The following is a 48,651-nucleotide window of genomic DNA, read 5'->3' as shown; positions in this document are numbered from 1 at the left end:
GCCTGACGCGGGTCGGTGTGGGCAATCACCTGATGCTCGGCGGCGACAACATGGACCTCGCGCTCGCGCATCTGGTCGAGGCGCGCCTGTTGGGTGGTGCCGGTGGCGCTGGGCAGGCGCCGCAGCGGCTGTCGGCGGCGAGCCTGTCGCAGCTGGTCGAGCGATGCCGCGTCGCGAAGGAGCAGTTGCTCGGCGCGCAGGCGCCCGAGGCGGCGCCGGTCACGCTGCTCGGCGCCGGCTCGAAGCTGATCGGCGGTGCGCGCACCACCCAGGTCACGCGCGACGAGGTCGAGAAGATCATCGTCGATGGATTCTTTCCGCGCGTCGCCGCAGATCAACGACCGGGCCGCCCGCGCGGCGCGATCGTCGAATTCGGCCTGCCTTACGCGACCGATGCGGCGGTCACGCGGCATATCGCGGCCTTTCTCGAACGATTCGCCGCGCAGTCGCGCAAGGCCCTCGGCGCGCACTCCAGCACGCCGGACCCATCCGGCACGGCCGCCCTGCCCGTTCCCGACACGCTGCTGCTCAACGGCGGCGTGTTCCGCGCCGACGCGCTATCGCGGCGTCTCGCCGACACGCTCGGCGGCTGGCGCGGCGCGCCGCTCCATGTGCTGCACAACGACAACCCCGACGTCGCGGTCGCGCGCGGCGCGGTCGCTTATACGCTCGCGCGCGCCGGCTTCGCGCCGAAAATCGGCGGCGGTTCGCCGCGCAGCTATTTTCTGTTGCTCGACGAAACGCCTGCAGGCAAAGACGTTGCCGAGCCGGACGCAGCGCCCGCGCAACGCGGCATCTGCCTGCTGCCGCGCGGCACCGAGGAAGGTCACGAGATTCTGATCGAGGATCGCACGTTCGCACTGCGGCTCGGACATCCGGTGCGCTTTCACCTGGTGTCGTCTAGTGCGGACACCGCATATCAGCCTGGCGAGCTGGTCGATCTCGCGGTCGGCGACTTCGTGCGCCTGCCGCCGATCGCGACGATCGTCCAGCCACGCGACGGCCAGCGCGCCCGCGAAACCGCGGTGCGCATCGCCACGTCGCTGACCGAGGTCGGCACGCTCGACGTCCATTGCATCGAGCTCGACGATCCATCGCAACGCTGGCTGCTCGAATTCCAGCTGCGCCACGGCGACGCGCAAGTAGACCTATCCGCCGATGGCGCGCCGCAACGCCACCCGGCGCTCGATCGCGCGATCGAACTGATCAACCGTTGCTTCGGCGCCCGCGCGCATAACGTCGACCCGAAGGAAATCAAACGCCTGCGCTCGCAGCTGGAACATCTGCTCGGCCCACGCGATGGCTGGGGTAGCGCATTGCTGCGCGAGCTGTTCGGCGCGCTGTGGGAACGCGCGCGGCGCCGGCGCCGCTCCGCCGATCACGAACGGTTGTGGCTGAATCTGGCCGGCTATTGCGTGCGGCCCGGCTTCGGCTATCCGCTCGACGAATGGCGCGTCGAGCAACTTTGGACGCTGTTCGACGACGGCATTCAATACGTGACCGACAGCCAGGTGTGGTCCGAATGGTGGACGCTGTGGCGCCGCGCGGCCGGCGGTCTCGGCGAGGACGCACAGTTGCGCGTGCTCGACGCGATGGACTATCTGCAGAAGGCCGCGCAATCGCGTCACAAGCTGCCGTTCGATGTCGCGAAGACCGGCTTCGCCGATATGGTGCGCCTGTCCGCATCGCTCGAACGGATTCCGGCGGAACGCAAGATCGAACTCGGCGAGGCGGTGCTCACGCGCTTGAAAAAGCCCGCGGAAAACCATCAAAGCTGGTGGGCAGTCGGACGGATCGGCGCGCGCCAGCCGTTCTACGGCAGCGCGCACAGCGTCGTGCCACCCGAGGTCGCCGCGCAATGGCTCGACGCGATCCTTGCGCTCGACTGGAAGAAGGTCGACCCGGCCGCGTTCGCCGCGGTGCAGATCGCCCGCATGACCGGCGATCGCTCGCGCGATCTGCCCGACGAACTGCGCACGAGTGTCGTGCGACGCCTCGAAGCGGCGAGCGCGCCGCGCGCCTGGATCACGATGGTCAGCGAAGTCGTCGCGCTCGATAACGCCGACGAAGGCCGCGTGTTCGGCGAATCGCTGCCGGTGGGGTTGAAGCTGATCGGCGGCTAGAGCGTTCGGCGCGGCGCGAAGCTCAGCACCGCTCGCGCCGCGTCCGGATTGTCACGGTCCTCGAGGCTTTCCGCGAGCAGAGCGCGAAAGACCGGCAACTTGTCCTTGCCGTATTGGAGCCCAAATTCGCACAGCACTTCGGCGATCGCCGCTTGCCGGCTGTCGGCGCCCAGCGTGCTCGAAATGTGCGAGCTGCCGCGCGCCAATTCGAGCAGATAGGTCGAGCGGTAACGGTTCTTTTCGGCCTGTCGGCCGGACCTGGGTCCACGGGGCATCGTTGTTTTTCTCTGCCATTGTCGAACCCGCTATCTATCAGTCAAAGCTGAAGGAAACCTTAGGACGAATCGCGCATGGCTTGCTTGCCACCCGTCACATCAAGGCAAGCCGGCGATGAACGACCCGCATCCTCGTCAAAGCCCCAGACATGCCGCTCCAGCCGCAACGACCAGGCAGGCGAGCCAGCGCCCGCCATTGACCGCTTCCCCAAGAAACACCCGCCCGATCAGCACCGCGAACACCACGCTGGTTTCTCGCAACGCCGACACCGCACCCATCGCGCCCGACTGCAGCGCCCAGATCACGATGCCATACGCCGCGATCGACACCAAACCGCCGATGAGCGACGAGCCCACTGACAGCGGCTCGGCACGTACCGGTGTCCATAGCGGCGCGAGGCCGCGCGTTGCGACGAACAGCAGCGGCATCAGCCAATAGAACAGGAACATCCACGCGGTGTAGGTCAGCGGCTGACCGTCGGACAGTCTCACGCCGATGCCGTCGATCACGGTATAGAGCGCAATCGTCGCACCAGTCGTCAGCGCGCTCAGCACACCCGCGCGCGACACGTGCCGCCCCTGCAACGCGATCGCGATGATGCCGCCCGAGATCATCGCGATCCCGAGCGCGTGCAACGGGCCGATCGCTTCACGCGCGAACAGCGCCGCGCCGAGCGTGACGAGCAGCGGCGACGAGCCACGCGCGATCGGATACGCGAGCGCCAGGTCGCTGCGTCGATACGACCGCACGAGGCTCACGTTGTAGAAGATATGCACGAGCCCCGATGCAACGAGGTAGGGCCAACAGGCGCTGGCTGGCAACGGATTGACCAGCACGACGAGCGTGGCGACAGCCGCGATGGCGATGCTCATCCAGGTCATCGACAGGAACCGGTCGCGGTTGCCGTGCAGCATCGCGTTCCAGCTCGCGTGAAGCATCGCGGCAAAAAGCACGATGCCACCGGTATAACTAAGCATGGGGTTTTGGGGCCGAGAGTGAGCGGGAATGGCATTAGCGGTACAACAGGAAGGATATCTATCTTGTCGTGGCCCCTCAAACCAGATAAATTGGCCGCTTGCGTTAGAAAAACTCTTGCAAATGAAACGAGTATTGCCTCCGCTCAATGCGTTGCGGGCCTTCGAGACCGCCGGCCGGCTCGGCAGCTTCAAGGAAGCCGCCGCGGAGCTGCACGTGACTCACGGCGCGGTGAGCCAGCAGGTGCGTCTGCTCGAGGAATGGCTCGGCGCCTCGTTGTTCGAACGGCACCACCGGCGCGTGACACTGACGGCGGCGGCGAAGGCCTATCTGGAGGAAATCGGCCCACTGTTCGAACAGCTGTCGCAGGCAACCGCGCAATACGGTGTGCCCGAAACGCTGTCGCGGACGCTATCCGTCAACGCGCCCGCGACATTCACGTTGCGCTGGCTGGTGCCGAGACTGGCGACATTCCGCGCCGAGCATCCCGACGTGGAGGTCAAGGTGGAGACGTCGAACGGACCGCTGGAGAGTTTGAAAGAGAGTTACGACATCGTCATCCGGGGCGGCCCGGATACGTTCTATGGCTATTCGATGCGGCCATTCCTGTCCGAGGAGAGGCTTCCAGTCTGCAGTCCGGCGCTCTTGCAGCGGGTGCCGCTTCGATCGCCGGACGACTTGCGGCAGCACACGTTGCTGCACACTTCGAGTCTTCCGCGGCTTTGGCCCGACTGGCTGGCGAGCACGCAGCTTGCCGCGCTGAGGCCGGCCGCCACGTTGACCTTCGATCACTTCTATCTGACCTTGCAGGCCGCCATCGACGGAATCGGCATCGCGATGGGACCGACCGCGCTGGTCTCCGACGATCTCGCCGCTGGCCGGCTCGTCGCGCCATTCGACGGTCCGCGTCTGCGGTCTCGCAGCTACTGCACTTACATTGCGGATGAGAAGTCTGGCGATGAACTGGTCGTGCAGTTCCGTTCGTGGCTCGAGCGCGAGGGGATGTGTTCTTGAGCGCAGAAGTAGGTCATCTCACAGCAACGCGCACACAGGCGGGCGCCTGTGTGCGCGCATTGCTTCAGCTCGCGCCGCTCAATTCGGCACGTTCACGGCGCCGTTCGTTGCGGAAATCGCATTGGCACCCGGGCTCGCCGCGATCGCCGGCAGGTTGGCCGTGGTCAGCGCCGGTGCGGCTCCAGGCGTACCGCCGCGCGGTATCGTGTGGATCACCTGCGACGGCGGCAGCGCCGTGCCGTTCTTCAGATGAGCCCACATCAGGTTGAGCGCCTGAAGATTGTAGTAGTGCAACGGCACGAAACGCATGTCGAAACCGGCGACGCCGAGGAACGCGTCAAAGTGCTGACCGTTCGTGACTTCGTAAAGCGCCAGCTTGCTCGCGCCGCCCTCGGCCACCTGGTTCAAGCCGAGATACGGCCGCGACGCGTGGTTGATCGGCACCAGCGCATCCGCGCGTCCTTGCACGATGATGGTCGGCTTGCCATGCAGGTTCGCATTCACGCGGATTGCATCGACGCTGGCACTCAACGCACCGCTCGTCCACCGCGCGCGCAGGCATGCGGCGCCCGCGTAGCTCGCATCGGCGGTCGCGAGCCGATGATCGACCGCGCCCGAGGTGCCCGCGTTGTAGACGAGGTTGATGCCATTGGTCGGCGGCACGCCGTTGCCGTTGCCGAACACCGTCAGCATCGGCGAGACCGCCGGCGTCACGCCGGCTGCGCCCGTTGCGCTGGTGGTGCCGAAGCTGAAGTCGCACAGATTGTCGGCGACGCTTGCACGCGCATATGCATTCGCATAGGTCACGGCGACGGCCGGCACTGCCTGCGAGTCCCACATCGGCGCTTGCAGCAGGTCCGAGTCCGTCTGATAGCCGTTCTGATGCAGCAGCGCGAGCGCACTGGTGGCCTGCGTCACCGTATCCGCTCCCGCGATCACACCGGCTGCCGCGAGCGACGCGCAACGCGCGGTGCGCAGCGCGGTGGTGGTCGCGGTCGGCAGCGCGGTCAGATACGGCGCTCCGGCCGCGGCCGGAGCGAGCGCGGCGCACGGCTGCAGCAGGTTCGCGAGCGTCATGTAATCGGCGAGCGGTTTGCCGAACGCGCCGACCGGCACGCCGCCCTGCGCGACCGACACCTGTGGCGTGAGCCGCATGTTGATCTGCGGTTCGCCGACCACCACTGCCGTGATGAGGCCCGACGTGTCCTGCTCGGCCGCCGCGAGCGAAGCGCCGCCGCCGTTGCTGACCGACGCGGCGATCGTCGTGATGCTGCCGCTCGCATAGCGCACCGTGCGCGTCGTGCCATTCAATGCGCCGAACGAATCGTTGAGCGCCCAATATGCGAACTGGATCGCCTGCAATGTGTTCTTGCCCCAGTCCTGCTCGGGGTTCTGTTGCGAGTGCGCGTGCTTGAACGCATAGCGGTTCGGGAACTGCGCGTTGAACGTTGCCAGCGTGCTGCTGCCGAGCTTCGCGGTGAAGAGGCTCGCCTTGCCCGCTGTGCTCGCATCCTGCAACGTGCCGTCGATCAGCGTCACGCGATTCGTCGACAGCTCATGCGCGCCGTTGCCGCTGCCCTTGTCGGTGTAGGCCACGGCGCAGCCGCGCTTCAAGCCCCACTCGCCGGCCGCCGAAATCGCGCCGTACACGCCGCGCGAACCGGACGACGTCGCGGTGACGATGCAAGGCTGGTCCGGATTGAAGCTCGTGGGAATCTGCACGAGCAGGCTCACGTTCTGCGCGCCGCTGCCGTCATCGGCATAGGCGAGGTATTCCTTGCCCGCGATCTTGCCTTCGCCCAGCGTGTCGTTGCCGTTCAGGTCGACGTTGGGGCCCCAGAAGCGTCCATAGCCGCCGTTCGCCGTCATGTCGACGAGCGCCCGGTAGTTCGACCAGATTGCGAGACGCCGCAGTTCGGCGGCCGTAGGTTGCGCGGTATTCGCGATGGCCGGCGCGGTCGCCGAGGCGAGGCCGGTCTTGCCGAGGCCCGCGGTCAGCAGATCGTCGCTGTTGCCGTCATAAGATTTCGTCGTCACCGCGCTTTTGATGAAGCCTGGCAGCACGTTGTTCGGCGGCGGTGGATGCAGTCCGTCGTCGTTGCCGCCGCCGCAGCCGGCCAGCACGATCGCGGACGCCATCAGGCTCGCCGCGGTAGTGAGCCACCAAGGGTTGTGCATGGCCGCCGGGATCTTCTTCGGTGTTGTCATCTTTTCTGTCTCCGTCATTTATACGACGTTGTATTGGCAACGGCACCGAACTTATTACCGACTCCGCTTCATCAGTTCGCTAGAAAGAGATGCTTCGGATGCCGATGCATCGCTAGCGTGCATTGAGCTCTCGCCGGAGTCAATACACGCTCATACCGACACACAACGAGCATCAGGATTCGCTTGAAACAGCCGGCCGGCTAGTCGGAATCGGCCATGCGGGTGAACCCGTCGTCGCTCCAGGCTTCGGAGCCGACACCGTGACGAACGAAGAAAACTCCGTGCGGGTCGTAACGTTTCTTGATCGACAGAAGACGCGCATAGTTGGCCCCCCAGTACGCGACTTGCCAGTTTTGCTGAAAATAGCTGCTCTCAGCGACGTAGGCGCCGTCTGCAGGTGCAATCTTCCTGAGTTCGTCGATGGCCAGACCGATCAGCTTCGCATCTCGCTGTGCCTTCGCAACGTCGGGCTCGTGATCGGTCAGACCGTCGAATGCCGGCGGCCCCTCGCTCGCGATAATCGCCAATGCGAACGACTCCGCCACGACTGGATTGACGGGCGTTTGCAGGCCGGCGGCAATCACATCGGCAGGGGCGCCGGCCAGCCCTTTCTGAAAATGAAGCTCGACAGGCCAATAGCGCGTAGCGCCCATCAGCGCATCGACGAGTTCGGGTTGGCGCTCGCGCGTCAGCATTGCCGCAGGCAACCACAGCGAGTCGAAGCGGTGGATCACATGACCGGCCTCGGCGAGATTCTGTGTCCAGAAGAAATTGGCATCTGGCGCGCCGGGCCGGTCATCGAAACGGACCAGGCCGGGCACGTACCGCGCGAGCGCCTTGCCGTCCCAACGTATCCTCCCCGGACCGGCGACGATCGATGGCGCGGCCGTCATGGTCAGGTCGTCCTGCAAGCCAATCCAGTCCCACAACGGCTGCCACAGCGTGGCGACCTCTTCTTTGCCGAGTCCCTGAAAACTCATGGCGATGCGCAAGCGCTTGCCCGGCAGCAGCGTGACGAGTTCACCCCAGTGGCGATTGCATAGGCTATCGGCGTAAAGCGCGACGAAGCGGCCCAGCAAGCGTTGGTACGCGACATCCGAGCGTGCCACGACTGCGCAGGATACGAGACCGAACACGTCCGGCAGTTCGTGCGTGCGCAAGGTCAAACGGCTGACCACGCCGAAGGTGCCGCCGCCCCCGCCTTTCAGGGCCCAGAAAAGATCCGGTTCTCTTCGCGCGTTGACGACCCTGACCACACCGTCCGCGGTGACGACCTCCGCTTCGAGCAGTGAAGCCGACGCAATGCCGAATTGTTTGGAGTGCGTTCCAAAACCTCCCCCTTGAATCAGTCCAGCGACTCCCACTGTTCCACAACCGCCGCCCTGTACATATCGACCCACGCCGCCGGTAACGGCTTCATAGGTATGCATCCAGATCGCGCCTGCCCCGACGCTTACCGCGGGTCCGGGTGGAATGATCCCGTCACAACCGCTCGGAACGAAAGCATCGTGATTCCCGATGTCGTTCATCGCGCGCGTCCATATCATCAAGGAATCCGGTGCGTTCGAAGTGCCAAGATAGGAATGCCCCCCGCCGCGTACAACGACGCGAAGATTGCGTTCACGCGCGAAATTGACGGCCGCCGCCACATGTTCGACTTTTGTCGCCGCGACGACGTACGCACTCGGTTCGGCTTTCCACGCGCCAACCCACTCGCAGGTTTGTGTCAAGACGGGACTATCGCCGATGAAGTACGGATTCTTGAGTTCGCGGAAGAGCGCAAGGCACTCGGCGTTGCCGGGAGATTCGCGACAGAGCTCGAGTGGTGACTCCGGTCGGATCAGGTGGCCATCCACCTGCTGTTTCAGTCGCGCCCAGTCCGAAGGCGTGGGCCATCCCGGTTCGCCAGGACGTACGCGTCGCGGGGTCTGTGCAGCGTGAGCGGCATCGAGCCGAAGCAACGGCCAGACAGAGGGAAACAGCGGGACAGCCGCAAGCCCCCTGATCAGATCACGGCGCTTCACTGTGGCGCTCCTTCACCGCTTCGCTCGATGCAAGCGCTTAGGCGTCTCGTGGAAGCAGTTCGACTTCACCCTCGATCTCCACGGGAATGTTGAAGGGCAGCTCGGCCATTCCCACCGCGCTGCGAGCGTGAGCGCCGCGCTCCTCGCCGAAGACAGCCAGTATCAGTTCCGAGAAGCCGTTGATTACGGCGGGCTGCCGGTTGAATGCGGGTGCCGAATTGACCATGCCGAACACTCTCGTCCAACACGCGATGCGCTCCAGACTTCCGAACTCGCGCTTCAGGCTGCCGAGAATAGCGAGCGCGGTGAGGCGAGCCGCCACGAACGCTTGCTCCGGCGAGACCTGACTCCCCACCTTGCCGAGTGGCTGGGCGAGCGAGCCGTCCGCGTTGGTCGGTCCATGGCCCGAGATGCAAGCCCTGCTGCCGACTACCCGCACCCATGGAAACGGAAGCGCCAGCCCCGCAGGAAGCTGCAATGGCTCCGGTAGGACGTAGCCAAGCGCATGCAAGCGATCTTCAATGGTCGACATCTTCAGACTCCACGTAAATGCCTGATGGCCTGATTCGGGCGCGTGCCACGATGATCACGCCGCAGCCTGGCTGCGGCACGTCGCTGCGGTGACAGCGCTTTCAGACGAGCACTTCCCTTACGTTCCGCCCTGCTTGCGCATCTGCCCGATAGCGCGAGCCCGTGCCGCCTCGGCCTCCCGGACGAGCCGGTAAGCAACATAATATTTGAAGACATTCCGCACGTACGTAGTGGGTTCGATGCCGATTTTCTCGGCGACTACGATTTCGACATTGTTGAACCACTTGTTCGGATCGAGACCGCGCGCCTGCGCCTCCTTGCGCATCCTGGCGATGTTTGCGGGTCCTGCGTTGTAGCTCGCGAATGCGAACAGCGAGCGGTCCCTTTCCGAGAAGTGAGCATCGGGAAAGTAACGGGCCATCAGCACGTCGAGATATTTCGCTCCCGCATGGACGTTGGACTCCGCCACCCTGATGTCGCCAACCGCAAGTTCCTTTCCCGTGGCTGGCATCAGCTGCATGATGCCGATTGCTCCAACGTGACTGCGCGCACTCTGGTTCAACTGCGATTCCTGATAGCCCTGAGCCGCAAGCAGGAGCGGATCGAAGCCGTATTGCGCGCCGTATTTTTCGAAAAGGCCGACCGTCTGTTTGAATCGCTTCAGCTCCGCTGACTCCGTATTGTTGGAGATCTGCTTGATGCGCTTCATTTCCTGCTGCAGACGGACTTCCGCGACACTCTGCTTTTTCACGTAATTCAGGTAGAAGTCGTTGATCGCGTCCTGTAGTTTCGGGCTCTTGAGGCGGACCGCCCAGCCGATGTAGCCTGCGTCGCGCACCGCGATGTCGTTATGCACGACGATTCCCGGCAGTATCGGCGCCCATACCTTTGCCTTCCAGTCGTCCACGACGAGGATCTGGACCAGCCCGGCATTGAGCATCTCCATCGCGTCTTCGTCTTCTAGCGCGTCGGGCAGCGGTACGAGCTTCACGGGGGCTTTGCGTTCCCTGGCAAACCGCGCGTTCAACGCTTTCAGGCTCTCGTAATAGCTGCTGCTCGGTCGCACATGGACGGTCTTGCCGCTTAGGTCGTCGAGCTTCGCGAGGGCTGGCGACTTCGGCCCGGTCACGACCACTTCGCGTACTGCTGTGCGGTCACGAGGCGACACGAAGTCGACCTGCTTCAGGCGGGCCTCCGTGACCGTCAAATTGCCCGCGGCGATGTCGCCCCGGCCCGCTATCAGCCCCGGGAGCAACTGGTCGCGCGTCGTCGGAATGATGACCAGCGTGAGCGGACGTTTGCCGAGCGTCGCCTGGTATTTCCTGTTCAGATAACGCTCGAAGTCCCGCATCAGGCCGGCGGTCAGCCCTCGCTCGTGGCCTTGCTCATTCACATAGAGCGTTCGACTGTAGGGAACCAGTACACGGATCAGCCGCCGGTCCAGCATGGCGTCGAAATCGCCGCTGAACGGTTGATTGCCGAGATCGATTTGGCGCGCGGCGGGAGTTGAGGCGGGGGCACCTGGGGCTGCCGGAACGGAAACGGCCGACGAGGCGGCCGCCGACGCGGCCGGCTGCGCAGCGGCAGTTTGCGCGGCGACGCACGTCGCAACGCCGACGGTCATGCCAGAGCAGAACGCCGCGATGAACAGCAACGTTTGAATGATGCGCATCGTAAAAAGCCCTGCTGCCGCACCCGGCGACTGCGTCGACGTTCACTACGCGCTTCGATATTGCCACGATGGCAACGATTGGAAATGGGACGTTGGTCCTATAAGCCAAGCCGCCGTCATGACGAAGACTAGAGCTACGCCATCGTCACGCGATTTCGCCCGTTATGCTTCGAGCGGTACAACGCCCGGTCGGCGCTCGCGAAACCGTCGCGATGCGCGGGCCGCGACAAGTCGCTGATACGCGTAAGCGACGCGCCTACGCTGACCGTCACCACCCCGAGCGGCGACGCGCGATGTTCGATCGCGAGATCCGCCACGCCCTGGCGCAGCGTTTCGAGCGTGTCTTCGAGCTTCGACTTCTGTGCTTCGAGCATCAGCAGTCCGAACTCCTCGCCGCCCATGCGCCCGACCACGAAGTGCTCGCTGTCGGCGGCGGCCTGCATCACCGAGGCGACCAGCCGCAGACAATGATCGCCGGCCTGATGGCCGTAGGTGTCGTTGTACTGCTTGAACCAGTCGACGTCGACGACCACCGAGCCCATCATGTCGCCGTCGCGCGCCTCTTTCCAGCGTCGCGCGATGGTCTCGAGCAGAAAACGCCGGTTGTACAACTGCGTGAGCGGATCGATCGCGGTGGCCGTGCGCATCTTCAGATCGTTTTCGATCATCGCGCGCAGGTGGTAGAACACGCCGCGCTGGCCCGCGTCGAGCCGCCCCGGTGCCGGGTCCATCGCGCATAGCGCGCCGACGATCTCTCCGTTCGGCGCACGCAGCGCGATCGCCGCGTAAAAGCGCACGAACGGATGACGCTTGACCAGCATGCATTCACCGAAACGGCTGTCGTTGTGAGCATCCTCGATCACGAACAGATCGGCGTCGCGCACCGCGTAGTCGGCGAGCGAACGCGCGCGCGTGACGAGCGGCATCGCCATGCCGACCTCGGCGCGATAGTGCTGATACTCCTCGTCGAGCAGCACGATCGCGGTAATCGCCGTGCCGGTCACACTCTTCAGAATCTCCGCCGCGTGTGTGAAGCACTCGCGCATCACCTGATCGTCGTGCAACAGCCACTCGATGACCGAAGACTCCACCTCGGGTTCGCCGCCGGCGGTCGAGTCGACTGGCATCCGGCTGGCGAGGCGGTCGATACTGTGAGCGAGTTGCACGGAAGGGTTCCAGAATGGGCTTAGCTTATGTCAACGGCATAGGCAGGCCAAACTTGAGCACAGAATGTGGGACCGCGGGCACGCGCCGGAGCGCATCCGGCGGCCCCAAAGAAAATGGGCCGGCTCTCGCGAGCCGGCCCATCGATCGATGCGACGTTGAGATAATCGGACGCGCCGCTTTACTCCTTGTCGCCCTTCACCTGCGGCAGCGCCGACGTCTCGTTCGACGACAGCAGACCCACCTGCGAGTAAATGCGCAGCTTGTCGCGCGTGTCCTTGATGTCGAGGTTGCGCATCGTCAGCTGGCCGATGCGGTCGCGCGGCGAGAACGTCGATTCGACCTTCTCCATCGACAGACGCTCGGGCTGATACGTGAGGTTCGGCGACTTCGTGCTGAGTATCGAGTAGTCGTTGCCACGGCGCAGCTCGACGGTCACTTCGCCGGTGATCGCACGCGCGACCCAGCGCTGCGCGGTTTCGCGCAGCATGATTGCCTGCGGATCGAACCAGCGGCCCTGGTACAGCAGACGGCCGAGACGGCGGCCGTTCTCACGGAACTGCTCGATCGTGTCTTCGTTATGGATGCCGGTGACGAGACGCTCGTAAGCGATATTCAGCAGCGCGAGGCCCGGGGCTTCGTAGATGCCGCGGCTCTTCGCCTCGATGATGCGGTTCTCGATCTGGTCGCTCATGCCCAGACCATGACGGCCGCCGATACGGTTCGCTTCGAGCAGCAGTTCGACCGCGTTCGGGAACGTCCGGCCGTTCAGCGCGACCGGCTGGCCTTCCTCGAAGCGGATCGTCACTTCTTCCTTGGCGATCTGCACGTCGTCGCGCCAGAACGCGACGCCCATGATCGGATTCACGATCTTGATGCCGGACTCGAGGCTTTCGAGATCCTTCGCTTCGTGCGTCGCGCCGAGCAGGTTCGAGTCGGTCGAATAGGCCTTTTCAGCCGACATCTTATAGTCGAAGCCCGACTGGCGCATGAACTCGGACATTTCAGCGCGGCCGCCGAGTTCGTCGATGAACAGCTGGTCGAGCCACGGCTTGTAGATCTGCAGGTTCGGATTGACGAGCAGACCGTAGCGGTAGAAACGCTCGATGTCGTTGCCCTTGTACGTGCTGCCGTCGCCCCAGATGTTGACGCCGTCTTCCTTCATCGCGGCGACCAGCATCGTGCCGGTCACGGCACGGCCGATCGGCGTGGTGTTGAAGTAGGTGATGCCCGCCGTCGAGATATGGAACGCGCCGCACTGCAGCGCTGCGATGCCTTCCGCGACCAGTTGCGCGCGGCAGTCGATCAGGCGCGCGCCTTCGGCGCCATATTGCGTGGCGCGACGCGGGATCGAATCATAGTCGTCTTCGTCGGGCTGACCGAGATTGGCCGTGTAGGCGTACGGCACGGCGCCCTTCTTGCGCATCCAGTGCAGCGCGGCGCTGGTGTCGAGGCCGCCGGAAAACGCGATACCGACCTTCTGGCCGATCGGAAGACTTTCAAGGATTGTACTCATAAGCAGTAGCGTTAAACTCGACGTACGGGGAGATTTGGGGGAACAGCTGAGTATCGGGCATGCCTGGCGATCAGGCAAGTTACGCGGGAGTATACCGCGAACCGCCGTCCGGCCTTGGATTTCGCCGGTTGGCGCGGCCCTCCGCCGCGATATCGGCGTGTCGAATTCCCGGGTTAATTCACGCTTTATCAGTCGTAACGGGGACCGATTTATTATCGTCTCGGGGTAGCATCGCGGGTTACGTCAACGCACCGGCCGCGTATCCTTGCACCCCGTGCACCCCGTTCACTCCCCTTGCCGACCGCTCATGACCACGACCACTCCACGCCCCACGACGAACGCCTCGCTGATCACCAACGTGCGTCTCGCCGACGGCAAGCGCGTCGAGGTGTCGATCGTCGATGGCCGGATCGCCGCGCTCGGCGCCGCTCTGCCGCGCGAGCCCGGTGTGCCAGTCGAGGACGGCGGCGACGCGCTCCTGCTACCAGGTTTCGTCGAAGGGCATACACATCTGGACAAGACCAACTGGGGCTTGCGGTGGTATCGCAACGAAGTCGGGCCGAAGCTGACCGACCGCATCGAAAACGAGCGCCGCTGGCGCGCCGAAAGCGGCCACGACGCGGGTGCGCAATCACTCGCGCTCGCGCGCGCGTTTCTCGCGGCCGGCACGACGCGGGTGCGCACGCACGTCGATATCGACACCGACGCGGGCCTGCGCCATCTCGACGGTGTGCTGGCCACGCGCGACACACTGCGCGACGTGCTCGACCTGCAGATCGTCGCGTTTCCGCAGTCGGGGCTGCTCGGCCGGCCCGGCACCGACGCGCTGCTCGATCGCGCGCTCGCCGCGGGCGCCGACGTGCTCGGCGCGCTCGATCCCGCGCTGATCGACGGCGATCCGGTGAAGTCGCTCGATCTGACGTTCGCGCTCGCCGAGCGTCACCGCAAGCCGATCGACATTCATCTGCACGAGCCCGGCGAAATCGGCGCGTTCACGCTCGGTTTGCTGCTCGATCGCGTTGCCGCGCACGGCATGCAGGGGCAAGTAGTGGTGAGCCACGCGTTCTGTCTCGGCGCGCTGCCCGAGCGCGAACGCGATGCGCTGCTCGCGCGTATCGCCGAGCTGCGCGTCGCGCTGTTGACCACCGCGCCGCCGTCGGTGCCGGTGCCGCCGCTCACGGCTTGCCGCGCGCACGGCGTCACGCTGTTCGGCGGCAACGACGGGATTCGCGACACGTGGACACCGTACGGCTCGCCCGACATGCTGGAACGGGCGATGCTGATCGCGATGCGCTACGGCCTGCGCCGCGACGACGATCTCGCGCTCGCGTTCGATTGCGTCAGCGGCGTCGCCGCGCGCGCCTGCGGATTCGAAGCTTACGGTTTGCAGCCGGGCGCCCGCGCCGATCTCGTGCTGGTCGATGCCGACACGCTCGCGCATGCGCTCGTCGCGCGGCCGGTGCGCAAGCTGGTGGTCGCGCACGGCCGCGTCGTCGCGCGCGATGGCGCGCTGCTCGCGCGGTAGTTGAACATGGGCGCGAACGCGGCCCCGCCGTGCGCAACAACAAAGACGCTTCTTGCACTCAGATGATCAATCTTTTTCAGGCCATGCAGGCTTTCGTCAAGGTCGCCGATGTCGGCAGCTTCGCGCAGGCCGCCGCGCAACTGAACGTGTCGACATCGGTCGTCACGCGCCATGTGTCGAGCCTCGAACAGCATCTCGGCATTCGGCTGTTTCAGCGCACCACGCGCAAGGTCGTGCTGACCGAGGCCGGGGCGCAATACGCGGACGGTTGCCGCGTGTTGCTCGCCGAACTGGAGGAAGTGGAATCGCGCGCGACCACGGCGTCGCGCGAAGTGGCCGGCGACCTGCGCATCGTCGCGCTCGGCAGTTTTTCGCTGTTTCGGCTGACGCCGCTGTTCGCCGAATATCAGGCGCGCTTTCCGCAGGTGAACCTGCGCGTCACGCTGACGGAAAAACGCGTCGATCTGCTCGAAGGCGGCTTCGATGTCGGCATCGTGACCGAGCATATGATCCGCTCGGAGTCGCTGGTGGTGCGGCGTCTGATCAACTCGCACGCGGTGCCGGTGGCCGCGGCCGCGTATCTGGCGCAGGCCGGTCATCCGCAAACGCCGGCCGAGCTGGAGAGGCATCGGCTGATCGCCGCGCCGTTCGACACGACCGGCCCGATGTGGATCTTCCGCAAGGGGGACGGCGACGCCGACCACGCGAGCGAGGCCGGCGACGACAGCGGCGAGAGCATCGCGATCGATGCCTCGTTCACGGTCAACAGCATGATCATGCAGAAGCAGGCCGCGCTCGGCGCGATGGGCATCGCGCTGCTGCCGCTCGAAATGGTCGAGGACGAACTGCGCGCCGGCACGCTGGTGCGCGTGCTCGATGGCTATGCGGTGCTCAATGGCGACGTGGCCGTGTCGCTGGTGTACCCGAGCCGCGAGTTCGTGCCACGCAAGGTGCGCGAGTTCATCGATCTCGCGGTCGGTTTCTTCAAGTGACGTTATCGGGCTGACGCTTCAAGGCCGCTCGCCGCGCGCGAGCCGCGCGTCGATGTCGTACACGACCGGCATTAGATCCGCGACGCTGTCGATTACGTAATGCGCGCCCGCCGCCTTCAACCTGGCCGTCGCGGCGGTGCGGCGCGCGGCGAATTCGTCGGCCGGCAGCGCCTTCACCTCGGCCTCGCTCATGCCGAACGCGTTGCCGCTCACCGCGACGCCGACCGCCCATGTGCCGCCGTTGATGCCCTCTTCGATGCCGACCTCGGTGTCGTCGACCTTGATCGCCTCTTTCGCGCGCCATACGCCGAGCTGCGGCAGCGTCCGGTAGATCATGTACGGCGACGGCCGTCCTTCCGGCGTATCGCCGGTGCACACGATGCTGTCAGGCGAGAAGCCCTGCGCGGCCGCGCCCGGCACGATTTCGTCGATGATCTCGCGGGTATAGCCGGTGGTCGTGCCGATGCGGATAGCGTCGTGACGCAGTGCGCTCGCGACTTCGGCGACGCCCGGGATCACCGCGCTATACCTCGCCGCGACCGCGATGTTCTTCGGCACGAACACGTCGTACACGGCGTCGATATCCGCGTCGGTCGGTGTATGGCCGTGACGCTCGGCCCAAGCCTGCGCGACGCGCGGCAGCGCCATCAGCGCCGCGATATGCGGCCGCTTCGCCATGCCCATCGGGCCGCGTGCTTCGTCGATCGTGATCGGCACGCCGAACTGCTCGAAGGTCTCGACGAAGGCGCCCATCGGCGCGCGTGAACCGTAGTCGACCACCGTGCCGGCCCAATCGAAAATCACCGCCTTCACATATTTCATCTGCTTGAATCCCCCGAAATTCGAATGTATTGGGTTTGCCGTCGCGGCTCAGGCCGCCTGTGCGAGCGCCTTGCGTTCGTCGAGCGCGGCGGGCGGCGGCGCCGCGTGCGTGACGCCCATCATGCGCAGCGCTTGCGCGCAGGCCTCGACCACGCGACGCATCACCTGCTCGTCGACCTGGCCGATGCAGCCGATGCGGAAACTGTCGACCACCGTCAGCTTGCCTGGATAGATGATGAAGCCCTGCTCCTTCATCAGTTCATAGAAGCGCGCGAATTCGAACGACGGATGCGCGGGCGAGAAAAACGTCACGATGATCGGCGAGCGCCAGTGCGCGCTGAGCAATGGCTCGAAGCCGAGCTCGTGCATGCCGGCCACCAGCACGTCGCGATTGTTCGCGTAGCGCGCGAGCCGCGCGGGCTGCCCGCCTTCGAGCCTGAACAGCCGCAGCGCCTCGAGGAACGCAGCCACCGTATGCGTGGGCGGCGTGAAGCGCCACTGGCCCGTCCGATTCATCACGTCCCATTGATCGTAGAGATCGAGCGCGAGCGAATGGCTGCGGCCCTTCGCTTCGGAGAGCGCGCTCTTGCGCGCGATCACGAAGCCGAAACCCGGTACGCCCTCGATGCACTTGTTCGCCGACGACACGAACGCCTCGCACGCGATCTGCCGCACGTCGAGCGGCACCGCGCCGAAGGCGCTCATCGAATCGATCAGCAGCTTGCGGCCATGCTTCGCGACCGCGGCCGCAATCTCTTCGAGCGGATTTAGGATGCCGGAACTCGTTTCGCAATGGATCGCGACTACGTGCGTGATCGACCGATCGGCGGCCAGCATGCGCTCGACTTCGACGCCGCGCGGCGGCAGGTAGTCGCCCTTGTCGAGCAGCGTGCAGACACGGCCGAGGTAGCCGAGCGTGGTCGCCGCGCGCTTGCCGTACGCGCCGTTCGCGAGCACGAGCGCATGGCCGTCGCGCGGAATCAGGCTGCCGAGCATCGCTTCGACGCAGTAGCTGCCGCTGCCCTGCAGCGGCACGCAGTCGTACTCCCCGGCGGTGTCGCCGGCGATTTCGAGCAGGCTCGCGCGCAACTGAGCGGTCATCGCGCGGAAGTCGCCGTCCCATGAGCCCCAGTCGCGCAGCATCGCCTGTTTCGTCGAGAATGCCGTGGTCAGCGGACCCGGTGTCAACAGGTATGGCTCGCCGCCAGCCGGCGCCGCGCAGGATGTCGTGCCACCGGTGACCGATGTTGCCGCGGCCGCAACGCTCAATGCCGCCGCCGAACCGCCGATCGCGCTTTCCATGTCGGGTACTCCGATATCGCTATGTCGATACCTCACACGATATAGAAACGCCGTCCATCGGTAAAATCGATATAATCGATGGCAGTATCGTTAAAACTTATCGGTCGGCGAGGCACACGTGCAGTACGCGCAATTGCGGGCGTTTCATGCGGTCGCTGAACATGGCGGCTTTTCTAAAGCGGCACAGGCGTTATCGTTGACGCAGCCGGCGGTGTCGGACCATGTGCGGCGCCTCGAACAGGATTACGGCGTCAAGCTGTTCGAGCGCGGGCCGCGCGGCGTGGAGACGACCGAACTCGGGCTGCGCCTGTTCAGCGTGACGCGGCATATGCTCAGCTGCGAGCGTGATGCGCGTCAGTTGCTCGAATCGGCGGGCGGGCTGGAGTCGGGTTCGCTATCGCTCGCGGCCGATGCGCCCGATCTCGCCGTCGCGCTGATCGGCGCGTTTCGCCAGCGGCATCCGGGCATCGTCGTCACGCTGTCGATCGCCAATGCGGCCGAGTGCATGCAGCGCGTGCTGTCGAGTGCGGTCGACGCGGCCATCACGGCCGCGCCGCAAGTGCATAGCCGCCTGCGGTCGCGCGTGTTGCGGCGCGATCCGCTGGTCGCGATGGTGCCGGCCAGCTATGCGGCCGCGAAGAAGCGCCGCCTCAGCTACGCGGAGCTCGTCGAACAGCCGATGATCTTCCGCGAACCGCAATCGGTCACCCAACAACTGCTCGAAATCGAGCTCGTGCGCGAGTCGCTGCAGGTCGAGCCGGTCATGTACGTGGATGGCCGCGAGGCGCTCGAGGAAGCGGTCGCGCAGGGAATCGGGGTCGGCGTGATTGCGCGCGCCGAGTTCAACGAGTCGCGGCGCATCCGGATGGTGCCGCTCGTCGACTGCCGCGTGCAGATGATCGAATCGCTGACGCGGCTCGCCGAGCGGCCGGGTTCGAATCTGCTCGACGCTTTTTTTGCGGTGGAATTGCCGGGAGCGGAAACCGAGGTCTCGGTCGGCGAGGTTCAACGCGCGTAGCTCGCGCGCCGTCGCTGCAACAGGCGGCGCGGCCGTTGTGCTACCGGCCCGCGCCATCCGTTATCGCGCTCAATTTGAAGAGCGGGTTGCCAGAAGCGTTGACAACCCGTCAGAGTCAGCGCGAGCCGCCGCTCGCGATCAGGCTCTCGCCCGTCAACCAGCGCGCGTCGTCCGAAGCCAGGAACGTGACGACATCGGCGATATCGTCGGGTTGGCCGATACGGCCGAGCGGCGTCGTGCTGATCGCCCACGTTTCGAACTCCGAGCCCATCACGCCGGCGGTGTGCGCGCCTTCGGTTTCGACCACGCCCGGATTCACCGAATTCACGCGGATCTTGCGCGGACCGAGTTCCTTCGCGAGCACGCCGGTGATCGCATCGACCGCGCCCTTGGTCGCCGTGTAGACCGCGGTGGTCGCCGGTGTGATGCGGGTCACGACCGAGCTCACGTTGACGATGCTGCCGCCTTCGCCCAGATGTTTGGCCGCCGCCTGCGTCACCAGCAGCAGACCCAGCACATTCACATCGAAGTGCTTATGAAAATGCGCTTCACTGATCTCTTCGAGCGTCGCGAATTCGTAGACACCCGAGTTGTTGACGAGAACGTCGAGCCGGCCATAAGTTTCGATCGCCGCATCGATGATGCCCTTCGCGTCCGCGGCCTTCGACACGTCGCCGCCAACCGCGACCGCCTTGCCGCCCGCCGCGGTGATATCGGCGACCACCTTGTCGGCGCCCGCGCGGCTCGACGCATAGTTCACCACGACCGACGCGCCTTGCGCCGCCAATGCCTTCGCAATCGCCGCACCGATGCCTTTCGATGCACCCGTTACAACCGCTACCTTGCCTGTGAGCTTGCTCATCATCGTGTCCTTTCAATGGTTCGCGCCGGCATGCCTCGCGAGAAGTCACGAGGTCCACGCCGCTGAAAGCTGGAAATGCAGTGGCGCTGTCACAGGTCGTAAATTTAGGCATCGCGTGAGCTCGGATAAAGCGGCTCGAGGCGAATTGACACGCCGCTTCCGACGAACAATCGATTCGAAGCGGATTTCGTTGGATATCTTTACGCGGGGCTCACGAAGATTTCGGGCAAATACGCGCTGATCTGGTTCGCGGTGCATCTCGTACCAGATCGATGCATGAGACTCCTACGAGTAGACGCCACGATCAGGCCCTACACACCGAAAGCGCTTTATTCACTGCGCTTTTTATTCAATGCTTGCGCAGCAGCGCGATCTGCGCCGCCACGCTCGCGAGCACCGCGAGCGCACCGAGCGTATCGAGAATAATGGACCACATGATCTCCCTCCTCCGCTATCTGCTGCCTCAACGTCATTTAAACGAATGCGCGCGGTATTGATTGAACGTCGAGGCCGAGCAGACAGATAGGGTTTGACGGTGCTGTTGCTATCATTCGTTGCCGCGGAGCGCTCCTGCGGGAGCACAGAGCCGTAAACGGACATTCAGCGCGCGGCATTCCAACACCAACCCGATCGCCGACGCATCATACCTCTGAGGCATGCATGGAATTTCGCCAACTTCGCTACTTCATCGCGGTCGCCGAGGAGATGAACATCACGCGGGCGGCCAATCGTCTGCATATGACGCAACCGCCGCTGTCGCGGCAGATCCAGCAGATCGAGGAAGACGTCGGTCTGCCGCTGTTCGAGCGCGGCTCGCGACCGTTGCGGCTCACCGAAGCCGGCCGCATTTTCTACACCCAGGCGAAACGTCTGATCGATGAAGCCGACGAGCTCGCGCCGCTCACGCGCCGGCTCGCACAACTCGCGGAGCGCATCGTGATCGGCTTCGTGCCGTCTACGCTGTATGGCGCGCTGCCCGCGGTGATACGCTCGTTTCGCGAGGCCGCGCCGCATATCGAGCTATCGCTGATCGAGATGTTCACACTCGAGCAGTTGGCCGCGCTCAAAGGCGGCCGCATCGACGTCGGCTTCGGCCGCCTGCGCTTCGATGATGCGCAACTCGCGCGCGAAGTGCTGGTCGAGGAACGGATGATCGCGGCGTTGCCGCAGGACCATCCGCTCGCACGGCAAAAGAAGCCGCTGACGCTCGCCGCGCTCGCCGAGGAAACGCTGATCGTCTATCCAAGCACGCCGCGGCCGAGCTACGCGGACCAGCAGATCTCGGCGATGCACGATCAGGCGCTGGAGCCGAAGGCGATTCACGAAGTGCGCGAGTTGCAGACCGCGCTCGGTCTGGTCGCCGCGCAGGTCGGCGTGTGTCTCGTGCCGGAGAGCGTCGAGGGCTTGCGCGCGCACGGCGTCGCGTACCGGCCGATTCCGTCGGCAAGCGCCGCGTCGCCGATCATCATGAGCCGGCGCCTGCAGGACGAATCGCCCGCGACGATGCTGATGTGCTCGCTCGCGCGGCAGTTGTTCAAGCGGGTTTGAGCGCCGCCTGCGCGAGCACGGCGCATCGTACCGCCCTACTTCACATCGAAGCCATAGTCCCCATGCGTTCGATGCCCGTCCGACGCCACCGCGACCCAATGCACGGTGTAGTGTCCGGCCGCAAGCGTCGGCAGCGGCAGCGTCATCACCGCGGGTTGCCGCGCATCCACCGATGACTTCTGCGTGCCGACCTGCTTGCCGCTCGCATCGGTGACGCTCAGCGAGCTGAACGCCGGTTCGAGCGGCCCGTCGAAGGTCACCTTGACCTGCGCGGGCGCGGCCACCGATGCGCCCGCGCCCGGCTCCTGCTTCTGCGGAAACACATGCGCGAGTGCCGCGCTCGCGAACGTCACACCGGCGATCAGTGCCGCCAGGCGCATTGCGTGATAGTCGAAGCTGTTCATCATCGTTTTTCTCCTGCACTACTCATGGAAAGAGCGGCTTGCCGAGCGTAGTCGGCGCAATATCGTCGAAGAACACATGCGCCTGCACCAGAATGCCGACGTGCGAACCGCTCGCACGGTTGATCGGAATCTGTGCCTCGACGCCGAACTGTCCGTAGCGATTGATCCAGATAAAGCCCGGATTGACCGTGCCGGTCGTCTGCCCCTGGCTGCGCGACAGCGGGACCTCGACGAGCGGGATCAGGTTCGAGAACGGCTGCGGCAGACCCGCGTCGTGCACGTGCTGCTGCAGATACGGCAGGCTGTACTGCACGGTGAAGCCGTAGATGAACGCGTTCGGCTGACCCGCGCCGGTGGTGAGCGCGGTGGCCGCCTCGGCCGTGATCGCGACCGGGCGCAGATACGCGAGCGAATCGGGCAGATCGCCCATGCCCTTGCCGATGTAGACGGTCGGCGAGATCGTCGAGAAGTTGTCGGCGATCGCTCGACTGCCAGTGCCGCCGAGCTCCGCAGTGACGCCGATCGACGTCATCAGCTCGTGCGGCTCGTTCACGTACAGCAGGTACTTGAGGCCGACGCCGAAGTTGTTGAAGCCGGCCGCGCGCGGGTTGTTCTGGAGCACGTACGCGCCGTCGATCGACACGGCCAGACGCGGCGTGATCAGCTTGTCGTACTCGAAGCTGAACGTGTTGATGCTTTGGTCGCCGTTGTCGTCAGGCACGCGCTGATGGCCGTACTCGAGGTTGGCTTCGTCGCCGACGCCGGGGTCGTCGACCGCGAGCGTCGCCGGGAAGACGCGGTTGCCGGCGATCGCGTGCGCCTGCGCGATGGACGGCGCGGTGATCAGGCCTACGACGCCGCACGCGGCGTAAGCGGTGTAGGCGACATAGGTGGCGGCCGCGATGAGCGGCGCCGCGCGCGGCGGACGGCCACCGCGCGTTGCTGATGTGTGCATGAGTGCATCCTGTCTGTTCGGTGATGACGAGGCCGGCGCGCGCCGTCGAACGGACGCGCGCGAGCAAGCGCGATGCTCGTAGGCGCATCGCGTCGTAAGGATTCGGATCAGGAAGCGGAAGGCGGGGCGCGGGGCTGCGCGAAGGTCAGCGGTTCGACACGGCGCACGCTGTTATCGCGCGTCACGGCCGTGTGCTGGCGCGCGCGGACCGCGGCGACGAACAGCATGCCGACGCTCGGCATCACCGGCAGATGCGCGAGCAGGCTGCAATAGCCGCAGGCATCGCCGGACATCTGCGCGTGCTTGTCCGTGGGATTGCCGGTGTCGTCGGTGTTGTCTGGCGGGTTGGCGATGGCCTGGGTGAGCTCGGGCGTGTCGTCCTGCATCCGCATGCCCGGCATCGACGCCATGTCGTCCATCGACGCCATCTGGCAATGCTCACCCATCATCGCGTCGGCATGGCGATGGGCGGAGAGCGTCTGCGAGATCGTCGGCGCGAGCGTCGCCAGCAGGATCGCGAGCGATCCCAGCCAGCTGCCGATCTTCCGATACCGACGATTCAACATGCGCCCAGCGACACTCCGCGAGTTGTGAAGTCCACTACTGCCAGACCGCGATTTGCGGCAAATTATGCCATGTACGCGCTATTCTCCGGCCGCGGACTGCAGGCTCCGTCGAGCGCCGCGCGCCCGGTCGATAGAACGAACCGCTACGGCAAAGCCACCGCGCACAGGCGACAATGCCTGCTCCCGGCTTCAAGCACGGAGTATTCATGAAAGCGCAACGTCCGCGTCCTCCGCACTTTTCCGCCGAACTTACGCGCGCCGAATGGCGCGAGCACCTGCTGCCCTACTTCATCACGGCGCTGCTGATCGCGTTCGCGATCGTGCTGATCGTCTGGATCGCCAATCCGGCGCCGCCGCGCACGATCACGATCAGCGCCGGCCCGCGCGACAGCTCGTTCGTCGTCACTGCGAACCAGTACCGCAAGATCCTCGCGCGCAACGGCATCCGCCTGAACGTGCTCGAATCCGATGGGTCCGTGCAGAACCTGCAGCGGCTGCTGGACCCGAAGCAGCAAGTCGATATCGCGTTCGTGCAAGGCGGGGTGGCCCAGGGGCTGGATACGTCGTCGCTGGTGTCGCTCGGCAGCGTGTTCTATGTGCCGATCGTCGTGTTCTATCGTGGCGCGGCGCTCACGCAACTGGCGCAGCTAGAAGGCAAGCGGATCGCGGTCGGCCGCAAAGGCAGCGGCACGCGGCTGCTCGCGCTGCAACTGCTCGCGGCGAACGGCATCGAGCCAGGCGGCGCGACGACGCTGGTGCCGAGCGACGGTCTGCAGGCCGCCACGCAGCTAGTCGCCGGCGAGGTCGACGCGGCGCTTCTGAGCGGCGACTCGGCGACGCGCGGCCTGATGCTGCGGCTGTTGCGCGTACCCGGCATTTCGGTGATGAATTTCGACGAAGCCAGCGCCTATACGCGCGTGTTTCCGTTTCTCGACCAGATCGACCTGCCGCCCGGCGTGCTCGACCTGAAGCGGCGCATCCCGCCCGAGACCGTGCATCTGATCAGTCCGACGGTCGAACTCGTCGCGCGCAGCACGCTGCATCCGGCGATCTCGGATCTGCTGATCGAGGCGGCGCAGGAAGTACATGGCGCCGCGGGCCTGTTGCAGCACGCCGGCCAGTTCCCGACACCGGTCGAGCACGAATACCGGATCAGCGAGGATGCGCAGCGCTATTACCGGACCGGCAAGGGCTTTTTGTATCGGACGCTGCCGTTCTGGCTCGCGAGCATCGGCGATCGCACGCTGGTCCTGCTGTTGCCGGTCGCCGTGCTGCTGTTGCCCGCGATGCGGGTGATTCCGGCGCTGTACCGGTGGCGGGTGCGCTCGCGCATCTATCGCTATTACGGTTCGCTGATTGCGATCGAGCGGCACGCGCTCGCCGGCGCAACCGACGAGGAGCGCACACAGCTACTGGGACAACTGGACGAGATCGAGGCGGCGCTGAACCACCTGCGTATGCCGCTAGCGTATGCGGATGCGTTTTATGTGCTGCGGGAGCATGTGGGATTCGTGCGCAGCCGGCTGACGGCTGCGCCGCACGTCATGGCCTCGTGAGCGAGGCCGCGACGGGTTATGCCAGGCTTAGGCCTGGGAGGGAGTGGAAGCTTGCGTCTCGTGTTGGGCGCTGGTTTGCGCCTGGGTGTCCGCGCTGCCGGCGGCATTCGGTGCTACCGCTTCCGGCGTTGCAGCAGCGGCATCCGCTTGCGGAACCGCCTGTTCCGCGACTGCCGCTACGACTGCTTCGGCCTGCGGCTCGTCGGCGGTCGCCTTCCCGGACGGTGACGGTGTACCGGCATCGGTCGGAGCACTCGCGCTTGCCGTCGCCGCGGCGGCCTTCTGCGCGCCCTTCGCCGCACGATGCGCGAGCAGGCGCTGCGCACCGGCCGCTTCCTGCGCCGTAACCTTGCCGGCTTCGACACCCGCCAGATCGACGCGCGCGGCGCCTTCGACGAGGCTCTTCCAGTAGCGCCCGCCACGGCACCACGTCTTGATCGCGTCGCGCAGCTCGGCTTCGGTCAGCGACAGCTCCTTCGCATGCACGACGAGATCTTCGAAAACGCCGATCTTCAGCGGCAGCTTCGGGGCCGGATTCTTTGGGAAAGCGATCGGGAAACGCTTTTGCAGACGACCGATCGAGCGCACCACCGGGTCCACCGGCTTGGCGTCCACCGCCGCCGGCCTGGCGGGCGCGGCGCCCTCGGGTGCGGCGTGGCGCGGCTGCGGGCGGCCGGGTCGCGTGCCCGGCTTGCCGTCCGGCCGACCACCGGCCTTCGCGGCCGGCTTTCCGCCGGGCCGGCCACCGGACTTCGTGCCCGGATTGGCGCCACGCTCGGCGTTAGAGCCACGATGTGCCCCAGGATTTGAAGCGGGGTTGCCAGCGGACTTCGAAGCGGGGCGCGCAGCCGATTTGCGATCGGGCTTGCCGGCGCCCTCGGCGGCGGCTCGCGCCGCGGCCAGTTGCTTCTTCAGTTCAGCGAGTTGTTCGAAACCCATAGTGCACAACCAATCTGTCGATCTGTAAAAATGAGATTGTAGCAGCGTGCGCCTATATGCTTGTGACAACCGCTAGCCGCAATGACGATCGTTAATTCGCGGCCGTGACGGGCGCATCGGCGGCGGCCGCGTGCAGCCCGGTGACCGACACCCGCAAGCCCGGCGCGCCGACATTGTTGCGCAGCGACAGCCCGAGCTGATGCCGCTCGGCGATCCGCGCGACGATCGCGAGACCGAGCCCGCTGCCCTCGCCCTTCGACTCCTCGCCGCGATAGAAACGGTCGAACACGCGTTCGAGCTCCGCCTCCGGAATCCCCGAGCCGCTGTCGACGACCTCGAAGCCAACCCGCTCGCCCGTGCGCCGCAGCACCACGTCGACACGGCCGCCCCGCGGCGTATGACGAATCGCGTTGTTGATCAGATTCCCCAACAACACGCTGATACTGTGCGGCTCGGCGAGCACCGTGTAGGCGTCGTTCGGTGTGCGCGCCTGTTCGCATTCGAGGCCCAGATCGATCTCGCGCAGCTCCGCGAGCACGGAACAATCGCTGACCGCCTGCTCGCCGATGCGGCGCAGGCTGACCGGCACCGTCGACGTGACCGGCTGCGCGTCTTCGCGCGCCAGCGTCAGCAATTGCTGCACGAGGTGGATGATCCGGTTCACCCGATTTTCGACACGCTCGAGCGTCTGCCCCTCGCCCCTCAGCGAGCCATCGCGCGACGCCGCCTGCAGTTGCAGCTTCAGCGCCGCGAGCGGCGAGCGCAGCTCGTGCGCGGCATCGGCGATGAACGTGCGCTGCGCCTGCGACGCCGTATGCAGCCGTTGCAGCAGATCGTTCAGCGCTTCGACGAGCGGCCGGATTTCGACCGGCATGTTGCCGTCGAGCCGCAGCGGTTCGAGCGAATCGATCGAACGCGTCGCGAGCGCGCGCGACAGCCCGCCGATCGGCGCGAGCCCGCGCGCGACCACCAGCAGCACCAGCGCGATCGTCACCGGCAGCAGCACGCCGAGCGGCCACAGCGTGTGCAGCGCAAGATGCAGCGCGAGATCCTCGCGCACCGATACGGGCTGCGCGACCTGCACGTAGCGGTCTGGCTGCGCGACGCCGAAGACGCGCCAGTGGTACTCGCCGCGCGGCACCGTGTGGAAGCCCGGCGCCAGACGCTCGAACATCGGCGTCTGCGCGGAGTGATAGACGAGCGTGCCGCTCTGGTCCCAGATCTCGATGACGATGCGGTCGTCGGCCAGATCGCCGAGGTCGGGGGCGCGACGCTCGCGCAGGCCCGCGCCGCTCAGCGACGACGGCAGCGACAGCGCGACCGTGCGCAGTTCGTAGTCGAACAGCTCGCTCGCCTCGCGCCGTGCGGTATGGAAGATCGCGAAAGCCGCGACCAACGAGGTCGCCGCCATGCCGAAGATCAGCCAGCCGAGCAGCCAGCGGCGAATCGACGTCATCCGCACCTCTTCAGTCGGTAGCCGACCCCGCGCACGGTCACGACCTGGTCCGCGCCGATCTTGCGCCGCAGACTGTGCACATGCACTTCGATCGTGTTGCTGCCGACTTCTTCGCCCCAGCCGTACAGCTTTTCTTCGAGCTCGGCCTTGGTGAACACGCGGGTCGGCTCCTCGATCAGCGCCTGCAGCAGCGCGAATTCTCGCGGCACCAGCGGCAGCGGCACGCCGTCCTTGGTCACTTCATGCGCGGCGGGGTCGAGCGTCAGTTCGCCGTGGCTGTAGACCGGCTGCTTCTGGCCGGTGCGCCGGCGCAGCAGCGCGCGAATGCGCGCGGCCAGTTCGTCGAGATCGAACGGCTTGATCAGGTAGTCGTCGGCGCCGGCGTCGAGACCGCGGATGCGTTCGTCGATCGCGTCGCGCGCGGTCAGGATGATGACCGGCGCCGCGCCGCCGTTGCGGCGATACGCGTTCAGCACGTCGATGCCGTCTTTTTTCGGCAGGCCGAGGTCGAGCAGTACGAGGTCGTACACGCCGTTGTCGAGCGACAGTTCCGCCGCGCGGCCGTCCTCGGCCCAGTCGATCGCGTAGCCGGCGCGGCGCATCGCGCCCAGCACCGATTCCGCGATCATGTCGTCGTCTTCGACCAATAGCAGGCGCATGGTCTCTCCCCTCCTTGCTGCGGTTTTAGCCGCCGCATTATCGGCCCCGGCAGCTTAACGAACCCTTACGGGGTACTGATGACGCCGCCGATTTCGAGCGGCTCGGGTCACGCGATTCGACGTTAAGCCTGTCTTAAGCGCGCGCTGCGGAAAATTGGCTCCCATTGCGAGGCCTCGTTCGCGAGTCGCTCGCCCCTTCCGATGATTCGCAGGAGCCGGATTTTGCCTGATTTCCATCCCGTGACGGCGCTGCGTCGGCGCGCGCTGGTGCCGTTATGCGCGCTGCTGATGAGCGGCTGCGCGAGCTATCACCGCGAACCGCTCGCGCCGCAGGTCACCTCGACGTCCGCGCGATCGCTCGAACGGGTCCGCATCGATCCCGCGAGCATGCCGCTGCCCGAGTTGGCCACGCATCGGTTCGATCCCGCCGACGGGCTCGACATCGACGAAGTCGCGATGCTCGCGGTCGCCAACAACCCCGATCTGAAGCTGGCCCGCGACGATCTCGGCATCGCCCGCGCGCAGGCTTATTCGGCGGGTCTGCTGCCCGATCCGCAACTGAGCGTGTCGAGCGACTATCCCGGCGCGGCCGGCACCACGCGCGCGTTCAATTATGGCCTCAGCATCGACGTGATGGCGATCGTGCTGCGCAGCGCGAACAAACAGTCCGCCGACGCGACGCTGGCGAAGACCGATCTCGGCCTTCTGTGGCAGGAATGGCAGGTGGTCGCGCAGGCGCGGCAGCTGTTCGTGAAGAGCTGCTTTCAGCAGCGCACGCTGCCGCTGTTGCAACAGCAACGCGAACTCGCGCGCACCCGTTACGAGCGCATGGCCGCGGCGCGCGCGGACGGCAATCTGACCGACGATACGCTCACCGCCGCGCTCATCGCTTACAGCGACGCGCGCAAGCAGTACACGGACGCCGAGCGCGCGGCCGCGCAAACCCATCACGATCTGAACGCTCTGCTGGGTCTCGCGCCCGACGTGCAATTGCAGTTGCAGACAGGCCACGACGACGAAGTCGCACCGCTTTCCGACGCCACGCTCGACTCAGCGCTCGCCGAGCTCGCGCACCGCCGCCCCGACCTGATCGCGCTACAGGCCGGCTACGAAGCGCAGGAGCAGAAATACCGCGCGGCGATTCTGAGCCAGTTCCCGAGTCTGTCGGTCGGTTTCGTGCGGGCGCGCGACACCTCGAACATCTACACGAGCGGCTTTCAGATCAACCTGAGTCTGCCGATCTTCAACCGCAATCAGGGCAATGTCGCGATCGAAAAAGCGACCCGTCAGCGGCTTCGCGACGAGTACCAGACCCGACTGAACGAGGCGTATGCGGACGTCGCCCGGCTGCGCGAGGACAGCGCGATTCTCGCGCGGCAGTTGCAGCAGACCGAAGCTGCATTACCCGGCGTCGAGCGCTCCGCGCGCGAAGCCGCGGCGGCCTACGCCGAACACAACCTCGCGCTCGGCGCGTACACCGACGCGCAAAGCGCCGCGCTCGCGAAACGCATCGACGTCGCGACGCTGCGCGAAGCGCTCGACGAACAACGCGTCGGCTTGCAGGCGCTGCTCGGCAGCGCGATTCCCGACGCTTTCACTCCCGCTCAAACTTTCATCGACACTCATGCGAAATAGCCTGTTTCCATCGCGGTACGGATGGCCGCGTGTTGCGGCCGTCGCCGCGCCGCTGGTTTGCGCGGTCCTGCTGTACGCAGTAGTCCATCCGGTTCGTGCGGACGACAACCCCGCCAGCGAAACTCAACCGTCGGTCGCGGTGCAGACCGTGCACGTGCAGCGCGCCGCGATCGCGCAGCCGGTGCGCGGCTTCGGGATCGTCGCGACCACCGCGTCGAACCTGACGACGATCAACCTGCCCTATGTGTCGCGTATCGCACAGATGCGCGTGCAGGCGGGCGAGACCGTCAAGCGCGGCACGCCACTGTTCGTCGTCCAGGCCGATCCTGCCGCGGTGCTTGCCGCCACTCAGGCGAGAAGCGCGCTGACGCTCGCGCAAGGCGAACTCGCGCGGACCCGGTCGCTGTTCGACCAAGGTCTCGCGACGCAATCGCAGCTCGCGAGCGCGAGCAAGGCCGTCGACGATGCGCGCGAAGCGCTCGCCGCGCAGACTCAGAGCGGCATCGCGAGCGGCAACAAGGTCGTGACCGCCCCGTTCGACGGCGTGGTGCTGCAGCTGTCGGCGGCACAGGGCGACCAGGTGCAGGCTGGCGCGGCGATTCTGCAACTCGCGAGTGGCGCGAGCCGTGATGCGCGCGCAAACGTGACGCTCGGCGTCGAGCCCACCGACGCCGCAGCGATCCATCCCGGCGATGCCGTTACGCTGCACGGCCTGTCCGCGGCACTCGCGCAGACGTCGATCGAAGGCCGTGTGGTGCTCGTCGGTGCCGCGATCGATCCGCAATCGCAACTGGTCAACATCGGCGCGACGGTACCGCTCGCGCAGACGCCGTTCATCCCCGGCACACGCGTTTCTGGCGACATCGCGACCCGCACGGGCACGCATTGGATCGTGCCGCGCGCGGCCGTGCTGCGGGATGGGCAGCATGCGTACGTGTTCCAGATCACGCCGCAAAACAAGGCGCATCGCGTCGCAGTGAGCATCGCGATCGAAAACGGCGAGCGCTACGGCGTCGATGGCCCGCTCGACCCCATGCTCGGCGTCGTGACGAGCGGCAACTACGAGCTGAAAGACGGCATGGCGGTCCGCGCCGCGGGAGATGGCGCGCGATGAACTTCGGCCAATGGATGCAGACGCATCGCCGCTCGCTGCTGTTCGTCATCGCGTTGCTCGCGATTGCCGGCGTGTTAAGCGCGTTCCGTCTGCCGATCTCGCTGTTTCCGAACGTCGCGTTTCCGCGCGCGGTCGTATCGCTCGACGCGGGCGACCGCCCCGCCGAGCAGATGACCACGCTCGTCACGATGCCGGTCGAAGAAGCGCTGCGGCGCGTGCCGAACGTGCGCGACGTCAACTCGACGACGAGCCGTGGCGCCGCGGAGATCTCGCTGAACTTCGACTGGGGCACCGACATGGCGCAGGCGACGCTGCAGGCTCAATCGGCGATCAGCGAAATTCTCGCGACGCTGCCGCCCGGCACGACGATGCAGGTGCGGCGCATGGACCCGACCGTGTTTCCGGTGCTCGCGTACAGCCTCACGTCGAAGCAGCAGTCGCTGTCCGCGCTGCGCGATCTCGCGCAGTTCCAGATGCGGCCGCTGCTGTCGTCGGTCGAAGGCGTCGCGCGCGTCGAGGTGACCGGCGGCGCCGAGGACGAGTTCGAGGTCGCGGTCGATCCCGCCCGCCTCGCCGCGTACAAGCTGTCGCTCGCCGATGTATCGAAGGCGATCGGCGCGAGCAACGTGCTGATGGCGAACGGCCGCATCGAGGATCACGACAAGCTGTACCTCGTCGTCACCAACTCGACGATCACGCAGCTCGACGAACTGCGCAACGTGGTCGTGGCCGCCAACGGCAATGCGAACGGCGCGCAGATCCGTCTCGGCGACGTCGCGATGGTGCGCCAGGGCGTCGTGCCGCAATGGATGCGCGTCACCGCCGATGGTCAGGATGCGGTGCTCCTGAACGTGTACCAGCAGCCCGGCGCCAACAGCGTCGCGATGGCACGCGCGATCCGCGCGAAGATTGCCGCGTTCCAGCCGCAGATGCCCGCGGGCGTGCATCTGTCGAACTGGTACGACCAGAGCGAACTCGTGATCGCGTCGGCCACCAGCGTGCGCGACGCGATCATGATCGGCATCGTGCTCGCGGCGTTGACGCTGTTCTTCTTCCTGCGCAACTGGAAGATCACCGCGATCGCGGTCGCGCTGGTGCCGGTCGTGATGGCCGCGACGATCCTGCTGCTCGACGTGTTCGGCATGGGCTTCAACATCATGACGCTGGGCGGTATGGCGGCCGCGGTCGGCCTCGTGATCGACGACGCGATCGTGATGATCGAGCATATCGTGCGGCGCATGCGTGAAGCCGGCGCGCGCGCGTTCCATGGCCGCGTGATGGCCGCGGCGCTCGAATTCACACGGCCGCTCGCGGGTTCGTCGGCGGCAACGCTGATCATCTTCGTGCCGCTCGCGTTTCTGTCGGGTGTGACGGGAGCCTTTTTCAAGGCGCTGTCGCTGACGATGGCGAGTGCGCTGTTCATTTCGTTCCTCGTCACGTGGCTCGCGGTGCCGATCCTGTGCGACCACTGGCTCAAGCCCAAAGACGCCGAGGAGCACCAGGAAACCCGTTTCGCCGCATGGCTGAACCGGCGCTATGCGGTGACGATCGGCCGCGTGATCGCACGGCCGCCGCTCGTGCTGCTCGGCGTCGTGCCGTTGATCGTCGTCGCGGCGTTCGCATTCACCCGCGTCGGCAGCGGCTTCATGCCGAGCATGGACGAAGGCGGCTTCGTGCTCGACTATCACACGCAACCGGGCACGTCGATCACCGAAACGGACCGGCTGATGAAGCAGATCGAGCAGATCGTGCGCGCGAATCCGAACGTCGCGACCTACTCGCGCCGCACCGGCGCGGGCCTCGGCGGCGATCTGAACGAGCCGAACAAGGGCGACTTCTTCGTGCGGCTCAAGTCCGGCAAGCGCGAGCCGATCGACACCGTGATGGAGGAAATCCGCTCGCAGATCGAAACCCAGGTGCCGGGCGTCAGTATCGAGCTCGCGCAGCTGATGGAAGACCTGATCGGCGATCTGACCGCGGTGCCGCAGCCGGTGCAGATCAAGATCTTCTCCGACGATCCGCACACGCTCGACACCACCGCGCGCAAGGTCGCCGCGCGCATCGGCCAGATCCAGGGCATCGTCGACGTGAACGACGGCATCAACCCGGCCGGCGACGCGATCGAGCTGCACATCCTGCCCGCCGCGGCCGCGGCCGAAGGCATGGACCCGCAGGCGATCGCGCAGGCCGTCACCGACATGCTCGAAGGCAATGTCGCGACGCAGTTCCAGAGCGGCCCGAAAACGGTCGGCGTGCGCGTGCGCGTGAATGGCGCGCGCCAGATGACCGATACGCAACTGGGGCAGTTACAGATCCGCGCGCCTGACGGGCATCTGTTCGCGTTGAAGCGCGTCGCCGATCGTGTGACCGTCACGGGTCAACCGGAAATCAGCCGTTCGAATCTGAAGCGGATGGTCGCGGTCACCGCGCGCATCGACGGGCGCGATCTCGGCTCGACGATCGCCGACGTGCAGAAGGCGCTCGGCGACGCGAACCTGCTGCCCTCGGGCGTCTATTACGAGCTCGGCGGTTTGTACCAGCAGCAGCAGATCGCCTTCAAGGGTCTGCTGACCGTGTTCGGTGCCGCGATCGCGCTGGTGTTCGGCCTGCTGCTGTTCCTGTACGAACGCCTGCGCGTCGCGCTCGCGGTGCTGGCAATGCCGCTCTTCGCTGCCGGCGCGGTGTTCATCGGCCTTTGGATCACCGGCATCGAGTTGAATATCTCGGCGATGATGGGCATGACGATGATCATCGGCATCGTGACGGAAGTTGCCATCTTTTACGTATCCGAATTGCAGGCGCTGGTGCGCGACGACGAAATGCCGTTCGACGACGCGTTGCAGGCCGCCGGCCGCAATCGTCTGCGGCCGATCGCGATGACGACGATCGCCGCGATCCTCGCGCTGTTGCCGCTCGCGTTCGCGCTGGGGCAAGGCTCGGCGATGCAGCAACCGCTCGCGATCGCGATCATTTCCGGACTGATCGTGCAGTTGCCGCTCGTGCTGTTGCTGCTGCCGGCGTTGCTGAAGCTATTGATGAAAAAGCAGCCGGTGTGAGCGCGGCCCGGGTTTTCCGCGTTTCGCGAAGCATGACGCTACGCAAGCACATCCGCGAACCCGCCGACTCGCGCGCCGAGCGCGCGGATCGCGGCGGCCACCTTTGGCGACAACAGCGCCTGCAACTCGTCGGCATGCCGGTAGTCGTGCATGCCCTCGCTTAGCGCGTCACCGGCCAGCGCCGGATGACAATAGATTTCGCCGACGCCATGCGGCAGATTCGCGAGCGCGGCGAGCCAGCTCGCCTCGTCCATGCGCCCGCTCGCCGCAATGCCGACCACGTAGTCGTTGTGCGCGATCCCCGCGCGCTCGAGCCGCGTCTTCACGTGCGCGACCCACGGCCGCAGCCACAGCGGCGCGTTCGCTTCGAACGGCAGACGCATCGCCTTCATGCCGTAGTCGCGGCCGATGTCGAGGATCAGGCCGAGCACGGTCGGATGCAGATGGAAATGCTTGTGCGTGTTCACGTGGTCGAGCCTGAGGCCGGTCGCGGCGAAGGCTTCGAATTGCGCGCGGATTTCGTAGGCGAGTTGCCGACGCACCTGCGGCAGAAAGAAGAAGCGCACGCCGTCACGCACCATGTTGCTGCCGAAGCGGCCGTTCTCGTCGAGCAGCGCGGCGACCTGCTCGCGCGGCGCCAGCGCGGCGCCGTCGGCCAGCACCAGATGCAGGCCCACGCGCAGTTCCGGCAGCGTATGCGCGCGCGCAACCGCGTCTTCGGCGGCCGGCGCGCCGACCATCAGACTCGCCGCGCGCAGCACACCGTTGCGGTGCGCGCGCTCGACCGCGAAATTGACGCGCTGATGCAGGCCGAAATCGTCGGCGGTGATGATCAGTCCGCGCGGCTGGGCCGGTTTGCCGCGCGCTATCACGTGAGGCTGTCCAGCCGGCCGCTGCGCTCGGCGGACGGCGTGCCGAGCCGCATGCGCTCGCCGCGCCACACGACGTGCGAACCGAACGCGCTGACGAGCCACTGGAGCGCGAGCAGCGTATCGCGCAACGGCACCAGCGGCAGATCGCGCCAGAATGTGCGCGCACGGCGCGCCGCACGCAAATGCAGCAGCAGGCGCGCACCAACGCAGAGCGCGGTCGCCGACGCGCTCGCGACCACCGCCGCGAACGGCGCGTGAGCACAGGTTGCGAGCGACACGGTCAGCCCTGCGCTCGTCAACAGCCACGGTGTGGGGAATGTGATCAGCAGCGACACGAAACCCGGCGGATTGACCGAGCGGATCGTGCGCAGCCAGCGCGTTTCGCGCTGCCACAGCGCCGCGAAGGTCGGCTCGATCACGTCGGTGGCGACCATCACCCGCGACAGCACCGTTTGCAGACCGAGAGCGCGCACGTGCTCGGCGAGCCAGTAGTCGTCGGCGAGGCAGTTTTTCAGCGCCTCGAAGCCGCCGATGCGCTCCAGCGTCGCGCGCCGCAACGCGAGGGTCGCGCCGAAACCGAAGCGGCGCGAGCCCATCGCATGGGCGACCCGCACCGACGGCGCGAACCACTCGTTGATGAACAGCGCACCGACGCGCGGCCAGAAGCCGCCGACGCCGCGCGCGACGTACAGGCACGTGACCACGCCGACGCTTGGGTCCGCGAGCGGCGCGGCGACGCTGTCGAGATAGTCGGAGTCGACCGCGATGTCGCTGTCGGCGATCACGATCACGTCGTGGCGAGCGCGTGCGGCCATGTTGATCAGGTTGCTGACTTTCAGATTGCTGCCGTGTACGCGTGTGTCGATCGCGAGCTCGATGTCGCACTTGGGATAGGCGGCCTGCAAGCGGCGCACCACCGCGATGGCGGGATCGTGCGGCGACGACACGCCCAGCACCAGCTGAAAATGCTCATGCCGCTGCTCGCAGAAGGTCCGGAGATTCTCGTAGAGACGCGGCTCGGCGCCGCACAGCGGCTTCAGCACGCTGACACCGACCTGCGCGAACGGCCCGCCTGGTCCATCGGACGAACCCACTAGCGAACCGCCGTACGCGCCATTGACCGCCCTGCCGCCATGATGGTTCGATTTATGCCGCGCGGTGAAAAATGGCATGGCGAGCGCGGCGGCTACCGTGTAGATCGAAGCGCTAACGCAGCCGGCCAACAGAAGCCATTGACATGCAATCAACGCGTGGGCCGCCATCGTGTGTCGTCCGTATCCGTCAGTGCTCGGCCAGCACGAACGGTTGCCCCGTTAGCCGGAGATGAAGCACGACGAGCCACCGGCGTGGACAGTTCGCTGAGATCACGGCGGGCCATGCGCCGCGAGCCGCGCGAATCGCGTAGTCGCGCCGCACCGCGAGCTCGAAGGCGACCTCGGAGAATTCGCGCGCAATCACCACGCCGCCGATGATCAGCGCGAGCGCGAACAGCCTGAACGATGCTGAAGCGAAAAAAGCGTCAGAGACCGGCAGTACAGCCAGCGCGATGCACAGCAGCGCTTCGGTGCCGGCGGCGGTCAGAGACGCAACTAGCAAATGGGCTCGTAGCATGTCGATGGTGACTCGCTTCATAACGTGCCTCGTGCGGGGCCTTGCAGCCTGACCGGATGCTGGCATTGGGCGGGACTCGTCGATACCGTCCATTGACGCTATCGACCAGCATAAAGAATGCCTCGCGCGTCGCTCCATCGAAGTCCTTACGATCAGGTTGCGATGGCCTGACGAACCTGGTCTCGCACATGCATCACGATCTGCGACGACCATTTTATAGCGCGTCGATGGTATCGATTCAAGCTGAAGGAAACCTTAAGCATACGCATGGCATAAAGCGGCTAACGAACGGCGTGGTTACACTTTGAAACACCGGCGGATTGTTCGTATAGACGCATCAATGCCGCTTGCATAAAAATGCAGGACGTTATGCAATAAATCCTCACATGGAATATTTGCCTCATGCGCTTACTCCTCGTAGAAGACGACGAGCTCATCGGCTGCGGTGTGGAAGCGGGCCTTCGCCAGGCCGGCTTCACGGTCGACTGGGCACGCGACGGCCACAAGGCCGGCCTCGCGCTCGACACGACTCAATATGCATTGGTGGTACTCGACCTCGGCCTGCCACGCGTGAGCGGCACGGAGCTGCTCAAACGCATGCGCGACGCCGGCAATGACGTGCCGGTGCTCGTGTTGACCGCGAAAGGCACGGTCGTCGATCGCGTCGGCGGTCTCGAAGCGGGCGCCGACGACTATCTCGGCAAGCCGTTCGATCTCACCGAGCTGGTCGCGCGGTGTCGCGCGCTGTTGCGCCGCGCACAAGGTCGCAGTATCGATCTGATTCGTTACCAGAATCTGACAGTGAATCCGGCCGCGCAAACAGTGCAGATCGACGAAGCGCGCGTGCCGCTTACATCGCGCGAATGGGCGATTCTGCTGCAACTGCTGACCAATCTCGGCATTCCGCAGTCGCGCTCGCGGCTCGAAGAAAGCCTGTACGGCTGGCAGGAAGAAATCGAAAGCAATGCGATCGAGGTGCATGTGTCGAATCTGCGCAAGAAGCTCGGCGCAAATCTGATCAAGACCGTGCGCAACATCGGCTATGTGATGGAGAAAGAATGATCGGTCCGTCGATCCGGCGGCGCCTCGTGCTGCTGGTGCTGGCGAGCATCGCGCTCGTCTGGGGCGGCGCGCTCGTGTCGAGCTACCGGCAGGCGACGCGCGAAGTCGGCCTATGGGAGCAAGCCCGCCTCGCCGAACTCGCGCAGATGCTCGCGCTGCTCGATTCGGCCAATCTGATGACGCTCGCGAATGCGCGCATCGACCTGCGCGAAGAAGAGCGAAACGGCGAAGCCGGCGCGAACAACTACGATGACGACGACACCCTGCCGCGCGATGCGCTTTTCCAGGTGCGCTCGGCCGACGGCGTCGTGCTGGCAGGCAGCCCGCAACTGCACGCGCTGGCCGCGTGGGATTTGCCGTTGCCGCCGGCGAGCGGCTCGCAAGACGTGATGCTGGTCGGCGAGCTCTATCACTCGTTCACGTTGCGCGAGACCGTGCTCGGTCACAGCGTGCGCGTGTTCGAGCCGGCCAATACCCGCAGCGACCTGGTGAGCGAAATCGCGAGCCGCATCGCACGGCCCACGCTGATCGCGCTGCCGGTGCTCGCGGTGCTCGTGTGGTTCAGCATCGGCTGGAGCCTCGCGCCGCTGAAGGTGCTATCGGCCGCGCTCAGTTCTCGCGACATCAACCGCATGGAACCGGTCGGCATCGGCCGCACGCCGCTCGAGGTGCGCCCGCTCGTCGATGCGATCAACCAGATGCTCGCGCGTCTGCAGCATGCGCTCGAACTCGAGCGCGCCTTCACCGCCGATGCCGCGCACGAACTGAAGACGCCGCTCGCCGCGATCAAGGTGCAGGCGCAGGTTGCGCTCGCGGAGCCCGACATCGGGCTGCAGCGGCTCGCGATGGAGCGCGTCGTGCAAGGCGTCGATCGCAGCGCCCGGCTCGCCGAGCAGTTGCTGCTGCTCGCGCGGCTCGACGTGCAGGAGAAGCTGCCCACCGAGCCGGTGAAGCCGGCCGCGATCGCGAGAGATACGCTGCTCGCGAACCGGCGTAATGCGCAGCAAAAGCACATCAACGTGATGCTGGTCGGCGACATGCTCGCCGAGATCGATGCGGAGCCGGTGCTGATCGGCATCCTGCTCGACAATCTGCTCGACAACGCGATCAAGTATGGACGTACCGGGGGCAATATCGAAGTCGCGGTGCGCCATGCCGACGAGCACGTGCAACTGAGCGTGCGCGACGACGGTCCCGGCGTCGAGCCAGACGATCTCGCGCGCCTCACGAACCGCTTTTTCCGCGCGACCGGCAATCAGGCGACCGGCAGCGGGCTGGGGTTGTCGATCGTTGCGCGGATCGCCGAGCATTTCGGCGCGAGTCTGCAGCTAGGCGCGGGAATCGGGGGCCAGGGGCTGGCGGTGCGGGTGTCGTTTCCGGCCTATCGCGCGCCGCGCTGACGGCGCGCGGCATGCGCGTCGAAGACGCGAGCGGGAAGCGGGAAACCGCGCGCCGATCCCTCAGCGCCGCTCGCCGCCGCGGTTCACGTCAGCGACGCCCGAACGCTGTTTGGCCAGCCCGGCGCGCACCCCGTGCGGCGCGGCATGCGGCCGCGCGCTGCCGGACGCCTCGAACAACTGCCACGCGATCAGGCCCGGCACGAACACCAGCAGATCGCGAATGCGCCGCGCGGCCGCGAGCGCAAGACAGGTGGCGGGATCGAGCCCGAGTGCGCCGCCAATCAGTACGAAGGCGCCCTCCTGCACGCCGAGACCGCCCGGCACGAAGAACGCGGCACTGCTGACCGCCTGGATCAGCGATTCGATCACGATCGCCTCGACGAGCGTCACGCGCGCGCCGAGGAAATACAGCGCGAGCCAGATTTCCAGCGAGGTCAGCACGCATTGCAGCGGCTGCCAGAAAAACAGATAGCGCAGCACGACCGCGCGGCGTCGCCAGATCACCTTGATCGATTGATCGATCTGCGCGGACTGGCCGACCAGCGCGGTCAGCTTGCCGCTCGTCATATTGTTTGCCACGCGCGTGATGCGCTCGAACGGATTCGCATGCTGCACGAGCCCGAACAGCAATAGCAGCGGCGTCAACGCGACCACGCCCCACGCGAGCTGCCCGGCGAGCCGCAGCGCGCCCGATTGCGCGTTGGCGAACAGAAAGCCGATGCCGACCATCGTGAACATCAGTTGACTGATCAAGGTCAGTTGCATATCGACGATGGTGCTGGCGACCGCTGTCGATGGCCGGACGCCCCAGCGCTTGAACATGCGGAACGCCACGAGTTCGCCGCCGATCCGCGCGACCGGCAGCATGGAGTTGACCGATTCGCGCACCCATACCAGATGCATCATCCTGCCGAAGCTCGGGCGATTCGCGCCGCGAATCAGCGAGCGCCAGTCGCAGGCGTTGGCGACCATTGGCAGCACATGCGCCAACGCGGCCAGCACGAGGCCCGCGCCGGCCGCGCGCAACGCGCTGAGCACCGCGCGCGGATCTTCGCGCCAGACCAGCCACAAAGAGATCAGCAAACCCGCGAGCGCGGCCGCGCGGCCCAGATGCTTCATCATGCGGGCACCTCGCATGCGACCAGGATAGACCTGATGCGCCGCACGCCGCGTGCCGCGGTATGGGTTGCCGTATGGGTTGCCGAGTGCGCCGCCGCCTGTGCCGCCTGTGCCGCCGGGCCGCTGCCGTGCGTCTCGAGTGCGGTGCTGTGTCGCCCGCTCGATCCTTCTTCGTTCATTGCCCGCCCAATCTGCCGTTCGTTCGTCATTCGTCCTGTGCCGCCGACAGCAGCCCGTCGCCGTCGACCTTGAAGCTGAAGCCCCGCCAGATCACCCGCGACGAGCGGAAGCTCGCGACGAAAATCGCAAACGATACGATATCCCATAACGGCAGTAGCCACAGATCGCGGCAGCGCTGACGCAACGCCCGATCCGCGCGCCACTTCAACGCGACACGCGCGAGCACCGTCACTGCCGCGAGCAGCCACGCCCACGGCGCGCCGCCCGAGCACGCGAGCGCGAGCAGCGCGAACGGCAACGGATGCACGAGCGCGGTGCCGAAGTGTCCGAGCGGATCGATGCGGCGGATCGTGCGGCTCCAGCGCAGTTCGTGCGTCACCAGTTGCGCGGCGCTCGTTTCGACACAGGCATGCGCGATCGCGAACGGCGGAATCGTGACCTGCTCGCCCGCCGCGCGCACCGCCGCGCCGATTTCGTAGTCTTCGGCCAGGTGCCGCACGAACGGCTTGAAGCCGCCGATCCGCTCGTAGGTATCGCGCCGCATCGCAATGGTCTGACCGAAGCACGGGCGCGCGAGCCCGAGCGCGAGTCCGGTGACGACGCCTGGCAGGAACTGGTAGTTGGTGGCGATCGCCGACAGCCGCGGCCAGAATCCCGGATCGGGCTGGCCGCGATACGCGCAGGTGACGAGCCCGACGCCCGGCTTCTGCAATTCGCCGATCACGTTGCGCAGATAGTCGGGGCCGACGCACACGTCGCTGTCGGCGAACACGAGCACGTCGTGGCGCGCCTGCGGCAGCATGTTGAGGATGTTGCTGATCTTGCGGTTCGGGCCGTACAGACGCGCATCGGCGACCACGGCGATGTCCGCCCGCGGATGCAGGCGCCGCAGTTCGTCGACGGTTTGCAGCGCGGGGTCGGCCGAGTCGTGCACGCCGAACAGGAATTGCACGGGCCCCGGATAATCCTGGGCGCAGAAGCTCGACAGATTATCGAGCAGCGCCCACTCGTTGCCGTGCAACGGTTTGATCACCGTAATGGGTGGAAAGCTGGAGGGAACGGCCACCGCCCTCGCGAAGAAGCGCCCGATCAGCGCGCTTGCGAGCACGGTGTAGCCGATGCCGACAACAGTCGCCGCCGCGCACGCGTACGCGAGCGTGACGGCGGCGATGTGTACGGCGCTCACGCCTCGTGTGCGCGCAGGAAGCGGAAAAATTCGACGCCTTCGCGCAGGCGCCGTTTCATCATGTCCCAGCTCGTCAGCATTTCGCGCAGGATCTCCCAGATCTTCGACGGCCGGAAATAAAAGCGTTTATAGAAGTTCTCGAGCTGGTGGTACATCTCGTCGCGCGACAGATGTGGATAGCCGATCGCCGCCAGTTGCACGCCCTGCTTGCTGACGAGATTGATCACCTTGTTTTCCGCGAGCCAGCCGCTCTCGACCGCCTGGTGATAGAGCCGGGTGCCCGGATACGGCGCGGCGAGCGACACCTGGATGGTCAGCGGATTGATCTCTTTCGCGTACTCGATGGTCTTCTGGATCGTTTCCTGCGTCTCGCCGGGCAAGCCGATAATGAAGGTGCCGTGCACCTTGATGCCGAGCGTGCGGCAGTCCTGCGCGAAGCGCCGCGCGATGTCCGTACGCAGGCCCTTCTTGACGTTCAGCAGGATCTGGTCGTCGCCGGACTCGTAGCCGACCAGCAGCAGGCGCAGGCCGTTTTCCTTCATGATCTTCAGCGTCGAGTAAGGCACGTTGGCCTTCGCGTTGCACGACCACGTGACGCCCAGCTTGCCCATGCCGCGCGCAATTTCTTCGGCGCGCGGCTTGAAGTCGGTGAACGTGTCGTCGTCGAACATGATCTCCTTGACTTCCGGCATATTGTCGCGAATCCACTTCACTTCCTCGAGCACGTTCTCGACCGAACGCACCCGATAGCGATGGCCGCCGACCGTTTGCGGCCACAGACAGAACGTGCATTTCGAGCGGCAGCCGCGGCCGGTGTACAGCGACACGTACGGATGCTTCAGGTAGCCGTTGAAGTAGTTCTTGATGGTCAGATCACGCTTGTAGATCGGCGCGACGAACGGCAGCTCGTCCATGTTCTCGAGGATCGGGCGCGCTTCGTTGTGTTCGATGGAGCCGTCGGGGGCGCGATAGCTCAGGCCCAGGATTTGCGAGAACGGCTTGCCCTCGGAGATTTCCTTGCAGGTGTAGTCGAATTCTTCGCGGCAAACGAAGTCGATGGCCTCGGTCGCGATCAGCGAATTATGCGGATCGACCGCGACCTTCGCGCCGACCATGCCGATCAGCAGCGACGGCTTGCGCTTCTTGAGGTCCTGGGCGAACAGTGCGTCGGTCGGGAAGGATGGCGTGCTGGTGTGAATCACCACCAGCTCGTATTGCGAAGCGATGTCGAGCGCGGCTTCGACGGACAGGCCGTCTGCCGTTGCGTCGAGCACGCGGCTGTCGGGAACGAGTGCGGCGGGTTGTGCGAGCCACGTCGGATACCAGAACGAGCGAACTTCACGCTTGGCCTGATAGCGCGAACCCGCGCCACCATCGAAGCCGTCGTACGACGGCGCCTGCAAGAACAGAGTTTTCATGGATGCTCCAGCAAGCCTTTATAGGCGCTTTCAGTTTTCAGTCAGGAATCTATCTGTTCCATTGCCCGAATGCAGGTCGTGAAAGCCTGTGCTCGACCCGCACGTAGCGGCGGCCGCGGTCCTGAAAGGCCACGGGCAGTGGCGCAAATAGTACGGAGCAAAGCTGAAGGAAACCTGAAGAATAATACTGCGTTCAGACCGTCCGCGGCATGCTCCGAGGGGTCGATTTGTGCGATCGACGCGCTCGTATAGCCGTGTCGCATCGATGTCGTATCGGTGTGGTAAATGCAGACGTTGTCGCTTATTGCGCAAGATGCCTCGCCCATTCGAGCCAGCCGAGATTGAGGGCCGCGTTTACCACTACGCCCGTCGCCGACGCGAGTGCGGCGATCATGGTCCAGAAGGCCGAGCGCCGCGCCGCGCGCGCCGACGTGTGCGCGGCGGCCGCCGCGTCGCGCGACGCGCTCGCCGCCGCCTGCGCGATATGCGACGACGCCTCCATGCGCGCGAGCGACCTCAGCGCGAAACCGCGCTCGTCGTCGTGCGTGGCCGCGGCCGCGTCGTGCTCCGCTTCGGCGCGCTGCGCCTGTTCGAACAGATAGCGATGACAGAACGGTGTAAGCGGTTCGTCGGGATGGCGCGCGGCGAAGGTCTTCGCATAGGCGGCGCCGCCATTGCGCTCGATCTCCGCGTAGGCGGCGTCCTTATCCATCGTTACCTCGCATGCGGATGAACCGCCATGCCGACGTCACACGGGCTTGATATCGGCCGCCTGCTTGCCTTTCGGCCCCTGCTTGATTTCGAAGCTGACTTTCTGGTTTTCCTGCAACGACTTGAAACCTTCGGAGCGAATCTCCGAAAAATGCGCGAACAGATCTTCGCCGCCGTCATCGGGGGTAATGAAGCCGAAGCCCTTCGCGTCGTTGAACCATTTCACTGTTCCGGTTGGCATGGCGATGTCCTCGTGATGCGCTGTAGTAGCGGTTGAATGGATGAAGCGCTGCGTCTTGCAGGCGTTTCGTGCGGCGCTGACGCGGCACCTCGGCGTGATCCGCAAAGTCGCTCCGGTGCCAAGCCTCAGCAAACCGCATGCCACGAGCGGACGCCCGCGGTCCGCGTCCGGTGCGATTGCCCGCAATCAGATAAGATAATTGATATCGGCAATTGATTCATGGCCGCGTAGGTGTGTCGCCTCGTGCCGCACAACCACGCGGCCTGTTGTTTTCCCTCTCACAGGAACCCAGCATGGCCATCTCGAGCTATACCGATACCCGTCTTCTGATCAACGGCGAATGGTGTGACGCCGCCAGCGGCAAGACCCTCGACGTGATCAACCCGGCGACCGGCCAGGCCATCGGCAAGGTCGCGCATGCCGGCATCCCCGATCTGGACCGCGCGCTCGAAGCCGCGCAGCGCGGCTTCGAAGCCTGGCGCAAGGTGCCGGCCAACGAGCGCGCCACCATCATGCGCAAGGCTGCGGCTCTCGTGCGCGAGCGCGCCGCCGAGATCGGCCGCCTGATGACGCAGGAACAGGGCAAGCCGTTCGCCGAGGCGCGCGTCGAAGTGCTGGCGGCCGCGGACATCATCGAATGGTTCGCGGACGAAGGCCGCCGCGTGTATGGCCGCATCGTGCCGTCGCGCAACCTCGCCGCGCAGTCACAAGTGCTGAAGGAGCCGATCGGACCGGTCGCCGCGTTCACGCCGTGGAACTTCCCGGTCAACCAGGTCGTGCGCAAACTCTCGGCGTCGCTCGCCTGCGGCTGCTCGTTCCTCGTGAAGGCGCCGGAAGAAACCCCGGCGTCGCCGGCGGCCCTGCTGCAGGCGTTCGTCGAAGCCGGCGTGCCGGCCGGCACGGTCGGCCTCGTGTTCGGCGATCCGGCCGAAATCTCGAGCTACCTGATCCCGCATCCGGTGATCCGCAAGGTTACGTTCACCGGCTCGACGCCGGTCGGCAAGCAGCTCGCGGCGCTGGCCGGTTCGCACATGAAGCGCGCGACGATGGAACTCGGCGGCCATGCCCCGGTGATCGTCGCCGAAGACGCCGACGTCGCGCTCGCGGTCAAGGCAGCCGGCGCCGCGAAGTTCCGCAACGCGGGCCAGGTCTGCATCTCGCCGACGCGCTTCCTCGTGCACAACAGCATCCGCGAAGAGTTCGCCGCGGCGCTCGTCAAGCACGCTGAAAGCCTGAAGCTCGGCGACGGTCTCGCCGAGGGCACGACGCTCGGACCGCTCGCCAACGCGCGCCGTCTGAGCGCGATGGCCAAGGTCGTCGACGACGCCCGCAAGACCGGCGCGAAGGTCGCGACGGGCGGCGAACGCGTCGGTACCGAAGGCAACTTCTTCGCGGCCACCGTGCTGACCGACGTGCCGCTCGAAGCCGACGTGTTCAACAACGAGCCGTTCGGCCCGGTCGCCGCGATCCGCGGCTTCGACAAGCTCGAAGAAGCGATCGCCGAAGCGAACCGTCTGCCGTACGGCCTCGCCGGTTACGCGTATACGAAGTCGTTCGCCAACGTGCATCTGCTGTCGCAGCGCATGGAAGTCGGCATGCTGTGGATCAACCAGCCCGCCACGCCGACGCCGGAAATGCCGTTCGGCGGCGTCAAGGATTCCGGCTACGGCTCGGAAGGCGGCCCGGAGGCGATGGAAGCCTACCTCGTCACCAAGGCAGTCACGGTGATGTCGGTTTAATCACCTTGATCGCGCGCTTCGGTAATGGCGCCGCGGGTTTGCCGCTCGCGTCGTTCCCGAGCGCGGATCAACCGGTCTGCCAGGTCCACGAGTGTTCCGCTCGCGGACCTTTTTCATTGCCATGAACGATATCTCCGCGGAATCGATACAACCCACGCTGAGCGGCTCGTTCGTCGAGTTGCGGCCGCTGCGCGAGGACCACGCGCAGGCGCTCGTCGAGGCCGCCGCCGATGGGCAACTGTGGGACATGAAGCTGACCGTCGTGCCGGGCCCGGCGACGATCGATGCCTATATTGCCAGGGCGCTCGCCGGCCGCGCTGCCGCCAGGGTGATGCCGTTCGTGATCGTGCGGCGTGACGAGGATGACGGGAATGACGGCGCCGGCCGCATCGTCGGCAGCACGCGGTTCTGGAAGATCGATCGCGCGAACCGCAAGCTCGAAATCGGCCATACGTGGCTCGCCGCCTCGGCGCAGCGCTCGGTCGTCAACACCGAGGCGAAGTATCTGCTGCTGTGCCACGCATTCGACGTGATGCGCTGCGTGCGCGTGCAATTCACGACCGACGAGCTCAACGACAGATCGCGCGCGGCGATCCTGCGCATCGGCGCGAAACAGGAAGGCATCGTGCGGCACGAGCGGATCATGCCCGACGGGCGCAAGCGCAACTCGGTGCGCTTTAGCATCATCGACGACGAATGGCCCGCGGTGAAAGCGATGCTCGAAACGAAGCTGGCGCGCTGAGCGGCGCGCCAGCTTCCTGCCCTGCTACTGACTCATTCAAACAGGTGCATAGCGCTACTCATTGAGCGGCGCGGCCTGCGTCACCGTGGCGAACTCCTCGCGCAGCGTGCCGCGCGGATGATGCCGGCGCACCCACAGCGCCGTGAGGATCGGCACCAGAATCGCGGTCACGAGGCAAGCGGTGGCGACCATCGCGGTGGCGGCCGGCACCAGCGGTTTGAAGCTCGGAATCATGTCGGCGATGATCGCCGGATTCGCGACCGCCGCCCCCGCCGTCGACGACGCCGCGAGCCCCGCCGCGCCATTGCCGCCCGCGATCCAGCGATCAGCCAGAATCAGCGGCACGCCGGTCACGACGATCACGCCGAGCCCCAGCACGATGCCCGGCAAACCGCTAGTGACGATCACGTTCAGATCGATGCCGTTGCCGAGCGCAAAGCCGAAAAACGGAATCAGCGGATGCACGCAGCGGCCGAACAGCTCGCGCAGCTCGCTATCGAAGTTGCCCAGTGCAAAGCCGATCAGAAACGGCAGCACCGCGCCGACGAACAGCCGCGGCTCGAAGAACGCCACACCCGTGGCTCCAAGAATGATCATGCTGATCAGGGGCCCCGATTCGACCGACATCAGCACGAACGCGCCCGCCTCTTCCTTCGTGCCGTACTGTTGCATCACGGCCGCGTAAAGACCGCCATTGGTCATGTCCATCGAGGTCGTGATTGCGAGCAACGACAGCCCCGCGAAGAGCCCGGTCTTGATGCCGTCGATCGGAATGAAGCGCGCCGCGATCAGCGTGACGATCCATGCGACCAGCATCTTGGTGGCGAGCAGTGTGCCCGACTTGCGCAGCACGGTGCCGGTCGCGCGCAGGTCGATCGTTGCGCCCATGCAGAAGAACCATACCGCCAGAATCGGCACGGTGCCGGTAATCAGGCCGTTGGTGAACGAGCCGAAATATTTGCCCGCGCCGGGCGCGAACGTATGCACACAGGCGCCGAGCAGTAGCGGCACCAGCATCAGGCCGCCTGGAATGCGGTCGATGGCCTTCTTGATCTTCATGTCTCCTCCATGGACGGTGACGTCCTGTTAGCGGATCAATGACCCGTGTTGGTGTCCCGGTCTGCGCCGGGCTCTCCCTGTCCGGCGCAATATAGCATCATGAAAGGAACGTCGTTCCGCCTGAGTTCTTAAACCTGACTATCGTTTACCCGGTCGCTCTCAGTACGCCATTCCAGCCGCGATCGCTCGCTCGCCGAGAAATTTTCGGACCGATGTTCCGAAATTGCGATTCTGCGTTACAGTCTCGGCACAAGGCGGCACCCGCGCCCCGCATACCGACAGGAGAACGATCAATGGATGTGAGACAGGCCGAGCCGCACGAAACACGGCATATCGTCGTGCGCAACGAGCAGGCGGTGATCTCGCCGAGCTGGTCGATTCATTCGGGTGTCGGCACGCGCGCGTACACGTTCATCTGGGGCATGGTCGGTGAGAACCAGGTGTTTGGCGACATGGACCATCTCGCGGTTCGCGAGTTGCGCTGAGCGAACATGAGCCCGACCACAATGAATACTTTCGATCTGAGCGGCAAGGTCGCCATCGTGACCGGCAGCAACACCGGCCTCGGCGCCGGCATGGCGGTCGCGCTCGCCGCGGCCGGCTGCGACATCGTCGGCGTCAGCCGCGCGGACGCTGGCACGACCGCCACGCGCGTCGAGGCGCTCGGACGCCGCTTCGCCGACGTGCGCGCCGATCTCGCGTCGACCTCATCGGTCGACGACATCGTGCGCGCCGCGGTCGAAGTATTTGGCCGCCTCGACGTGCTGGTCAACAACGCGGGCATCATCCGCCGCGAAGATGCGCTCGAGTTCGGCGAAGACGACTGGGATGCGGTGATGGACGTGAACCTGAAGAGCCTGTTCTTTCTGTCGCAGGCCGCGGCGCGTCAGTTCGTGCGGCAGCAAGGCGGCGGGAAGATCATCAACGTCGCGTCGATGCTGTCGTTCCAGGGCGGTATTCGCGTCGCGTCGTACACCGCGTCGAAAAGCGGCGTGCTCGGTCTCACCCGGCTGCTCGCCAACGAATGGGCCGCGCGTGGCATCAACGTGAACGCCATTGCGCCCGGCTATATGGCGACCGCCAACACCGCCGCGTTGCGCAACGACGCGCAGCCCAACGAAGAAATTCTCGGGCGCATTCCGGCCGGCCGCTGGGGCGTGCCCGACGATCTCGCGGGGCCGGTGGTTTTTCTCGCTTCGTCGGCGTCGGACTACGTGCATGGGCATACACTGGCGGTGGATGGCGGCTGGCTCGCGCGCTAGCGACAGCACGAGTTCGCCATCAGCGCGCGCGACGCGCTATGCTCTCGCGCCGGGTGAGCATCGGCTCGATGCGACAGCGGCGCGACTTGGCTCAGACAGGGAATGATCGACATGGCGGCAGCGGGAACAGACAGGAA

42 protein-coding genes and 1 pseudogene (1 of these 43 running past the window's edge) are annotated in these 48,651 nt (G+C 65.7%); 17 read left to right on the top strand and 26 right to left on the bottom strand.

The features are described from left to right. On the top strand, positions 1–2,123 hold a 2,123-nt coding region (locus AB4Y34_RS31070; protein ID WP_368718169.1), incomplete at its 5' end, for a molecular chaperone DnaK. Here AB4Y34_RS31070 and AB4Y34_RS31065 read toward each other — a convergent pair. Continuing rightward, on the bottom strand, positions 2,120–2,398 hold the full coding sequence (locus AB4Y34_RS31065) for a hypothetical protein (RefSeq protein ID WP_368718168.1): 279 nt from the start codon (positions 2,396–2,398) through the stop codon (positions 2,120–2,122). The genes AB4Y34_RS31070 and AB4Y34_RS31065 overlap by 4 nt on opposite strands. 135 nt (positions 2,399–2,533) lie before the next feature. Continuing rightward, positions 2,534–3,376 carry an EamA family transporter gene (locus tag AB4Y34_RS31060; protein ID WP_368718167.1) on the bottom strand — a complete coding sequence of 281 codons (843 nt, stop codon included), beginning with the start codon at positions 3,374–3,376 and terminating at the stop codon, positions 2,534–2,536. Between the two features lie 121 nt (positions 3,377–3,497). Between AB4Y34_RS31060 and gcvA the strand changes: the two genes are divergently transcribed. After that, positions 3,498–4,388, top strand: coding sequence for a transcriptional regulator GcvA (gene gcvA, locus AB4Y34_RS31055; RefSeq protein ID WP_368718166.1), 891 nt, complete (start codon positions 3,498–3,500; stop codon positions 4,386–4,388). A gap of 78 nt (positions 4,389–4,466) precedes the next feature. Here the strand turns inward: gcvA and AB4Y34_RS31050 are convergent, their stop codons facing one another. The 6 genes from AB4Y34_RS31050 to argG form a co-directional block, all read right to left on the bottom strand. Continuing rightward, the gene (locus tag AB4Y34_RS31050; protein ID WP_368718165.1) at positions 4,467–6,596 is read right to left on the bottom strand and encodes a D-(-)-3-hydroxybutyrate oligomer hydrolase; all 2,130 of its coding nucleotides are present in this window, start codon (positions 6,594–6,596) and stop codon (positions 4,467–4,469) included. 200 nt (positions 6,597–6,796) lie between these two features. Then, positions 6,797–8,620: an FAD-binding protein gene (locus AB4Y34_RS31045; protein WP_368718164.1), complete on the bottom strand. Its 1,824-nt coding sequence runs from the start codon at positions 8,618–8,620 to the stop codon at positions 6,797–6,799. Positions 8,621–8,657: 37 nt separating this feature from the next. Continuing rightward, positions 8,658–9,152 (bottom strand): RidA family protein, encoded by a 495-nt coding sequence (locus tag AB4Y34_RS31040; protein WP_368718163.1) that lies wholly within the window; start codon positions 9,150–9,152, stop codon positions 8,658–8,660. Between the two features lie 117 nt (positions 9,153–9,269). After that, positions 9,270–10,823 (bottom strand): transporter substrate-binding domain-containing protein, encoded by a 1,554-nt coding sequence (locus tag AB4Y34_RS31035; protein WP_368718162.1) that lies wholly within the window; start codon positions 10,821–10,823, stop codon positions 9,270–9,272. A gap of 134 nt (positions 10,824–10,957) precedes the next feature. After that, a complete protein-coding gene (locus AB4Y34_RS31030; RefSeq protein ID WP_368718161.1) occupies positions 10,958–11,989 on the bottom strand; it encodes a sensor domain-containing diguanylate cyclase in 1,032 nt (343 codons plus the stop codon). A 179-nt stretch (positions 11,990–12,168) separates the two neighbouring features. Beyond that, positions 12,169–13,503, bottom strand: coding sequence for an argininosuccinate synthase (gene argG / locus AB4Y34_RS31025; protein WP_176384798.1), 1,335 nt, complete (start codon positions 13,501–13,503; stop codon positions 12,169–12,171). 307 nt (positions 13,504–13,810) lie between these two features. On the opposite strand from argG, the gene AB4Y34_RS31020 reads away from it, so the two are divergent. Continuing rightward, positions 13,811–15,028 carry an amidohydrolase family protein gene (locus tag AB4Y34_RS31020; protein ID WP_176384799.1) on the top strand — a complete coding sequence of 406 codons (1,218 nt, stop codon included), beginning with the start codon at positions 13,811–13,813 and terminating at the stop codon, positions 15,026–15,028. A 62-nt stretch (positions 15,029–15,090) separates the two neighbouring features. Continuing rightward, the gene (locus tag AB4Y34_RS31015) at positions 15,091–16,020 is read left to right on the top strand and encodes a LysR family transcriptional regulator (protein WP_176384800.1); all 930 of its coding nucleotides are present in this window, start codon (positions 15,091–15,093) and stop codon (positions 16,018–16,020) included. Positions 16,021–16,038: 18 nt separating this feature from the next. Here AB4Y34_RS31015 and phnX read toward each other — a convergent pair whose 3' ends face one another. Then, entirely contained in the window at positions 16,039–16,842 is an 804-nt protein-coding gene (phnX, locus tag AB4Y34_RS31010; protein WP_368718160.1) for a phosphonoacetaldehyde hydrolase, read from the bottom strand. 48 nt (positions 16,843–16,890) lie between these two features. Continuing rightward, positions 16,891–18,144, bottom strand: a complete 1,254-nt coding sequence (locus tag AB4Y34_RS31005; protein ID WP_217910563.1) for a 2-aminoethylphosphonate--pyruvate transaminase — start codon at positions 18,142–18,144, stop codon at positions 16,891–16,893. Between the two features lie 118 nt (positions 18,145–18,262). Here AB4Y34_RS31005 and AB4Y34_RS31000 point away from each other — a divergent pair, with 118 nt between their 5' ends. Next, positions 18,263–19,162: a LysR substrate-binding domain-containing protein gene (locus AB4Y34_RS31000; protein ID WP_176108423.1), complete on the top strand. Its 900-nt coding sequence runs from the start codon at positions 18,263–18,265 to the stop codon at positions 19,160–19,162. A 115-nt stretch (positions 19,163–19,277) separates the two neighbouring features. Here AB4Y34_RS31000 and AB4Y34_RS30995 read toward each other — a convergent pair whose 3' ends face one another. After that, the gene (locus tag AB4Y34_RS30995; protein WP_176384802.1) at positions 19,278–20,024 is read right to left on the bottom strand and encodes a glucose 1-dehydrogenase; all 747 of its coding nucleotides are present in this window, start codon (positions 20,022–20,024) and stop codon (positions 19,278–19,280) included. Between the two features lie 660 nt (positions 20,025–20,684). Here AB4Y34_RS30995 and AB4Y34_RS30990 point away from each other — a divergent pair. After that, positions 20,685–21,572, top strand: coding sequence for a LysR family transcriptional regulator (locus AB4Y34_RS30990; protein WP_176108421.1), 888 nt, complete (start codon positions 20,685–20,687; stop codon positions 21,570–21,572). Positions 21,573–21,607: 35 nt separating this feature from the next. On the opposite strand, the gene AB4Y34_RS30985 is transcribed toward AB4Y34_RS30990, so the two are convergent. The 3 genes from AB4Y34_RS30985 to AB4Y34_RS30975 form a co-directional block, all read right to left on the bottom strand. Further along, positions 21,608–21,979: a copper resistance protein CopC gene (locus AB4Y34_RS30985; RefSeq protein WP_176384803.1), complete on the bottom strand. Its 372-nt coding sequence runs from the start codon at positions 21,977–21,979 to the stop codon at positions 21,608–21,610. A 19-nt stretch (positions 21,980–21,998) separates the two neighbouring features. Continuing rightward, positions 21,999–22,931, bottom strand: coding sequence for a hypothetical protein (locus AB4Y34_RS30980; RefSeq protein WP_368718159.1), 933 nt, complete (start codon positions 22,929–22,931; stop codon positions 21,999–22,001). Positions 22,932–23,038: 107 nt separating this feature from the next. After that, the gene (locus AB4Y34_RS30975) at positions 23,039–23,497 is read right to left on the bottom strand and encodes a DUF2946 domain-containing protein (protein WP_368718158.1); all 459 of its coding nucleotides are present in this window, start codon (positions 23,495–23,497) and stop codon (positions 23,039–23,041) included. Positions 23,498–23,703: 206 nt separating this feature from the next. Between AB4Y34_RS30975 and AB4Y34_RS30970 the strand changes: the two genes are divergently transcribed. Continuing rightward, positions 23,704–25,053 carry a TAXI family TRAP transporter solute-binding subunit gene (locus AB4Y34_RS30970; protein WP_368595013.1) on the top strand — a complete coding sequence of 450 codons (1,350 nt, stop codon included), beginning with the start codon at positions 23,704–23,706 and terminating at the stop codon, positions 25,051–25,053. Positions 25,054–25,080: 27 nt separating this feature from the next. On the opposite strand, the gene AB4Y34_RS30965 is transcribed toward AB4Y34_RS30970, so the two are convergent. From AB4Y34_RS30965 to AB4Y34_RS30955, 3 genes are all read right to left on the bottom strand, one after another. Then, positions 25,081–25,992, bottom strand: a complete 912-nt coding sequence (locus AB4Y34_RS30965) for a ProQ/FINO family protein (RefSeq protein WP_368718157.1) — start codon at positions 25,990–25,992, stop codon at positions 25,081–25,083. Between the two features lie 91 nt (positions 25,993–26,083). Further along, positions 26,084–27,448: an ATP-binding protein gene (locus AB4Y34_RS30960; protein ID WP_176384808.1), complete on the bottom strand. Its 1,365-nt coding sequence runs from the start codon at positions 27,446–27,448 to the stop codon at positions 26,084–26,086. After that, the gene (locus AB4Y34_RS30955) at positions 27,445–28,107 is read right to left on the bottom strand and encodes a response regulator (RefSeq protein ID WP_018434619.1); all 663 of its coding nucleotides are present in this window, start codon (positions 28,105–28,107) and stop codon (positions 27,445–27,447) included. The genes AB4Y34_RS30960 and AB4Y34_RS30955 overlap by 4 nt, the downstream gene beginning before the upstream one ends. Positions 28,108–28,329: 222 nt before the next feature. On the opposite strand from AB4Y34_RS30955, the gene AB4Y34_RS30950 reads away from it, so the two are divergent. From AB4Y34_RS30950 to AB4Y34_RS30940, 3 genes are read left to right on the top strand one after another with little or no spacing between them, the layout of a single operon-like run. Continuing rightward, positions 28,330–29,742: a TolC family protein gene (locus AB4Y34_RS30950; RefSeq protein ID WP_368718156.1), complete on the top strand. Its 1,413-nt coding sequence runs from the start codon at positions 28,330–28,332 to the stop codon at positions 29,740–29,742. After that, complete coding sequence (locus tag AB4Y34_RS30945) at positions 29,732–30,856, top strand: efflux RND transporter periplasmic adaptor subunit (RefSeq protein ID WP_176384811.1); 1,125 nt, start codon at positions 29,732–29,734, stop codon at positions 30,854–30,856. Before AB4Y34_RS30950 ends, AB4Y34_RS30945 begins: the two co-directional genes overlap by 11 nt. Beyond that, positions 30,853–33,912, top strand: coding sequence for an efflux RND transporter permease subunit (locus tag AB4Y34_RS30940; protein ID WP_368718155.1), 3,060 nt, complete (start codon positions 30,853–30,855; stop codon positions 33,910–33,912). The genes AB4Y34_RS30945 and AB4Y34_RS30940 overlap by 4 nt, the downstream gene beginning before the upstream one ends. Before the next feature lie 38 nt (positions 33,913–33,950). Here the strand turns inward: AB4Y34_RS30940 and hpnK are convergent, their stop codons facing one another. From hpnK to AB4Y34_RS30925, 3 genes are read right to left on the bottom strand one after another with little or no spacing between them, the layout of a single operon-like run. After that, positions 33,951–34,784, bottom strand: a complete 834-nt coding sequence (gene hpnK, locus AB4Y34_RS30935; RefSeq protein ID WP_176384813.1) for a hopanoid biosynthesis-associated protein HpnK — start codon at positions 34,782–34,784, stop codon at positions 33,951–33,953. Beyond that, positions 34,781–36,046: a bacteriohopanetetrol glucosamine biosynthesis glycosyltransferase HpnI gene (hpnI, locus tag AB4Y34_RS30930; protein WP_368595020.1), complete on the bottom strand. Its 1,266-nt coding sequence runs from the start codon at positions 36,044–36,046 to the stop codon at positions 34,781–34,783. The genes hpnK and hpnI (AB4Y34_RS30930) overlap by 4 nt, the downstream gene beginning before the upstream one ends. A gap of 19 nt (positions 36,047–36,065) precedes the next feature. Continuing rightward, complete coding sequence (locus AB4Y34_RS30925; RefSeq protein ID WP_368718154.1) at positions 36,066–36,416, bottom strand: hypothetical protein; 351 nt, start codon at positions 36,414–36,416, stop codon at positions 36,066–36,068. Between the two features lie 381 nt (positions 36,417–36,797). Between AB4Y34_RS30925 and AB4Y34_RS30920 the strand changes: the two genes are divergently transcribed. Both AB4Y34_RS30920 and AB4Y34_RS30915 read left to right on the top strand, forming a co-directional pair. Then, a complete protein-coding gene (locus tag AB4Y34_RS30920) occupies positions 36,798–37,457 on the top strand; it encodes a response regulator (protein WP_176125991.1) in 660 nt (219 codons plus the stop codon). Continuing rightward, the gene (locus AB4Y34_RS30915) at positions 37,454–38,857 is read left to right on the top strand and encodes an ATP-binding protein (RefSeq protein WP_176384819.1); all 1,404 of its coding nucleotides are present in this window, start codon (positions 37,454–37,456) and stop codon (positions 38,855–38,857) included. The genes AB4Y34_RS30920 and AB4Y34_RS30915 overlap by 4 nt, the downstream gene beginning before the upstream one ends. Positions 38,858–38,917: 60 nt before the next feature. Here the strand turns inward: AB4Y34_RS30915 and AB4Y34_RS30910 are convergent, their stop codons facing one another. From AB4Y34_RS30910 to AB4Y34_RS30890, 5 genes are all read right to left on the bottom strand, one after another. Further along, complete coding sequence (locus AB4Y34_RS30910) at positions 38,918–39,979, bottom strand: lysylphosphatidylglycerol synthase domain-containing protein (RefSeq protein WP_176384821.1); 1,062 nt, start codon at positions 39,977–39,979, stop codon at positions 38,918–38,920. 202 nt (positions 39,980–40,181) lie between these two features. Beyond that, positions 40,182–41,342: a bacteriohopanetetrol glucosamine biosynthesis glycosyltransferase HpnI gene (gene hpnI / locus AB4Y34_RS30905; protein WP_368718153.1), complete on the bottom strand. Its 1,161-nt coding sequence runs from the start codon at positions 41,340–41,342 to the stop codon at positions 40,182–40,184. Further along, entirely contained in the window at positions 41,339–42,760 is a 1,422-nt protein-coding gene (gene hpnJ, locus AB4Y34_RS30900; protein ID WP_176108403.1) for a hopanoid biosynthesis associated radical SAM protein HpnJ, read from the bottom strand. Before hpnJ ends, hpnI (AB4Y34_RS30905) begins: the two co-directional genes overlap by 4 nt. Positions 42,761–43,061: 301 nt before the next feature. Then, complete coding sequence (locus tag AB4Y34_RS30895) at positions 43,062–43,472, bottom strand: hypothetical protein (protein WP_176384828.1); 411 nt, start codon at positions 43,470–43,472, stop codon at positions 43,062–43,064. A gap of 36 nt (positions 43,473–43,508) precedes the next feature. Then, positions 43,509–43,712, bottom strand: a complete 204-nt coding sequence (locus AB4Y34_RS30890) for a cold-shock protein (RefSeq protein WP_007181784.1) — start codon at positions 43,710–43,712, stop codon at positions 43,509–43,511. A 293-nt stretch (positions 43,713–44,005) separates the two neighbouring features. On the opposite strand from AB4Y34_RS30890, the gene AB4Y34_RS30885 reads away from it, so the two are divergent. Next, on the top strand, positions 44,006–45,451 hold the full coding sequence (locus AB4Y34_RS30885; protein WP_176384830.1) for an NAD-dependent succinate-semialdehyde dehydrogenase: 1,446 nt from the start codon (positions 44,006–44,008) through the stop codon (positions 45,449–45,451). A gap of 121 nt (positions 45,452–45,572) precedes the next feature. After that, positions 45,573–46,193: a GNAT family N-acetyltransferase gene (locus tag AB4Y34_RS30880; protein ID WP_368718152.1), complete on the top strand. Its 621-nt coding sequence runs from the start codon at positions 45,573–45,575 to the stop codon at positions 46,191–46,193. A 54-nt stretch (positions 46,194–46,247) separates the two neighbouring features. Here AB4Y34_RS30880 and kdgT read toward each other — a convergent pair whose 3' ends face one another. Then, positions 46,248–47,252: a 2-keto-3-deoxygluconate transporter gene (kdgT, locus tag AB4Y34_RS30875; RefSeq protein WP_176384834.1), complete on the bottom strand. Its 1,005-nt coding sequence runs from the start codon at positions 47,250–47,252 to the stop codon at positions 46,248–46,250. A 311-nt stretch (positions 47,253–47,563) separates the two neighbouring features. Between kdgT and AB4Y34_RS30870 the strand changes: the two are divergent. From AB4Y34_RS30870 to kdgR, 3 genes and pseudogenes are all read left to right on the top strand, one after another. Continuing rightward, a pseudogene (locus AB4Y34_RS30870) lies at positions 47,564–47,737 on the top strand (5-deoxy-glucuronate isomerase); the annotation flags it as partial. A 21-nt stretch (positions 47,738–47,758) separates the two neighbouring features. Beyond that, a complete protein-coding gene (gene kduD / locus AB4Y34_RS30865; RefSeq protein WP_368718151.1) occupies positions 47,759–48,514 on the top strand; it encodes a 2-dehydro-3-deoxy-D-gluconate 5-dehydrogenase KduD in 756 nt (251 codons plus the stop codon). Positions 48,515–48,616: 102 nt separating this feature from the next. Further along, a protein-coding gene (gene kdgR, locus AB4Y34_RS30860) for a DNA-binding transcriptional regulator KdgR (protein ID WP_368718150.1) crosses the window boundary here: on the top strand, positions 48,617–48,651 show its start. The gene runs 853 nt beyond the window's last position; the window shows 35 of its 888 coding nt (coding positions 1–35); its start codon is at positions 48,617–48,619; its stop codon lies off the right edge, out of view.

The sequence above is a fragment of the Paraburkholderia sp. BR10954 genome (assembly GCF_040965775.1).
GTDB classification, from domain to species: Bacteria; Pseudomonadota; Gammaproteobacteria; order Burkholderiales; family Burkholderiaceae; genus Paraburkholderia; species Paraburkholderia youngii.
The sequence above is the reverse complement of the archived record's forward strand: the minus strand, read 5'-3'. Positions and strand labels throughout refer to the sequence as shown.

Excerpts from the sequence above, each read along its gene's own strand:
- AB4Y34_RS31065 (WP_368718168.1), bottom strand. The coding sequence starts at position 2,398 with ATGCCCCGTGGACCCAGGTCCGGCCGACAGGCCGAAAAGAACCGTTAC.
- AB4Y34_RS31060 (WP_368718167.1), bottom strand. The coding sequence starts at position 3,376 with ATGCTTAGTTATACCGGTGGCATCGTGCTTTTTGCCGCGATGCTTCAC.
- gcvA (WP_368718166.1), top strand. The coding sequence starts at position 3,498 with ATGAAACGAGTATTGCCTCCGCTCAATGCGTTGCGGGCCTTCGAGACC.
- AB4Y34_RS31050 (WP_368718165.1), bottom strand. The coding sequence starts at position 6,596 with ATGACAACACCGAAGAAGATCCCGGCGGCCATGCACAACCCTTGGTGG.
- AB4Y34_RS31040 (WP_368718163.1), bottom strand. The coding sequence starts at position 9,152 with ATGTCGACCATTGAAGATCGCTTGCATGCGCTTGGCTACGTCCTACCG.
- AB4Y34_RS31035 (WP_368718162.1), bottom strand. The coding sequence starts at position 10,823 with ATGCGCATCATTCAAACGTTGCTGTTCATCGCGGCGTTCTGCTCTGGC.
- argG (WP_176384798.1), bottom strand. The coding sequence starts at position 13,503 with ATGAGTACAATCCTTGAAAGTCTTCCGATCGGCCAGAAGGTCGGTATC.
- AB4Y34_RS31020 (WP_176384799.1), top strand. The coding sequence starts at position 13,811 with ATGACCACGACCACTCCACGCCCCACGACGAACGCCTCGCTGATCACC.
- AB4Y34_RS31015 (WP_176384800.1), top strand. The coding sequence starts at position 15,091 with ATGATCAATCTTTTTCAGGCCATGCAGGCTTTCGTCAAGGTCGCCGAT.
- phnX (WP_368718160.1), bottom strand. The coding sequence starts at position 16,842 with ATGAAATATGTGAAGGCGGTGATTTTCGATTGGGCCGGCACGGTGGTC.
- AB4Y34_RS31005 (WP_217910563.1), bottom strand. The coding sequence starts at position 18,144 with ATGGAAAGCGCGATCGGCGGTTCGGCGGCGGCATTGAGCGTTGCGGCC.
- AB4Y34_RS30995 (WP_176384802.1), bottom strand. The coding sequence starts at position 20,024 with ATGAGCAAGCTCACAGGCAAGGTAGCGGTTGTAACGGGTGCATCGAAA.
- AB4Y34_RS30990 (WP_176108421.1), top strand. The coding sequence starts at position 20,685 with ATGGAATTTCGCCAACTTCGCTACTTCATCGCGGTCGCCGAGGAGATG.
- AB4Y34_RS30985 (WP_176384803.1), bottom strand. The coding sequence starts at position 21,979 with ATGATGAACAGCTTCGACTATCACGCAATGCGCCTGGCGGCACTGATC.
- AB4Y34_RS30980 (WP_368718159.1), bottom strand. The coding sequence starts at position 22,931 with ATGCACACATCAGCAACGCGCGGTGGCCGTCCGCCGCGCGCGGCGCCG.
- AB4Y34_RS30975 (WP_368718158.1), bottom strand. The coding sequence starts at position 23,497 with ATGTTGAATCGTCGGTATCGGAAGATCGGCAGCTGGCTGGGATCGCTC.
- AB4Y34_RS30970 (WP_368595013.1), top strand. The coding sequence starts at position 23,704 with ATGAAAGCGCAACGTCCGCGTCCTCCGCACTTTTCCGCCGAACTTACG.
- AB4Y34_RS30965 (WP_368718157.1), bottom strand. The coding sequence starts at position 25,992 with ATGGGTTTCGAACAACTCGCTGAACTGAAGAAGCAACTGGCCGCGGCG.
- AB4Y34_RS30960 (WP_176384808.1), bottom strand. The coding sequence starts at position 27,448 with ATGACGTCGATTCGCCGCTGGCTGCTCGGCTGGCTGATCTTCGGCATG.
- AB4Y34_RS30955 (WP_018434619.1), bottom strand. The coding sequence starts at position 28,107 with ATGCGCCTGCTATTGGTCGAAGACGACGACATGATCGCGGAATCGGTG.
- AB4Y34_RS30945 (WP_176384811.1), top strand. The coding sequence starts at position 29,732 with ATGCGAAATAGCCTGTTTCCATCGCGGTACGGATGGCCGCGTGTTGCG.
- AB4Y34_RS30940 (WP_368718155.1), top strand. The coding sequence starts at position 30,853 with ATGAACTTCGGCCAATGGATGCAGACGCATCGCCGCTCGCTGCTGTTC.
- hpnI (WP_368595020.1), bottom strand. The coding sequence starts at position 36,046 with ATGGCGGCCCACGCGTTGATTGCATGTCAATGGCTTCTGTTGGCCGGC.
- AB4Y34_RS30925 (WP_368718154.1), bottom strand. The coding sequence starts at position 36,416 with ATGAAGCGAGTCACCATCGACATGCTACGAGCCCATTTGCTAGTTGCG.
- AB4Y34_RS30920 (WP_176125991.1), top strand. The coding sequence starts at position 36,798 with ATGCGCTTACTCCTCGTAGAAGACGACGAGCTCATCGGCTGCGGTGTG.
- AB4Y34_RS30915 (WP_176384819.1), top strand. The coding sequence starts at position 37,454 with ATGATCGGTCCGTCGATCCGGCGGCGCCTCGTGCTGCTGGTGCTGGCG.
- AB4Y34_RS30910 (WP_176384821.1), bottom strand. The coding sequence starts at position 39,979 with ATGATGAAGCATCTGGGCCGCGCGGCCGCGCTCGCGGGTTTGCTGATC.
- hpnJ (WP_176108403.1), bottom strand. The coding sequence starts at position 42,760 with ATGAAAACTCTGTTCTTGCAGGCGCCGTCGTACGACGGCTTCGATGGT.
- AB4Y34_RS30895 (WP_176384828.1), bottom strand. The coding sequence starts at position 43,472 with ATGGATAAGGACGCCGCCTACGCGGAGATCGAGCGCAATGGCGGCGCC.
- AB4Y34_RS30890 (WP_007181784.1), bottom strand. The coding sequence starts at position 43,712 with ATGCCAACCGGAACAGTGAAATGGTTCAACGACGCGAAGGGCTTCGGC.
- AB4Y34_RS30885 (WP_176384830.1), top strand. The coding sequence starts at position 44,006 with ATGGCCATCTCGAGCTATACCGATACCCGTCTTCTGATCAACGGCGAA.
- AB4Y34_RS30880 (WP_368718152.1), top strand. The coding sequence starts at position 45,573 with ATGAACGATATCTCCGCGGAATCGATACAACCCACGCTGAGCGGCTCG.
- kdgT (WP_176384834.1), bottom strand. The coding sequence starts at position 47,252 with ATGAAGATCAAGAAGGCCATCGACCGCATTCCAGGCGGCCTGATGCTG.
- kduD (WP_368718151.1), top strand. The coding sequence starts at position 47,759 with ATGAATACTTTCGATCTGAGCGGCAAGGTCGCCATCGTGACCGGCAGC.